Genomic DNA, 55,703 nt, shown 5'->3' on the forward strand with positions numbered 1-55,703 from the left:
AGGGGGTGCCGATCCGAAACGTGGCGACGATTCTCGAGGCCCTTGGCGACCACGCGCGGGAGACGCGGGACACGGAAGTCCTCACCGAATACGCCAGAGCGGCCCTCGCCCGCATGATATGCAGGCAGTATCGCAACGTCGACGGAGAGCTCGTGGTGGCGACGATCGACCCGGAAATCGAGGAGGAGATAACGAGGTCCGTCGAAAGTCGCGGCGCGGTCGAGTCACCTGCGCTCGAACCAAGGCTGGTGCATGCTGTGGTGCGCGCAGTGTCCCGAGCGGTGGAGAGAATGGCACAGGAAGGTTACCAGCCAATCCTGATCACGAAACCTGGTGTGCGGCCGTATCTAAGGAGAATGGTGGAAAGGGTGCTGCCGGACGTCGTCGTTCTATCGTACAACGAGATCACCAGGGACCAAAAGGTTAGGTCTGTCGGGACGGTGAGCCTGAATGAGAATTAAGAGATACGTTGCCCGCACGATACAGGAAGCCCTCGACACCGTGCGCGAGGACCTCGGACCCGACGCCGTGATACTCCATACGCGCAAGGCTCGCAGAGGGAAGATCGCGGGATTGCTTGGAGGAGAGAGGTTCGAGGTCATTGCCGCGCTGGACGTGAACGTTCCCGAGGCAGGCCGGTCGGCCGGTATGGGACGCACGACCATCGGGACCAGGGGAGTCGTCGGCACGCACGCGGGCGCAACGCCGGCGAGCGGGCAGACACCAGAGGGAAGCCCGTCGAGCGGAAGGGTCGTGGCTGGTCGCACTGTCGGCAGTGCCAACAAGAGGAACTCGGCACGCTCGGATGGAGGCGCCGTCCGGCGAGCCAGCCCGCGTGAAGTCACGGAGCGCGAGGGAAACGACTTCCCCGAGTGGCCCCGGCCGGTGGCGACGGCGGCCGCCGGGCGCGCCTATGAGAGCACCCCTGCGGCGCGGCTCGTGGAAATCCACGAACGTCTTCTCGACATGGACCTTGATCCCGATCTCGCGCAGGCGCTCGTCCAGGCCGCAAAGATGAAGTGGCGTGAGGCGCAAGTGGCCGGGAAGTCCGCGTACGAACTGGTGCTCGACCTCATCACCGCTATGCTTCCGGTGGCGGGGGGAGTCGCGCTCACTCCCGGATCACGCAGGGTCGTTGCCTTGGTGGGACCCACGGGCGTGGGGAAGACCACGACCCTCGCGAAAGTGGCGGCTCTCACCGCGCTCTTCGGCAAGAAGAAAGTGGCCTTCATCACCGCCGACACCTACAGGATAGCCGCTGTGGAGCAGCTCCGCACGTACGCCGAGATAATAAGGGTTCCGTGTGAGGTGGTGTACACGCCCTCAGAGATGCGTCAAGCTCTCGCGTCTCACGATGGGTGTGATCTCGTGCTCATCGATACCGCCGGGAGGAACCCCAGGAGCAGCATGCACATGGCCGAGCTCAGAGCATTTCTCGAGGCGGCGCAGGTGGACGAGACGCACCTCGTCCTGAGCATGACCACGAGGCCGCGCGACCTTCTCGAGACAGTGGAAAGGTTCAGTCCATGCGGCGTGAACAGGCTCATCTTCTCCAAGCTGGACGAGACCTTACGCCTTGGCCCGATCCTCGGGGTGACGAGTGCCGTGAAGCTGCCGATCTCATACGTGACCTACGGGCAGAATGTGCCCGAGGACATCGAGGTTGCGGACGCTGCCCAACTCGCTCGGTGGATCCTTGATGGGGGAGTCGGGGACATCGAAGGCAGCGCGCGAAGCGACACGAGGAACGGCGGGGCCGGCACGCGTGCCGGCGCGGAAGACGTTGCGGGTGCGGGTGTTGCGGGTGTAGAGACGGATTCGTCGCGAGACAGATTCAAGGGAATGGGTGGGAAGTGAGATGAACGACCAGGCGAGAGGCCTTCGCGACATGGCGCGGAGCGGGACCGAGCTGTCGTCGGGTGTACCCCGGGTCATAGCAGTCACCAGTGGAAAAGGCGGGGTCGGCAAGACGAGCATCGTGCTGAACACCTCGATTGCGCTAGCCTCAGCGGGGTCACGTGTGGTTGTGCTCGACGCCGACCTCGGCCTAGGCAACATCGATGTCATGCTGGGCATAGTCTCCCGGTACAACCTGGCGCACGTGGCAGCGGGGGAAGTGAGCCTCGCTGACATAGCGGTGTCGGGGCCTGGCGGAATAAAGATAATCCCGTGCGGCTCAGGCGTGACCTCTCTCTTGCGTCTTCCAGAGTCGGAGCGGGCGGTCCTGGTGTCAGCGCTGGCGGCCCTCGAGAATGAGGCGGACTTCATAGTCGTCGATACCGGGGCCGGACTCTCCCCGGGCGTGGTCGGGTTCCTCGCCGCGGTAGAGGAGGTAGTCGTGGTCACGACGCCGGAGCCGACGTCCATAGCGGACGCGTACGCCACCGTGAAGGTGGTGTCATGCGAAAACCCCGCGGCTCCCGTGATGCTCGTGGTGAACATGGCGCGGGATCTGCAGGAAGCGGAAGATGCGGCCGAGAAGATAACCTTGGTTGCCAAGAGGTTTCTTTCGGTGAACGTCAAGCTGCTGGGGTTCGTGCCGAGGGACCAGCTCGTGACGAAAGCGGTCATGCAGCAGGTTCCGTTCGTGGTTAGATATCCGTCGTGCCCCGCTTCGCGCGCCGTGGGCGAGATCGCTGAAAGGTTGCAGAGCAAGCGGCTGGAGGGGTCCTCTTTCAGAGGCTTTGTCGGACAGGGTCTTGTGGGGTTCCTTGGGAGGATAGCTGCGCGATCATGAGCCTCCGCCTCAGCGGAGGAGCGGCTCGGGGGGATGGCCGCCGTGGAAGTCGAGGACGTGCTCAAAGTCAACCAAAGGGTGACGCTGGTGGTGCCGGACGGACGCAACGCAGGCAGCTACCCTAGCCGCGTTGAGGACATCGGGCTTGACGCTATAGTGGTGGCGGCTCCGACACACAAGGGTGTGGTGCTCAAGCTCGAGGAAGGCGAGGCAGTCCGCATCCAGGCGGTGCGCGAAGATGGGGTGTACAAGGCTGACACCGTCGTAGAAGCTGTGATCACATACCCGTTTCCCATGATCCAGTTGGCGAAACCCTCGGAGGTAGTGCGCGAGCAGAGAAGGAAGTACGCGCGAGCGGACGTGTCGCTTCCGGCGAGGTACCGTTGCCTCGGCCCTATGGACAATGGGCGGCTCGCCCCTCACAAAGGCACGGTGACGAACGTATCCGGCGGCGGCGCTCTCATCGTGACGTGGCAGTCCAGGCCCGATCTTCGGATCGGGTCCGAGGTCGACGTGGAATTGGAGCTTCCTTGCGGCAAGATCGCCGTAAGAGGGGTCGTGGTGAGGATGTCAACGGGCCAAACGGAGGCCGGGATGGTTCAAGAGATGGCGGTGGAGTTCAGGGAGATCGACGAGAGGCAACGCGACGCGCTAGCCAGGTACGTCTTGCAGCGGCAACTCGAACTTCGCCGCAAGGGGTTGTTGTGACGCCGTGGCTACCGAAGAGCTTTGGAATCAGTACAAATTCGCGGGAGATCCCGAGGCCAAGCATGGCCTCATCTCCCATTACCTGCCGATGGTCCCGATCCTCGCTGGTAGGATGGCGATGAAGCTCTCGGCGGTGGTTGGGTACGAGGACCTGGTGGGCTGGGGAGTCATTGGGCTCATCGAGGCGGTTGAGAAGTTCGATCCCGGCCGGGGCGTGAAATTCGAGACTTACGCGACGACCCGTATCAAGGGCGCCATGGCGGACGGGATGAGAGAGGCGGACTGGGTGCCGAGGTCCGTGCGGCAGAACGCAAGGCGCATCGCGCGTGTGTATGCCAGCCTCGAGAAAGAGCTGGGGAGGGCGGCAACCGATGAGGAGGTCGCGGCGGAAATGGGGGTCAGCCTGGAGGAGTTTCAGAGGATGGTGGCGGACGCCTCGCGCGGCGCAGTTCTGTCCCTTGACGAGATGATTCAGATGAGCGAGAACGGTCGCCACGTGACCTTGCTGGATGCCGTCCCGGACATGGAAACCCCCGACCCGCTCGCCGTGTGTGAGGTGGAGGATCTCAAGGAGCGGCTCGCCAGGGCCATCGACGAGCTGCCCGAGCGGGAGAGGCTCGTGGTGACCTTGCACTACTACGATGAGCTGACAGTAAAGGAGATAGCTGAGATACTGGGTGTTTCTGAGGGGCGGGTCTCGCAACTCCACACCCGTGCAGTCCTTAGGCTTAGGTCGCGTTTGGCGCCCGGTGAGGCAAGTGACACGAAGGTAGCGGGCGGGACCAGGCGAGCTCATGGCTGAGCGTTCGACTCGGTGCTCGAGTAGATGCGGTACCGATAAGGCTCGCCGGGCGCGAGTGGCCGACTGACCGGACGCGCAGGATGGATTCTTGGCAGGCTCGGGCGCGCGTGCCTTGACTCGAGGATTGCGACTTTGCCATAAACACGCGACCGAAGGGGGTGACGAGGATGTCCGTGCGTTCCGTCGACGTCCAGCACGCGGTGGCGCGGGCTACGGAGGCCGAACGAGTCCAACGCGTGCAGAACGACGTGGGCGCCGCAGGGCAGCAGGCTTTTGCGGCGGAGCTCTCGAAGCGCGCTGAGGAGAAGTCCACGAGAGTGACATCGTCGCCCAGGTCCGAAGAGGAGGCAATCCGGGACGAGAAGGAAAGGCGCCGTCGCGGTTCGCGGAACGGCGAGTCCGGCGAGGAGCGGGCGGGGCGAGAGCGTGGCGCGGGAAGCAGCGCGCCGGACGGCGCTCCAGGAGCTGGGATCGCGACAGGCGCTGACGCCGCCGTAGGCTCTGGAGCCGCCGTAGGCTCTGGAGCCGCCGTAGGCTCTGGAGCTGCCGCAGGCTCTGGAGCTGGTGCTGGAGCTAGAGTGGAAGCCGGTGGCGGAGCGCGGGCTGCCGGAACCCCCGCGGCAAGGCACAGCCGGGACGGGACGGGCGGTGAACCCGTGATGCCAGGGAGAATAATCGACGTGGAGGTTTAGAGCGTGCAGAGTCCGATGCTATCTCAGGTGCCGTGGGACATCCTCGTCGCGGCACTCATGTGTGTGGCCGGAATACTGTTCATAGCCTTTTCCTTCGGGATGACGCTGGGAGAGCGCCGCGTGCAAGCCATCCTGGAGGGACGCGGTAATGATGGAACGGACCGATCCCGGGACGGACGCGGGGCAGGGGAACGGCACCGAGGCCGTGACAAGGGCGCAAGGGAGACAAGAGTCTCGCCCGCAGGCCCCGACGATGCTACTCGTGACGCAACTCGCGCAATAGAGGAAGCTGCGGCAAGGGCAATACAGGATCTCGAGGCCAAGGCTGAGGCCGCCGCCCGGCTCCTCGACGAGGCGGAGGACAGGATCAAGCAACTGAAGGCAACTGTTGCGGCGCTCGAGCGCGAAGCCAGACAAGGCGGCAAGCTGGAGGCCGCCTCATCACCTGTGCCTCCGCGTGCGCCGATTATCGCTGGCGCTGCGCAGGGACAGGAGGCTTGCCACGCTGATGAAGGCGTCATCGGTATCGCCGTAGACGTGGGCGAAGACGCGACCGCGGGATCTGCCGCGAGCACAGAGCCGGGGGCGGGAGCGCACCCGGAAGCGAGCGCGACACCGGATGCAGCTCGTGCTGAGGTGGCAGGAACTGGAGCGAGCCAGGGGGCGACAGGCGCTATCGGGGTTTCCGAGAGACACGCTCTAGTGCTGCACCTTGCCGACCAAGGTCTGACCCTGCCTGAGATCGCGAGACGGGCGGGGATAGGCCGCGGTGAGGCTCAGCTTGTCCTGGATCTACACGGCAAGGAGTGTCGGTCAAACCCGGTGGAGGCGTCCGGTCCTGGACCTCTTCCAGGATGCGGATCATAGCTACATCCCGATGATCTCACAAGACAGTTCCGCAGTAACGATCTTGTGCGGTGCCAAGGCAAGTTCAACGCTGCCGTCCTCGAATGCTTCCGCCCAAGGGTGTGGTGAATTCCTGAGCTTCCCGCCATAGGGCAGCAGTCTCCCATGAGCCCTGGTACGGGGCGATCGCGTATCGAAATTCATGAACTCCCAAGCTCCCAAGCACCGCGCGTCTGGTGTCTCGTAGGGTGGTCCGGCATGCCCACCGCGCGTGACCAAGTCGTCCCTTTTTCGTCTGAACTCCACCTCAATCACAGGCCGTTCGCGCCCTCACATGTCCTCCGTGCCGTGCCGCGGTTACATGCCACGCAAAGAAAACCCTCTCCGGCTAGCCGATGGTGACAAGTTGCGGTGATGTCGTGCGTACCAAGGTTCCCTTCCCACATCTCTACTACTAGGAGACTGTGATAAACGTTTTATAAACTTTCTTCCATGGTGCCCAATGCATAGAAGGATTTTGGCCACGCGTGTAGTATTATCCGTACCAGAGCATGAGAAAACGTTTTCGTACAACGTCGTGAGAGGTCATTGATATCTGATGCCTACCATAAGGGATGTAGCGAAAGAAGCAAGAGTGTCGATAGCCAGTGTCTCTAAGGTGTTGAACGACCCTGATTACGGCTCGGCAGAGACGCGGGCAAGGGTAGTGGCAGCCATCAAGAAGCTCGGATATCAACCCAACAACGTCGCTCGAAGCATGGTGAGGGGCAAGACCAACATAATCGCCCTCGTCATCCCGGACGTGCGCAACCAGTTCTTCACGTCGGTGGCGCGGGGAGTCGAGGACGTAGCGAGCAAGTATGATTACAGGGTCATGCTGTGCAATACAGACGAGGACCCGGCCAAGCAGCAGAAGTACATCGATGTGTTCCGGAGCAGGATCGTTGATGGCTTCGTAATCGCCGTCACATCAGAGCGCGATCGCCACCTGGGAAAGGTCGACAGGCACGTGCTTCCTTTCGTGTTCATTGACCGAGTGTGTGAGGAGATCCCGGCAGACGCCATTGTGGTTGACAACCGAGACGGAGCGTACAAAGCTGTCGCGCATCTGTTGCAGCTCGGGCATCGCCGGATCGGACTCATCACAGGAAAGCGCGATACTCTCACAGGACGCGAGCGACTGCGGGGATATGTGGAGGCGCTCAATGACCACGACCTCGAGCCTGAGGAAGAGCTGATCAAGGATGGAGGGTTCACCATCGAGGGAGGGTACGAGGCGGCGAAGGCGCTCCTCGGCGCCAACGTTCGTCCCACGGCGATCTTCATCTCCAACAACGCCATGACGATCGGGTGTTTGAAGGCTCTTGCGGAGGCAAAGGTCAGGATACCGAACCAGATGGCTGTGGTCGGCTTCGACGACTCGGAGTGGGCTGAGTTCTTCACGCCTCCTCTGACTGTGGTGAGGCAGCCGACGTATACCATGGGGACATTGGCCGGAGAGATCCTCTTTCAGAGGATACTCGGGACGGCTCCGCCCGAGCGAAAGGAGATCGTGCTCAAGCCGGAGCTCGTCATTCGGGAGTCGTGCGGCGCTCTCGGAACAGGTGCCGTTGAGCAAGGCAAGGGTGCTCAAGCATAAAGAGACTTTGGCATGAGGGGGCTTGTCAAGGTGCTATCGAGTAGCAAGACCCGAATCGGTCTAGTTGCCATCTCGGACGAAAGGCCGGAGATACACTGTCCGGACGAGCAGCACAACAGGGATTACCTGCACATGATGAAAAGGATCCTCGAGGCCAAGGCGGACGCGACCGGATTTGACCTGGAGCTCGTCGTGGAGGATCGGATCATCCATACCATGGAGGAAGCGGTCGCCTCTGCCAAGAGGATGCGGGCCGAGGATGTGGCCGGCGTCGCCATAGCCCACAACATGTGGACGTTTGCCCGGGAGGCAGCCATGTTCGCCCGGGTCTATGGAGGACCCATAGCCGGCTATACCAACAAGGATCCTCTTCGGCCGGCGCTAGTGGGGCTTCTGTGCAGCGGCGGAACCATAGACAAGATGGGGTTGTACCATCCACGAATCATCGGGGACATACAGGGGGAGGACGTCCAGCAAGAGTTCCTCGCGTGGGCGCGGGCCGCGGGGACCGCGAGCAAGATCGTGGGCGAAACTTACTGCAATTTTGGCGGCCGCAGCATGGGCATGGGTACCGCCGTCCGAGATCCGAACGACTGGATCAAGCGTTACGGAGTGGACGTCGAACAGATAGACCAGGTCGTGCTGCTGGAGCGCGCCAAGAGGATAGACTCCGGCGTCGTCGACCACGCCTATGCTTGGCTCGCGGAAAACGTCGGCTACATAGACCCGAGGGTGCCGGACGAAAAGATCAAGAACCAGATCCGGCTGTACGAGGCGGCTCGTGAAATATGCCGGGAAAAGGGGATAGACTTCTACGGCGTAAAGTGCCAACCCGAGCTCAGTGAAGTCACGGACTACGCCGTTCCGTGTCTCAATCAGGCGTTCTCAAATAGCAACTTCGACTGGCACGGCCGAAAGGAACCGGTCGTGTGTGCATGTGAAGCCGATATGGGAGCCGCGATGACGATGAGGCTCTTGCAGGGGGTCTCTGGCCAGCCTACGTTGTTCATGGATTTCCGCGATTACGATGAGAAGCGCGACGAGTACGTGTTCTGCAACTGCGGCTCCCAGTCTGTGTTCTACGCCAAGGATATCGGAGACGTGCACCTCGTTCCCACCGACAAGTACTATCCTTCAGGTGGCGCCCACGTCCAATACGTGTGTCGCGAAGGGGAGGTCACCGTTGCCCGTCTGTGTGAAGACAAGGACGGCGAGTGGATGGCGATAATCCCCGGGCGCTTCGTGTACTATGACCGCGAAAGGTGCAAGGAAACCAGTCCACTGTGGCCCCACGCTTATCTGAAGGCGGACATCGATCCGGATGAGCTCCTTCAGGTGTACGGCTCGAATCATGCGCACGCGGTTTACGGGAACTGGGTGAAGGAACTGACTCATCTCGGAAGGATGCTCGGATTCAGGACCAAAGTCTTCAAACGATAGCGCCGTTCGCTGTTGAGCGAGCACCTTCAAGGGCTGTCACTTCGGGAGGCTGAAGGTCATGTCCACGCGTTGTTCACCCACCGAAAAGGGATTGTCCGGTGTTCCCCGGCACGTAATCGGCCTTGACTTCGGCACGGAATCGTTGAGGGCGCTCCTCGTGAACGTGGCCACCGGCGAAGAAGTCGCTGACGAGGTGCGCAGGTACGAACATGGGGTCATAGACGAGTCGCTGCCTGACTCCGAAGTGCGGCTGGAAAGGGACTGGGCTCTGCAGCACCCAGGGGACTACATCAAGGCGATGCACGAGGCCGTCCCGGCGGTGCTGCGCAAGGGCCACGTGAGTGGAGAAGCCGTGATAGGGATCGGGGTGGACTTCACCTCATGCACTGTCCTCCCGACCACGCGCGACGGCACGCCACTCTGTTTCAGGAGCGATTTCAAGGACAATCCCCATGCCTGGGTGAAGCTCTGGAAACACCACGCGGCCCAACCGGAAGCGGATCTCATCAACCAGGTGGCTTCCGAACGGGGGGAGCGTTTCCTCAGGTATTACGGCGGAAGGATATCGTCCGAATGGGCGCTTCCCAAGCTGCTCCAAATCCTGAAAGAGGCCCCAGAGGTGTACAAGGCCGCCGATAGGTTCATCGAGGCGGGGGACTGGGTCGTATGGCACCTCACCGGGAAAGAGTGGAGGGGCGCGTGTGCCGCCGGGTACAAGGCTCTGTGGAACCATGAGGATGGCTACCCTAGCCGGCAGTTCCTCAAAACTCTGGATCCCGCGTTCGAGGGCGCAGTGGACGAGAAGCTGAAAGGACCGATTCTGGCCCCAGGGAAAAGGGCCGGCAACTTGAGGCCCGAGGTCGCGCGGGAGCTCGGTCTCTCTGAAGGTGCGGTAGTCTCGGCTGCCACGATCGATGCTCATGCCGGGGTGCCCGGCTGCGGCGTGGCGCGCCCCGGAAAGATGGTCATGATCATGGGCACATCTACGTGTCACATGACCATGGTGGAAGAGCCCAGGTTCTTCAAGGGCTTCGCGGGTCTCGTGAAGGACGGGATACTGCCAGGATTCTACGGGTACGAGTACGGACAGTCCGCGGTCGGGGACATTTTCGCGTGGTTTGTTGAGAACTGTGTTCCGTACGCCTACTACGAAGAGGCCAAATCACGAGGCGTGAGTCTCTATGACCTCCTCGAGGAGAAGGCCTCCAGACTGTCCCCAGGCGAGGGCGGGCTTGTCGCCTTGGACTGGCATAACGGGAACCGCAGCGTTCTCATGGATGCAAGTCTCAAGGGCGTGGTGGTCGGCTACACACTGAGGACGAAGGCCGAAGAAGTATACCGCGCGCTGATCGAGGCAACGGCCTTCGGCACACGGAAGATAATCGAAACCCACGAAGCCGGGGCCGGGCCGGTCGAGGACGTACACGCCTGCGGAGGCTTGACCAAGAACCGAATGTTGATGCAGGTGTATGCAGATGTCTTGGGAAGGCCAATAAGAGTGGCGCCATCTTCGCAGCCTGTGGCATTGGGTGCGGCTATATTCGGGGCGTTGGCGGCGGGCGCGGCGGGAGGAGGATACGAAAGACCGACCGAGGCGGTAGACAACATGGTGAGCGGGGTATTCGAGGTATACAGGCCAAACGAGAGGAATCGGAACGCGTATCAAGGGTTGTACCAGAAGTATGTGAAGCTCCACGACTACTTCGGGGCGTGCGGCACAATGTGAATACCGTTGCAGGGAGGCGCTTACGCATGGGAAGGTTCAACAAAGAAGTGTACGGGAAGATCTTGATCCCAATGGTCACACCCTTCGATGAGGATCAAAGCGTCAACTACGAGAAGGCCGTGAGGCTCGCAGAATTCATCATCGCGAACAAGAAGGGCGATTCCCTGATCCTTTCGGGCACTACCGGCGAGTTCCACACCATGACCTTTGACGAGCGGGTAAGGCTCTTCGAAGTCATGAAAGAGAAGGTGGGAGGGAGGATCCCTCTGATCGCGGGAGTGGGTGCCGCATCCACAATGGAGACCGTGAAACTTGCGAAGAAGGCCGAGGAGCTGGGATACGATGTCGTGATGATCGTATCACCGTATTACACCAAGCCGAATCAGCAAGAACTGTACGCCCACTTCGCGAAGGTGGCGGAAGCCGTATCGCTCAACATCATGCTCTACAACATCCCGATTTTCACGGGCGTCAACATCGATCCTCCAACAGTCGGCCGCCTCGCGCAGGTACCCAACATCGTGGCCATCAAGGAGGAAGCCGAGCTCAATCCCAAGCAGATCACGGGTTTCCTCAACGCGACACCAGAAGACTTCATCATCTACTGTGGCGACGACACCATGATTCTCGAAGCGTACGCGCAGGGCGGTCCCGAGAGGATAGGCGGCGTGATCAGTGGAGCGTCTCACGTTATCGGCCACTTGATACGCGAGATGATAGACACATTCCTCGCGGGAAGGATCGCCGAAGCGGCTCGGATGCAGAGGAGGATCTACCCGCTCCTCCGGATCATGGGGCAGAACAACAGGACCAATCCCGTGTGTCTATGGAAGGAAGCGATCAAGCTCTACGGGGTCGACGCAGGTTTGCCGAGACTGCCTCTGTCAAGGGGCACGAAAGAGGAGGTCGAGAATGTAAAGAACGTGATGAAGAGCCTGAACTTGATCTAGCGGGGTGATGACGATGGCCAGGGCGATTGAGGGAATGATCCCGCCTGTTGTCGTGCCGTTCACGGAGAAGGACACCATTGATGAGAAGGCTCTTCGGGAGGACATCTCGTACCTCGTAGAACGGGGCATCCATGGCATCAGCAGTGGCGGGAGCACAGGCGAAGGGGCGGTCTTGTCCGACGCGGAGCTCAGGCGGTGCCTGGAGATCATCATGGAAGAGAAGCCTCACGACATGCCGGTCGTCGCGGGGATCATACGGAACTCCACCGCCGATGTGATCCGGGCCGCGCTTGACGCCAAGGCGATCGGAGTGGACGCGCTCCTCGTCACTCCAGTGTTCTACTACGGGTGTACTCCCGAGGGGAACTACGAGTTCTTCAAAGAGATTGCGCGTAGAGTGCAACTACCCATCATCATCTACAACGTCGTTGCCACTAACGTGATCACTCCCGAGGACTTCGTGAAGCTCCTGGAGATCGATGAGGTGGTTGGCATCAAGCAGGTGGACCCGGTGAAACTCGCCGAGATGTGCGCATTGTGCGCAGGGAACGCCAAGGCGAAGGTATATAGCGCCTGCGACCAGATGCTATACGCTACCTACGTCTCGGGAGCGATCGGCGCGATCTCCGCGCTCATCACCATCGCGCCGGAGCTGTGTGTGAAGCAATGGAACGCGTTCAAGAGCGGCGACCAGAGGACAGCGATGGAGATTCAACTTCGACTTGTGCCGATAGTGCGGACTTACCTTTTGAAGCCGTTTCCTGGGAAGGTAAAGGAGCTGCTAAACCTCCAACACCGCAGAGTCGGAAGCGGTCGGCACCCGAACGTCGTGCCGACGCCTGAGGAAAGGGAGGCCATGAAGGAAGCTCTAAGGAACGCTGGGCTGGTCTGAGATAGTGAGCCACTGATGCAGCAGAGTGGGGACCGAGCGCCGAAGGACAAAAGGACAAGAGGAGGGACGTGCAAGTGACAGCCAAGATGAAGAAACTCGTGGTGAAGACAATCATCCTTATGACAGCAGTGTGTGTTCTCTGTGCGACGAACATAGGCGCGCAGGAACGGATCGTCTTCAAGCTAGCATTCACCGATCCTCCGTACCTTAAGATCGGCGACCTCCAAGTGATGCACCACTCGTACGCAGGGATGGTGGCGTTCAAGGCTGCGGCGGAAAAGCTCTCTAGCGGCAGGATCGTCGTAGAGAACTATCCATACGGTAGACTCGGCGACGCGAACGAGAACCTCCAGCAGATCCTGTCCGGGACGCTGCAGGGCGCCACACCCGCAGATGGAGCCGTTGCCCCCTTCTACCCGAACATCCAGGTTTTCTCCATACCGTACCTCTTCGACAGCGCGCTCGACGCTTACGAGTTGTGGGACGGCCCAATAGGGAAGTCGATGTTTGACGACATGGCGAAGAAGAGCGGCCTGAGAGTGCTTGCCATCTACGACAACGGCGGCTTCAGAAGCTTCTCCAACAACAAGAAAGAGGTCAAGACGGCCGACGACATGAAGGGGCTCAAGATCCGCACCATGACGATCCCCGTTCACATGGAGATGGTCAAGGCTCTCAAGGCAAGCCCAACTCCCATCGCATGGCTTGAGCTGTACAACGCCCTGCAGACGGGCGTGGTAGACGGTCAGGAGAACTCCGCGGCCACCATCATTGGCGGTTCGCTCCAGGAGGTTCAGAAGTACTATACGTTGGACGAACACCTCCTCGGCTCGGCCATGATCGTTACGAGTGAGAAGTGGCTGAGAAGCCTGCCGGCAGACCTGCAAGACGCCATCATCAAGGCCGGCAAGATAGCGGAATTCGCAGCCCGGGGAACCTCGAGGGCAAACGATTCTCTCGCCCTTGAGCAGCTGCAGAAACTGGGCATGAAGATCTACATCCCGACCAAGGCCGAGAAAGCGACCTTCAGAGCGGTGACGCAGCAACCCGTCATAGACTGGCTCAAGAAGAACGTCGATCCCGCAATGGTGGATCGGGTTCTGCAGGCCGTGAAGAACTGAACGAAGGTGACACGAGGGAGAGCGCCATCTGTGACTCCCGGGTGGCGCTCTCCGCGTCCCAACCGCGTGTCGACCTCCACGTCCTCAGGGAAGGGGAATCGCGTATGTGCACAAGAGGCTTCCTGGCCCGTCTGGACAAGGGAGTCCGGATCATGACCAATGTGCTGCTTGCACTTATGACAATCGACATACTCATTCAGGTGTTCTTCAGGTACGTGCTTCGGGACCCGCTCGTTTGGACCGAGGAGCTGGCGCGCTTTCTCCTTGCGTGGCTGGTCTTCCTCGGCGCGAGCTCGGCGGTCCGCTCATGGGACAACCTGCGCGTGACGTATTTCATTGAGAAGCTGCCACCGAAGGTATTTTCGGTGATAGAGACCATGACGAAACTCCTTTCATTCGGGCTCCTTGTGTACGTTTTCATCTCGGCTGTGCGGGTTATTCCGAATGTCGGGATGAGGGAGATAGCTCCCGCCCTTGGGATAAAGATGATCATTCCGGAACTGAGTCTTCTCGTGGGGCTCGCCTTGATGATCATCCAGCTCATCGGGATCCTGATTTCCCTCATTCCCAAGCCGAGGAGCGGAGAGGAGGGCTGACGGTGGCGGCGTTTTGGATAGCGACAGCGATATTGGTCATATTGATCATCTCCGGGATGCCGATCGCGTTCGCCATCGGACTCTCGTCAATTGCGTTCATCCTCACGACGAATCCGATCAACATCATAGTGGCTCCGTTGAGGATGTTTGCCGGCGTCAACTCCTTCGTTCTCATGGCGTTGCCTCTCTTTGTTCTGGCTGCGGAGATAATGGTGAGAGCGGGCGTCTCACGAAGGCTTTTCGCGTTGGTGAACCTCCTCGTGGGGAGGGTGAGGGGTGGGCTCGCCTACGTGAACGTCATCGAGAGCACGGTCTTCGGGAGCATTTCCGGCGCTGCCCTGTCTGACATTGCCGCCCTGGGGAAGATCGAGATCAATTCCATGCTGGAGACCGGGTATGACAGGGATTTTGCCTGTGCACTAACGGCTGTGTCTTCCCTGCAGAGCCCGCTCATTCCCCCAAGCACGACAGCGATACTCTATGCGGGGATCATGAACCTTTCGGTTGGGGCGGTGCTGATGGGAGGGGCTATCCCCGGTGTCATTCTCGGTCTCTCCCAGGTACTCTACATCGCACTGATGGGTAGGAGACTGAAACTCCCTAAGGTGACCAGGCGATACGAGAGAAGCGAAATCGTAACCATCTGGCGCGAAGGCTTGATCGCCGTTGGGATGCCGCTGATCATCCTTGCCGGGATACTCCTGGGCATCTGCACGCCCACCGAGGCTGCCGCAATAGCCGTGCTTTACGCTGTCATCGTCGCGGTCTTCGTGTACCGGGAGTTGACGCTCAAGGATCTCGTCGCCGCCCTCGAGGCTTCGGCGAAGACCGCGGCGACTCTGTTCATAATCGTGGCCTTCGCGTCGATCTACTCGTGGGTGCTGGGGTCCGAGAGAGTGCCTGAGATGATCGCGAGGTTCCTGCTCAGCATGTCGAACAACAGATACGTGCTCCTGCTGCTCGTAAACCTTCTGCTCATCATCGTGGGGATGTGGATGGAGACTGGTGCGGCCATCATACTGTTCGCGCCGATCCTTGCGCCCATCATGGCACGAATAGGTGTGCATCCGATTCACTTTGCGATAGTCATGATACTCAACCTGGTGATAGGTCTCATTACGCCTCCCGTAGGGGTCGTGCTGTACGCGACCTGCGCGGTGGGGGAGATCTCGTTCGAGAGGCTGAACCGGGCTTTAGCGCCCCTTTTGCTCATCAGTTTCGTCGTGTTGGCAATAGTGACTCTCGTGCCTGATCTGGTTCTCTTCTTGCCTAGACTCGTGGGCTTGATCGGGTAGGCTCGATCGGGTAGGTGGAGGAGTCGAGACATGAGTGTGAGGAAGAAAGCTCTGTTGACTCTTGGGAAATCGTTCTTTGAGGCGTATCCGAGGCTGAGAGATGACCTGGAAGCCCTGGATCTGGATTTGTGCGCGCTGGTCCTGAGCGACGAGCCTGTGAGCAAGGACGTGATAATTCGCAACGTAGCCGACGTAGAGATATTCATAATGGGTGTCGAGAAGGTCGACAAGGATGTCCTCGACGCGGCACGTAGACTCAAGTACATCGCGAAACATGGAGTGGGGCTCGACAACATCGACCTGGAGGAGGCGAAGAGAAGGGGTATCACGATAACATACACGCCTGGCCAAAACGCGTCGGCTGTCGCGGATCTCGCGATGGGCCTGGTCTTGGCTTGCGCGCGTCAGATCCCCGCGGCGGCCGCGAAGGTCAAGAGCGGCGGGTGGCAGCTCTTCATGGGCCACGAGCTGGAGGGCAAGACGCTGGGGATAGTTGGACTGGGGGCCATAGGAAAGAAGGTCGCTCTGAGAGCTCTCGGTTTCGGGATGACCGTAATGGCCTATGATCCCGTGCAGGACGCTGAATTCGCTGAGAAGCATTCGATCACGTACCACGATCTGAATTCGGTCCTCGAGAAGGCGGATTTCGTTTCAATGCACCTTCCGCTCGGGCCGAGCACCTACCACCTGATAGACGCGGAGAAGCTGAGAAGAATGAAGCCTTCCGCGTATCTCATCAACACGGCAAGGGGGCCAATCGTCAACGAGAGGGACCTTGTCAGGGCTTTAAGGGATAGGACCATCAGCGGAGCGGCTCTGGACGTGTTCGACACCGAACCCCCGTCACGGGATTTGCTCGAGCTCGACAACGTGATCATGACGCCTCATATAGGTGGCTCGACGTACGAGTGCGCGAGACGCCTCGGGGAGATCACCGTCAGGAACGTACGAAACTACCTGCACGGGCGGGAGTTGGACTTCGTGTACTTCAAGCCCTGAGGCTCACGAACAGGCATTGACGCTGCCGACTTCGCGGCGGCCCCGGCGCCTCCGGGACATCCAGCGGCTGCTCCGTCCCGTGCCGTCCGGCACGGCCGCGCCCGGCGGGCTGGCCAAGCCGTGGCAGACGGGCCGACGGACCAACGGGCCGGACCGTCCCGAGTCGGCCGCCGCACCTTGACAGCTTCCGCGTCTATGTCGCTTCGCCTGGCATCTGCGGCGTTATCGCGCGCTGCGTGTTTCGGGGCTTTCCGCCTCATTGTGGCTACCTGCAGGCGTCCCGGTATCGCCACCCACCTGGGCGAGGCTGCGACTATGCTACCTGCTGCGAGATTAGGACCGACTGGGGGCGAAAGCGCGGCGGGGAGCGAGCGTGACACCGGATGCCGCCATTGCGAAAGCGGGAGGAACCGGAGCGAGCCAGGGGGCGACAGGCGCTACCCGGATTTCCGAGAAACGCGCTGCGGTGCTGCAATTTGCTCAGGGTCGCGCGAGTGAGCGGGTCTTCGGTCTTGGCGGGCCTTTGAAGCCGCGCCAAACAACCGACCGAGCGCTGTGAGACATGTAAGACAGTACATGGATAGTCCAGCCAAAGAGGCGCCTGCTACCAGCAGCGGGAAGGTAGATCGCATCGGCAGGCTCACACCGCGGGTGAGCTCTTGAGATGTCGCCGACAAGAGGATGGAGACTGCTGCGATGACGACGACGCGTCCCGCGAGGCGCCGCGCGAAGCCGCGAATTGCGCGGGTCTCGACCATACCGGTGAGGGCCGTCGCGTGGGCCACAAAGGGCGTGAAAGACAGCAGGCTCAGGTGGCTCAAGTCTAGGAAGACGAGGATGCCGAGCCCAACGACCACGGGCTCTACTACACCAGGGTACCTGTCACTCAGAACCAGGCTGACACAGTATTCAAGGGCAACGACGCCGGCACCCCAAGTGGACAGATGGAACCGTCGAGAGAGCTGTCCGGCAGCCATGAGGCCTACGGCGATGAACATCAGGGCCAGCACACCAGTGGCGGGAACCTTCAGCACAGGGTATGCGGCTAGGACACATCCGGTCGAGATAGTGAGGAAAACCATCGTTTCATAGGCACGCTCCATTAAGTGTAGTTGCCGCCTGGTCGGTCGCCGGTGACGTGCCGCCGGGAAGGACCGAGAGACCCTCCGAGACATGCTCCCAGAGGCTCCGTCCCATCCCACTTCGCCACGGTGATTCCGAGGTTGCGCAGTCTCTTGACCCGTGATTCCTGCAACAACGTCCACCACTTTTGGGCCAGTCCGTCGGCGACGGAGTCTCCGATCGCCTTCCTAGTGAGCTCGATCGGAGAGATGTACATGACAACTGGATCGAAACCTCGGGCCGCCAGGTCGCCCACCATTCTGTCGGACCTTTCATCAAGCAGCGGAGTTATGACGAAAACGAGTGCCCGCGGAGGCAGAGCCCGATCGGGTATGGCTTTTACATCTTTGAAAGCAAAGCTCTCGGACGTGCGTAGCCGCGCCAGCTTGTCAAGGATCACGTGAAGCTGCCTGGCGCCGGAGCGGGGCACGACCCACTCAAGCACACAACCGTAGTTGATCATGCCCACCCTGTTCTTGCGACTCAGGAAATGGCTTGCGGTGCTGGCGGCAGCGCGGGCGCCACAGTCGAGGTAAGTCGTGCACCCTACCCCGACGTCACGCAACGTATCTATCACGACGATGACATCGATATTCCGTTCAGGGAAACTCTCGTTCACATACAGCCGCTTCCAGCGCGACGACGCCCGCCAGTTGATCCGGCGGATTGGATCGCCCGATCTGTATTCGCGTAGTCCCGCCAAGTCAAATCCCTCACCGGGCAAGCGTGAGGCATGATCCCCCCCGTATGGCCGTGGCCTGCCAGTCATGGTCATCTTCACGTGCAAAGGCTCAACTCTCGGATACACGACGCATACCGTGCCCGGAAGAGTCGTGCCGTCAAGCCATTTAGCCCCGGTTGGACTCAAGACCCTCGAATGGACGCGACCGAGCACGAACGCTCCGCGCTCCGTAAGGGAGACTTTGGACTCGAGTTGCCGTATCTCTCCTCTTCTCATCGAGATCAGCATCCGCTCGGTCGAGACGACTCGTCCGCCTTCGGTGCACAGGAAGTGGTAGACCTCCAAGAAAGGCAAAGGTGACTCGGCGCTAATAGTGACGCGAACGTGGACTGTGTCACCCTCAAAACACCGTTCCCGGGCGCATTCGGACGCGATTGTATAAGAAGGCTCCTCGTTGTCAAGGTTTGCAAGAACTAGGCTGATGAGAAAGGGAACTCCCACGAGGGCGAATTCAAACCGGCCGCACAGCACACACGCCACAGTGAAGAAAGCTGCCATACTGAGCCATGCACGATACTTGAGCGTCGGACGGCTTCTCATATCAATCCTCTCCTGGCCCAGGGGTCGGAACCCTGTCCAGCACGTCATCAACTATGTCCTCGCCTCTGACGCGCTCCACCCAGAGCTCGGGTCTGATCACTATCCTGTGGGCGAGCGCCGCCATCGCCAATGACTTGACATCCTCAGGGATCACGTAATCCCTGCCTCTCATCAAGGCACGAGCCCGGGCCAGCTTGAAAAGGGCGAGCGTCCCGCGAGGAGAGGAACCGGCGTGTACGCGGTGATCATCCCTCGTTGCCTGGACGATTCTTACTATGTAGTCCTGAATGTCGGGACTCACGTAGACCGTCTCCACCGTACCCTGGAGCGAGAGAAACTCCTCCCTGGCTACGATTCTCAGGAGCTCAACCTCGTCGCGCTTTCTGCTCTGACGCCGGCTCAGGATCTCTCGCTCGGCCTTGGAAGAAGGGTAACCGATCCGCAACCTTGCCATGAACCGATCGACTTCGGCCTCCGGCAAAGGGTACGTGCCCTCAAACTCAAGGGGGTTCTGTGTAGCCATTACGAGGAAGGGTGGTTCCAGCTTGAAGTTCCGTCCGTCTACGGTCACCTGCCGCTCCTGCATCGCTTCAAGCAGAGCGGACTGAGTCTTCGGTGTTCCCCTGTTGATCTCGTCTGCGAGGAGTAGATTGGTGAACATAGGTCCCTTTCTGAACTCGAAGTCCTCCAGACGCGAGTTGTAGACCATGCTGCCTGTGATATCTCCGGGCAACAGGTCGGGGACAAATTGGATTCGGTTGAAACTCAAGCCTAGGACACGAGCGAACATCTCTGCCGTGAGGGTCTTGGCCACGCCCGGTACATCCTCGATGAGCACGTGTCCGTTGGCGAGGAGGACGATCAGGACCGATTCGAGGACTTCATCCTTTCCCACGATTGCCTTACCGACTTCGGATAGTATCTCGTGACACTTCTGTCGAGCCTTGTCGACGACCGGAGGCTCTGTCATATGCATTCCTCCATCTTCTCGAGCACCCTCGCAATCTGCTCGGGGGTGGCTCCCTGTCCTGACTCGTGCTCCATGGCCGCTGCCATCGCAATTACCTCCTCGGGAGCCCTCTTCAGCCTAAGGGTGTACAACAAGTAATCAAAGTTGGTCAGAGAGATGTTGAGCTTGTGGCGTAATTCATCGAACTCTCTGCACACGGAGCCGGTTCCAGTTAGGGTCGGCCTGACAGCCGGCCGAGAGAAACGGCCTGACCTGAAAGCCGCCGGACCTGGTGATTCCACTGACGCGCCGAGGTTCCTCACGGCTGCCCTGTATACCGCCCAAAAGCAAGAGACTCCTGCGATCCGTGAGATCGCAGGCCTCAAGATCTGAGGAGCCAGTGCGTAGAGAACGAAGAACACCGGCCCCAGAACAACCGGAAGGGCGATCTCCCAGGGGAAGCCCAGCTTCTCTTCTCTCGACGTATCGTGCACCAGTGAAGTTCACTCCCGACTCGCCTGGTTTCCTGTGCTTTCACAGAGAGGACCTATCAGATCTAACCTAATCTTCTTCAACGCTTCTATGGCGGCGGCCTTGTCATCGGCTGTCACGTCGTGGTTGCTGAACCTGGCTTTCTCAAACAGAAGTGTTAGTACCCAGAGGAGCGTCGGGGTCACGGGGAACCGATGGAGTATGTCCGCGAGATACTCCTCAGGTGTATAGGTAGCTGGCATCGGCAGGCCCTTCTCACGGAGAACTGTCTCGAACTTTCGGTAGCATGAAATTACGGCGCGTCGAGGGTCGGGCTCTCTGTCTATCGTGTCGATGCTTAGCTCGAGCGGCTCAGCCGCCATCTTCCGGTCATCGCGCGGTTGGAGCGGTTTCGCCTCGGAAAGACGAGGGACCGCGTTACGGGCATGCTGCGCCTTCCACGCCAGATGCGCGAGAATGATGGTAGCGGTCAGAGTCACTGCTGCCACCACGATAAGCCAACCCCTTCGGCCTCGCGGCATTCCCCGCGCGAACCCTGGCTGAGGCTCACCGAGGGAAGACGATTCTCCGATGCGGGGCTGGGGCTGTCCTGGACTCTGGGCTTCTGGCATGTGACCTGTGTCGACGCCGCTGGTCTCGATAAGGCCATTCGTGGTAACCAACACTATCGCCACCATAGAGAGGGTCATGATCAGGCTTGCCGCTATTATCGCAAGATCCTGCGCCGAAAGCCTCCGAGGCTCGGGGAGACGCTCGTAGTCGTCCTTCCTCTTCTTCCTCCTCAAAGTGAAGGAACTCGCAAAGAGGGCTATGATCGTCGCAGCACCCGCCACCATGGACACCAAAAAGGCGCCCACAATCAAGTCCCCCGTCACGCCGCCCCTTGCGTCTTGCGTGCGCCGTCCCGCGTCTGCGAGGACATCCGGTCTAGCACACGCCAGGTTAAGCATGAGTAGGGACGAGATGAAGGCAAGCAGTGCCGTGACGAGAAGCGCATATGAAGCTCTCTTCGAAAGGCTTTGTTGCCTCAATGTTCACCCGATCCTCGAGAGCTCGGCCAGTCTCGGAGCCTTGCCGGACAGCCAGCCCATCCGCGCATCCCTGAAATCCTGCTCTTGAGGTTCCTATTGGGTTCGCCGGCTCTTCCACGATTACACGAACAAAGGCCCAAGAACCAGCGAAACGATTGCCATGAGCTTGATAAGGATGTTCAGCGAGGGCCCCGCGGTATCTTTGAAGGGGTCTCCCACGGTGTCTCCAACTATGGCCGCTGAGTGCGTAGGGGTGCCTTTCCCGCCCAAATTGCCCGACTCAATGTACTTCTTGGCGTTGTCCCACGCGGCTCCACCGGTTGTCATCAGAATCGCCAAAGCCACACCGGTCACCAGAGATCCCGCAAGGAGCCCACCCAATGCCTCGGCCCCCAACCACAGCCCGATCACCACGGGCGACAACACAGCCAGGACGCCGGGGAGGATCATTTCCCTCAAGGCAGCCCGCGTGCTGATGTCCACGCACCTCGCGTAATCGGCTCTTGCCTTGTTCTCCATCAGGCCATCTATCTCGCGAAACTGGCGGCGCACCTCTTCTACCATCTGGAACGCTGCCCGACCCACAGCCTTGAGAGACATGGAAGAGAAAGCGAAGGGAAGCATGCCTCCGAACAGGAGGCCCATCATCGTCTCGGGCCGTGTGACGTCTATGCGGTCAAGACGCACCGCATGGGTATAGGCCGCGAAGAGCGCAAGGGCAGTGAGGGCGGCGGAGCCGATAGCGAAGCCCTTGCCGATAGCGGCCGTCGTGTTCCCGAGCGCATCCAGCGAGTCGGTGATCTTCCGCACGTTCTTACCTAGTCCGGCCATCTCGGCTATTCCGCCCGCGTTGTCCGCGATCGGGCCGTACGCGTCCACTGACACCGTCGTCCCAACGATTGAGAGCATGCCAACAGCTGAAAGGGCAATGCCGTAAAGCCCCGCGAAACGATACGCGAGGAAGATGGCAATGACAATGATCGCTATCGGGAGAGCGGTGCTCTGCATACCGATGGAGAGCCCCGTTATCATGTTGGTAGCGGCCCCTGTCTGGCATGACCGGGCGATCTCAACTACCGGAGGACCAGACGTGTAGTATTCGGTTATCGCTCCGATGACGATTCCCGCGAAAAGCCCTGTTACGGTTGCGTAGAATGGGCCGACCTCTCCTAAGAGCGTCGTGATCGCAAAGTAGAAGAACACAGCGGCCAAAGCTCCGCTCACATAGGTCCCATTCCGCAATGCACCCTGGGGGTTGGCGCCTCCTCGCCACTTCACGAACCCCACCCCGATGAGGGAAGCGACAAGTCCGGCACTGACCAGGAGCAGCGGGAGAAGCGCTCCCGTCGCTCCGTACAGGCTCAGTCCTATCGCCATGCTTGCGATCACTGATCCCACGTACGATTCGAAGAGATCGGCTCCCATCCCTGCGGTGTCACCGACACAATCGCCCACGTTGTCGGCAATCACCGCCGGGTTCCTGGGATCGTCCTCGGGAATGCCGGCCTCGACCTTTCCTACAAGGTCTGCGCCGACATCCGCCGCCTTGGTGTAGATCCCTCCTCCGACCCTAGCGAACAAGGCTATCGAACTAGCTCCGAGAGCGAAACCGTTCACTATGTCGGGGTTACGGAAGGCGAGGTGGAGAGCACCCAGCCCAGCGAGTCCGAGGGCCGCGACGGAGATTCCCATCACCGCCCCACCTGAGAAAGCGATGTTCAAGGCCTTGCTCTGAGACTCTTCGGCAGCCTTGGAGGTCCTCACGTTGGCCATCGTGGCCACATTCATTCCCACGTACCCTGCCAGGGCGGAGAGGGTCGCACCGATGGCGAAGGAGAGAGCAGTCCGAGAGCTCACTTTCCACGCCAAGACCGCTCCAAGGGCGACCACAAACCAGACCAGGGTTCTGTATTCCCTGTACAGGAAAGCCATGGCTCCCTCGTGGATGGCCTGCGCGATTTCACGCATCGCTGGCGTTCCTGAAGGCGCCCTCGATATGGACTTGGCCACACCAAACGCGACCAGCAACCCCAAGAACCCAATGATGACGGGGACGAGTTCAACGAGATTCACGATCCCAGCCCTCCCTGTTCGTTGTGTACGGACTCTCTTGGCACTTCATTGCGCACAGGACCGCTGCTCCACACAAGTAGTATCTGCAGATAAGTAGTATCTGCAGCTAGGCAGGTCCCACACTCCAAGCTAGCGACGTGCTCGCAATCCAGTGTTCCGCCTCGAGGCCGTCAGCTCTCTTGACCTCAAGTGGAGGCTCACGCTGGCGCCCCGCAAGGTCTAGTCGGCCTTCCGGCCCCAATTGGCGAATATGCTCGGAGTGCGCCTTTCTTGATTCTCGGGGCCAGCCTCTCCTCGAAGGGTCGCGAGTTCTGTGCGGAGCCTCTTGACTTCATCCTTGAGCCACTTGTTCTCGTTCACCAACGCGCCGGTAGCAAGCTCCATGCGCTTCGAACTCTGTTCAGCCTCAAAGACACGGTACTTCATCGAACTATACGAGGCATTCGCCTCCATGAGTTCGCAAGTGAGTCTCTCGATCTCCGCCCGGAGACGCCCATTGTCTTCCTTGAGGACGCTGATCTCGGCAAGGAGGGTCTCGATGTCCGGGTGGTCCTCACCCTGACTTTGACAGGCAGACCGTCTCCGACTTTCTCGGGACTTGCCTGAGAAGATCCAAGCCACCCTTCTAGTGAAACCTCCTCGTCGTTCCTTATCGCTTGGGATGGTCGCTTAGGATGGGAGCTCCCCATCCCTTAGCGTTCACCCATGAGGCGGCGCGGTAGGCAGCGCGGTTTGCGGGAGGCCGCTCCAGACTTGTGTAGCCCTTATCCACGCGTCCTTCTCATCGCCCCACGGCTCCTTTGAGAAACGGTAGTCGTGCTTTCGAATGACCTCTCCGAGATGCGTCTTCAACTCTTCCAGCTTTCCGATGGATACCCTGAGTAACCGCCTCGCGGTCTCGGCGTTCCGCGAAACCTCAAGAGCTCGCGCAAGGTGAGAAAGGCATAGGCCGGAGGACGCTGCGAACTCCATCTCAAACAAGGGATCGGACGTAAGTTCCTCAAGGAGAACAGCAACATACCTTTCCTGGGATTCGCGTGCCACACAGCATGCCGGGCACTCTTGCCCGGGCACCAGTCGCCTTACTTGGGAGATCGTCAGCTTGCCTGAAGGGTGGAGGTGGGACGCAAGCAGGCTCCTGAGAGAGTCAAGAACGCCGTCAATCAGATCAACATAGATGATGGAATGGCCCAGAGGATCCCCGTGTTCGCGTAGCTGCCGGGCATGTGTGGGACAGAAACCGTTGGACTCCCTCAAGTCTCTTCTTACATCAACATCGTTGACGTTCTCATAGAGGAACATATCGAGGTAACGGTCGACCATCTCATTGGTGAGCCGGCACACGAAACAACCCGGTTTCTTCATTGCGTCTCTGAGATTGTGGTAAGTCGCGTGCTTTGTCACCGCGGCGCCCCTCCCAAAAGCAAAAACCTCTACGCATCTCACACGAGCCGTAGAGGCTATCAGCCATAAGGCGGTTGCGGTCGAATCTTGGCGAGCCTCATCGCCACATCTCGGTTGTCAGTTTGATGTTACCAGAGCGCAAACGCGGCGTCAAGGGCTATTAGAATGTACTTCCAGAGCCTTACGGAGACTTGCCTGTGGAGGGGCCGAGACAAGAGGACCGAGACAAGAGGATTGATTCTCAGAGAGTTGTTTGGTACAATAAACCACATAGAGGAAGAGGCCCAAGCGGCGATGGGGCTCGCCCAAGTGCTCGACGCTGTCGAAGCTGATAGCTCCTACCGGAAATGGATGTCAGGGAGATCGGTGGGAGCTTGTTCGTTCGTTTGAGGGGTTCGTGCACGGCCTGAGACCCCAGACGAAGACGAAGAACAGCCCTCCGTGATTCCTGGCGGAAACACGGAGGGTTTCGCTTTGTAATCAGATCTTGACAGGCTGGCAGAGAAGGTCAACCTAGGACACGCCATTGTCGCCTGCCCTTGCACAGGTGCGGTGGGATGGCGGAAGCTTCGGCCGCAAAAGGTGCTGCGGCACAAAGGAGCCTAGCAGCCGGTGCCTTGGTGGCTTGGAGCGTGTTCACGCTCTGCCGCGCCGAGAATCGGACTTGATTCGTGGCCATCACGCGCGGATGAGGCAAGGATGAAAACGGGTGCTTTCGAAAAGCTAAGGGTGTTCCGAAGCACTTGTCAAGATGTGCGAGCGCGGGACATGGGGAGGACGCGAAGGTGAACGCGGCAGATATCCAGGGGCGTAGTGGTCAGCATGGAACGAGTTTGCGCAGAACAATGAGGTTCATTCTCCTCCTTGGCATTGTCAGCCTTTTTGCTGATATGACCTATGAAGGAGCGCACGGCATCACAGGCCCGTTCTTGTCTCTCTTGGGGGCCACTGCCGCAGCGGCCGGCATTACGGCCGGGATGGGGGAACTCATCGGGTATGGAATCCGTTTGGTGTCGGGCTATCTGGCGGATCGGACCGGTCGCTACTGGAGCATTACGTTGATCGGATACACGATCAATCTTGTCGCGGTTCCTCTCTTGGCATTGGCCGGTCGCTGGCAAGTTGCGGCGTTTCTGATCGTTGCCGAGAGGTTGGGCAAGGCGATCCGCACACCGGCTCGAGACGCAATGCTCTCGCACGCCACGCGGGAGATAGGGCGAGGCTGGGGGTTCGGGCTTCACGAGGCGATGGATCAAGTCGGAGCTATCTTGGGGCCCATTATCGTTTCCGTAATCCTCCGTCTCCGAGGCGGGTACCATGTGGCGTTCGGGATACTTCTCATTCCCGCCCTGGTTGCCCTCCTGGTGTTGATTCTCGCTCGGATGCAATACCCTAGCCCCGAGAAGCTGGAGAGGGACACGGAGGCTGGGGAGACTCCCGATGCCACCAACACCCGATTCCTTCCGCGTGTCTTTTGGCTCTATCTGTCTTTCGTTGCAGTGAGTGTGGCGGGGTACGTCCACTTTCAGTTGATCTCCTACCATTTCAAGACCCTGTCAGTGGTATCAGATGTCTTGATACCCGTTCTCTTTGCGCTCGCCATGGGGGTCGACGCCCTGGTGGCCCTTCTCATAGGGCGGCTGTACGACAGCATCGGCTTGTTATCGCTCATGGCAGTGCCGCTTCTTGCATTGCCGATTTCCGCCTTGACGTTCTCCCGTGGCTACCACGCAGTCGTGGTTGGAGTGCTGCTATGGGGCGCGGTAATGGGAATTCAGGAGACCATCATGCGCGCGGCGATTGCTGACATGATCTCGCCCGGGCGCAGAGGGGTGGCATACGGGATATTCAACACGGTTTACGGTCTCTCTTGGTTTCTAGGAAGCACAATCATGGGACTGTTGTATGGCGTTTCCATAGCACAGGTCATCTTATTCTCTATCGCATTACAGGTGGTGTCCGTCCCACTTCTCTTTGCCGTAAGGAGGGAGCTCTCAGCGACCTGATCATCCTGCCGCCGGCACTCCGGACGGGGAACGGGAAAGAGGTGCCAATCCCATGACTTTCCGTAGCATACTGTTTCCAGAGGGCAAGAGCGATAGGAGCAGCAGAATAGCGGAAACTCCGGAAGCCCCCTCCTATTTTGTCGACCTGAACCTGGATCAAATTGTGGACGCCATCACTGCCCAGAAGCATGAGTACAACCTGGAGCCTTTCTTTCATGTCGCACTGGACGATCTCGAGACGATCAAGTATCGCCAGGAAGTAATGCTTGAGCTTGAAAGCCCGAGCGTGCTCGATCACGTACGAGCCTTTGGAAGACAGATGAGAATAATGCGCGAGCACCTGTCTCGAGCCGGCGAGTCTTTTTACAAGTACGAGAAGCAGCGGTGGTTCCTGGAGGCTATAGGAGTCTACTGCAACGCCGTCAGCGAGCTGCTCCGAGCCTTGTCCCGTGAAGACCTGACGTCGACTGGATTTGTGGCTTTTCGTAGGTACTTGAGTGACTATGTCACCTCAGATGGGTTCGCCTCGTTGATGGCGGAGACGGACCGGCTGAAAGCCGATCTGGCGTCAATTAGGTATTGCGTGTTAATCAAGGGTGATCAAGTGACGGTCCGCAAGTACGAATCACAGATCGACTACAGCGCAGATGTCGAGGCGACCTTTGCCAAGTTCCGGCAGGGACAATCCAAGGGGGCACGAGAGTCTTCGTCAAGCGGATCTCCCATGAACCATGTTGAAGCTGAGATACTGGAGCTCGTGGCTAAGTTGTACCCTGACGTCTTCTCGCGTCTAGACCATTACTGTACGGAACACGGAGGCTATCTCGATGAAGTCATAGCGGCTTTTGACCGAGAGGTTCAGTTCTACGTTGCGTATCTGGAGTACATCGCGCCGCTAAAGCAGGCGGGCCTTCCGTTTTGTCTCCCAAACATCTCCGCCGATAGCAAAGAAGTATACAGCAGAGAGGGGTTTGACCTAGCCCTGGCCAGGAGGCTGCTCAAGGAAGGTTCCTCCGTGGTCTGCAATGATTTTCGTTTGGAAGGTCAAGAGCGCATACTGATTGTATCCGGCCCGAATCAAGGCGGCAAGACAACTTTCGCTCGGACCTTTGGGCAGCTGCATCATTTGGCAGCGCTGGGGTGCCCGGTTCCGGGCAGAGAGGCTCGGCTCTTCTTGTGTGATCGCCTGTTTACTCACTTTGAGAAAGAGGAGGACATAAAGAACCTTCGCGGAAAGCTGCAAGACGACTTAGTCAGGGTTCATTCCATCCTGACCCAGGCGACCCCGAGAAGTATCATCATAATGAACGAGCTCTTCACCTCCACCACATCGCATGACGCCGTGTTCTTGGGCAAGAGGATCCTCGAGCGTGTAATTTCGCTGGACGCGCTATGCGTTTACGTGACTTTCCTAGACGAGTTGGCTTCGCTGAGCGAGAAGATTGTAAGCATGGTCAGTACGGTGCCTCCCGATAACCCGGCCGTGCGAACGTACAAGATCGTCAGGAAGCCGCCGGACGGGCGAGCATACGCTGCGGCGATAGCGGAGAAGTACCGGCTGACGTACGCGTGTCTCAAGGAGCGTCTGAACTCATGAAAGCGTGTCTGATGTACAAGGATTGCAATTTCCGTCTGGATCAGAGGCCACTGTGGAACGAAGAAGCGCTCGTACAGGACCTGGAGTTGGACACATTGTTCCGCGCCATGGCGCACGACGACGATCTCGTGTTCGAAGTCTCGAAGAGGGCCCTCTTGTCAGGACTCACGAATGGTCCCGAAACGATAACATATCGCCAGCAAGTCCTCAGCGATTGCCTGAGACATCCGTCAATAGTGATGGACATCTACCGGCTCGCGACCGAAGCGGCTGAACAGGAGAAAAGCGCTTTCACCTTTGGTATCTTCGGCAAGTACCCCGCCTCGATCTTACATAGGTCCGTTGGAGTATTGAAAATGCTTTGGGGCGTGCTCAAGAACCTGAGGAAGATCGGGGATGAGAATGCCGGCAAGTTTGAGTCGGACGGATTCAACACGCTGCTTGGGATGCTGAGGAAGGAACTCAACGATGAATTCCTCACCAAGATTGGAGAGCATCTAAGGAAGCTGGAATTCCGAGACGGCGTGTTGCTCAGCGCTGAGTTGGGTGAAGGCAATTGTGGTACGAATTACGTACTTCGAATGACTCAGGAGAAAAGGCAAGACTGGCTGAGGCGGCTCCTCTCTAAGAAGCCGCCCGCTTACACCTTTCGGATCGCCCCTCGTGATGAAAGCGGCGCGAGAGCGCTCTCTGAACTGCGAGACAGAGGCATTGCCCCTGTGGCGAATGTAGCCGCGCAGTCGGCAGAGCACATTCTCGGCTTTCTCGATATGTTGAGAACGGAGTTGGCCTTCTACGTGGGCTGCCTGAACTTGCATGACCATTTAACCCGAAAGGGTGAACCAACGTGTCTTCCCAGGCCCGAGGTTGCCGGCAAGCGCACCCTCTCATTCAGGGGATTATACGATGTTTGCCTAACCTTGAATACGGAGCGAAGGGTCGTCGGCAACGACTTGAGCGCAGACGACAAGACCCTCATGGTGATCACAGGCGCGAATCAGGGTGGCAAATCAGTGTTCTTGCGAAGCATTGGGGTGGCTCAGTTGATGATGCAGGCTGGGATGTTCGTGCCGGCGGAGGCATTCTCTGCTAGCGTCTGCGATGGCCTCTTCACACACTTTAGGAGAGAGGAAGATGCTAGTATGAGAAGCGGGAAACTGGATGAGGAGCTCGGCAGAATGAGCGCCATCGTCGACCATGTGAGGCCGGACACGATAATCTTGCTCAACGAGTCGTTTGCCGCCACAAACGAGCGAGAGGGCTCGGAGATCGCGAGGCAGATCGTTGACGCCCTGGTCGAGAAGGGCGTCAGAGTGTTCTTCGTTACGCACCTGTACGAGTTTGCTCATGGCGTCTATGAAAGGCGAATGAAGAACGCGGTGTTCTTGCGGGCCGAAAGGGAAAGCGACGGTGGACGTACTTTCAAGCTGCACGAAGGGGAGCCACTGAACACCAGCTACGGAGAGGACTTGTACCGGACCGTATTCGGCACTGCCTTGGAAAGCTGAACGCTTGCGATGCAATGGACCGTGAGGGCGGCTCATGGGTCTGGTTGCGTCCGGCGGGCGGGGGCCAAGCCGTGCCAGACGGGCGGGACCGTCCCGAGCCGGCCACCGCACCTTGACTCAACAGCGGTAATGTGGCGCGGTGGCTCGAGCACGGCACGGTGGCGGCGTCGGGCGACGGCCGGCGCGTGGTGCACGCAGGTGGCCCGGCTTGGTATGATTTGGATCAGAGCCTCACATACAGGTCGTCGATGGAGGCCACCCTACCCCCCGCGAGCTTCGGCGGCAGCGCGAACGCCTTCTTGGAGTGACGCAGGCCCGCGCCGATCAAGGCTTCGGCAACCTTCAACGCCACCTTGGACGGGTTCACCACCGGCACGCCCAGCGCTGCCTGGACATCTTCTGCCACGTTCAAGAACCCCATGGACATGCACCCGAGGACCAGTACCTGCGCCCCGTCTTCCTCGATGGCGCGGCGTCCCACCGCGATTATCTTCTCGAGAGTGCCCTGTCTATCGACGGCAAGCTCCAGGACGGGGACGTTCACCGCCCTCACGGAGGCCAGTTTCGCAGCCACGCCCGCCTTGTGCACCAGTTCGTAGCTTGTGGGGATCATGCTATCCATGACTGTGAGGAGCGAGAAGCGGTAGCCGAGCGTCGCCGCGACGACGAAGCTGGCCTCCGCGGGGCCAACCACCAGCATCTTCGATGTGATCTCTCGCATGGCGTCGAGCCCGGGATCTCCCGCGCACCCCAGGATGGCGGCATCGTACCCCTGTTGTTCCAGGTCGAAGATCTTCTTCGCGGTGGCGGGTATGCTAAGGTACTCCTCATACATCGATTCGATTGACGCAGGCCCTTCCGTCACTCCGGTGATGTCGACGTCAACTCCTGGAGCGGCCCACTCTCGCAGCAACCTCCCTCGTCTCGCCATCTCTTCTTCATCCATTGTGCCGGGCACGACGTACACTATCTTCAACCCGCACTCCTCCTTATGCTGTGTTTCGTGTTAGCGTGACAAGCCTATCCGGGCATCAGCACCCAAGCATCCGATCCAGACACTCGCGTCAGAGGCGACTTCCGCACCGTCTCCTGTGTTTGTGTGTTTGCGCCGACTCTCGCATTGCCTCGCGCCGGCGCGCCATCCTCGAGGAACATTCGTTTCTCGCTCCCGTTCCCTGGGGCCCGCCTTGGGACCCGCCTTGGCCCACGTCCTACGCCGCTCCCGCCGCCATGTGGCATCTCACGGAGTGACCCGATCCTCGGTCGACTAAGGCAGGTTGCACTCGCCTGCAGACCGGGTCGGCGTGGGGGCAGCGATCTTGGAACAGGCACCCCGGCGGCAGGTCTATCGGGCTGGGCACGTGGCTCGTGATGTTGAGGTCCTCCCCCTTCACATCCGGATCTGGGGAAGGCACAGCCGAGATCAAGGCCCGGGTATACGGGTGCTCCGGTTGGTCCAGCACCTTCTCCGTAGGCCCGATCTCCACTATCTGTCCGAGATACATGATCGCGGCGTAGTCGCAGAGGTACCTGATGAGCGACAGATCGTGCGAGATATACACCGTGGTGAGGCGTCTCGTCCGTGCGATCTCGCTCATGAGGTTCAACACGCCTGCCCTTATGGAGACGTCGAGCATGGAAACGGGCTCATCGGCCACGATGAAGACGGGATCGACCACCAGCGCCCTGGCCAGGACGACCCGCTGAAGCTGCCCGCCGCTCATCTGGTGCGGGTACTTGTCGAAGAACGCTTCGGCCGGCCTCAGGTTCACGGTTTCCAAGGCTTCCTTCACTAGGTCCGCCCGTTCGCTCTTGCTCCCGATGTTGTGGATGATGAGCGGCTCTGCTATGGAACGGAACACCGTGAACCTGGGATTCAACGCCTCGAACGGGTTCTGGAACACTAGTTGCGCTTGCTTCCTGAACTCCTTGAGCTCCTGGCCGTGCTTGATGTCTGTGACGTCCTTGCCATTGAACAAGTACTTGCCGTCCGTCGGCTCATAGAGTTTCAGGAGGATTCTCCCTGTAGTAGTCTTCCCGCACCCGCTTTCTCCGGCTAGGCCCAAGGATTCACCCTTCTTCAGCTTGAAGCTCACGCCGTTCACCGCCCGGAGGACGCCGCCTTTGCTCCTGCCGAGGAACAACCCTTGCCGGACGGGGAAATGCTTCGTGATGTCCCGCACTTCTACGACATATCCGCTCTCTGCCACGTTTCCACCTCCTCAGCCCTCCGCCGCAGTAGGTCGATGTCGTCCAGACGGAAGCAGGCGGAATGATGGCCGGGAGAAACCTCAACCAGTTCCGGAGCCCGCTCTCCACACTGAGGCGCTCTAAATGGACACCTTCCGGCGAACCGACAACCATCTGGCAGCTCTATCAAGTCCGGCGGCGAACCCTCGATCGATATGAGCGTCTTTCGGGGGTTTCGGAGATCCGGGAAAGCGTTCCTCAATCCCATCGTGTAAGGATGCGCCGGGCTCTTGAGCACATCCCTGACCGCGCCCATTTCCACTACTTTGCCGGCGTACATGACCACTACCGACTCGCAGACATCCGCGACCACCGACACGTCGTGCGTGATCATTATCAGCGAGAGCCCGAGGTCTCTGCGCAACCTCTTCAGCTCCCCCAGAATCTGCTTTTGCACGATGACGTCGAGCGCGGTCACGGGTTCGTCGGCAATGACCAGCCTGGGATTTAACGCAAGGGCCAAGGCGATCACGGCGCGCTGCTTCATGCCCCCTGAGAACTCATGAGGATAGTAGCGCAGGCGTTGTGTATCCAAGCCGACCATGCGGAACAATTCACCGGCGCGCTCGCGCGCTTCCCTCCGGCCCAGCCCGCCCTTCTGACGCAGTACCTCCACGAACTGGTCGAGAACGGGATAGACCGGGTTGAGGGAGTCCATCGCGGCCTGCGGGATCAGAGAGAGCTTGTTCCAGCGGATCCCGCGCATCTTGCTCTCAGGCAGGCGCACGAGGTCTTCTCCTTCGAAAATGACCTTGCCGCCTGCTATGTACATGTTTCGAGGCATTACCCGAATGATCCCCCGCGCCGAGGTGCTCTTGCCGCAGCCGCTCTCTCCCACAAGGCCGACGCTTTCTCCGTGATCCACGCTGAAGGAAACGCCGTCGACCGCCTTGTTGCACCCGCGGGTCGTCTTGTAGTAGATCTTGAGATCCCTGACTTCCAGCAAAGGCATGTCGTCCCTCTCCAGTTGCGCCTATTCGCTCGAATGCAACTTGCAGATTCCACCAGGATGTCCACTGGAACGCTTTGCCACACACACGTCGCTCACACGTCCTTCAATCTGGGGTGGAGGATCTCCTCGGAGCCTCGTCCCAGGTAGAAGCCAGCCATTACCGTAAGCATGATGCATATTCCCGGCGGCACGAACCAGTGAAAGGCTCCTCGGGACAGTGCCTGCGACACGTATGCGTCGTGCAGCATGTATCCCCAACTCATCACCTGGGGGTCGCCGAACCCCAGGAAGCTGACGGCGGCTTCGGTCAGGATCGCCCATCCGACGGCAAGCGACCCATACAGAAAGGAGAGCGGGAGGATGTTCGGCGCGATGTACACGAACATGATGCGTAGGTGCGAAGCACCGGAGACTCTGGCGGCCTCGATGAAGCTTCGCTCCCTTATCGTCAGCACCTGGGACCGGATCACCCTGGCGGTGTCCCGCCAGAGGAGGAGCGCCATGGCCAGCACTATGTTCCATACGCTGGGCCCGAGGAACCCAACGAGCACTATCACGAACGGCTCGAAGGGTACTCCGAAGGCCACGTCCGCCAATCTCATCAGCACAGTGTCCACCCATCCCCGGAAGTACCCGGAGAGAAGCCCCACGAGTGTTCCCAGCACCACAACGAAGAAGGCCGCGCTGAATCCGACGGTCAGGGCGGGACGCGCGCCATGTACCAGCTGCGAGAATATGTCTCTGCCCATGTTGGTAGTCCCGAGAAGATGCCGGGAGGAAGGCGGGCGGTTCGATGCCAGTTCGCTGCCGTCTATAACCAATTCATGGGGGTCATAGGGCGCGATGTACGGCGCGAATACCGCAATCAAGATGAAGAAGACGTAGATGGCAGCTCCCGCCATCGCAAACTTGTCTCGCTTCAGGAATCCGTATGTGCCGGTAAGAGCTCGTCTCATGACACTTGCGAGACCAGTCTGACTCCGTGTCATAGGCTCGCCCCCTTGCTCTCGAGGCTCACCCGCGGATCCAGCAGGCTGTATAAGATGTCGGCCACGAAGTTCATGATCACCATGACTGCGGCGATGAGAAGAAAGGCGCCCTGAGACAGGGGATAATCGCTCGCTGACACCGCTTTCACGAGCAGCCTTCCTAGGCCCGGCCAGCTAAACACCGTCTCAATCACCACGTTTCCACCGATCGCGTAGCCGATTCCAACTGCCATCGCGGTCACCACCGGCAACGCGGCGTTCCTGGCGGCGTACTTGAACATGACGCGCGCGTCGGAGAGGCCTTTCATCCGTGCCATGTCCACGTACGCCTCGCCCAAGACATCGAGCATACTGGAGCGCATAATGAGGAGCGGCAGCCCAAGCAGGTACAGGGCGAGAGTGGCCGCGGGCAAGAACATGTGCCGCCAGAACGACGGTGAGAGCAATTTCGCCAGCTCTGACGGGTAGACAACGCCCGCGGGGGAGGACCCTCCCGATGGGAACCACTGCAGCTTGAACGCAAAGATAGCGAGAAGGATCATCCCCACCCAGAACTGAGGGCTGGACCTGGTAAGAAGGGTGAAGACGATTCCCACAGTCTCGAACCTCTCTCCGCGCCTCCAAGCCAGGGCTATTCCGCCCAGCACGCCGATGACGTAGGCGATCACGAGCGACGTGAACATGAGGTACACCGTATTGGGAAGGACCTTCCACACCACGTCGACCACGGGGTCTTTATAGAAGAATGAGTCTCCGAGTTCTCCTTTCAAAAGGTTGCCTACGTATACGAGGTACTGTCGCCACAGAGGTTTGTCCAGCCCAAACTGGCGCATGAGGAGCTCTTGCTGCTCTTGCGTGAAAGTCGGGTCAATGTACGCCACCAACGGGTTACCGGGCATCAAACGGAAGATGAAGAACAGGATGGTGACGATAATCCAAAGGGTCAGGAGCATCTGACAGAGTCGTTGCGCAAAGAACTTCCAGTTGACCCTCAAAGCGTATCCTCCTCCGCCAGCGTCTAGCCTGGCAGCACCTGTCGGCGTGCACTGGTATACCAGTGCACGCCGGTGCCTTGTTGCGCCGAGAGAACGGGGCAGGGTGAAAAGGAGAGAACCGCCAAGGGACGGGACCACGGTTTCCCGATCCCCCTGCCCGTGAATGAATCAGGCGCGGGCCGATGAATCGAGCTCGGACCAGCGTCTTAGGACGCCGGAGGTGTCTCCTCCTTCCTACCCTCGGGATAGAGGAGTCTGCCCTTGCTGTCCCACTCGTAGCCCGCGGCTTTGAGGATGTCCCTCGCGGCCTTCACTCCGCCCTGTGGGTAGTTGAGGTTCTTGTTCTTCCAGAACTCCAACGAAGGGGAGACCACGGAGTCTGCCGGCACCGCGTAGCCTTTCCACACGGCGTTCACGATAAGCTGGCGGTCGGTCAAAGCTAGAACCGCCCGCCGGAACGCGACGTCGTCGAACGGCGGCCTACGTAAGTTCATGGCGAAGAACCTGAACCCGAGATCCACTGAGGATACTATTGTGAGGGATGGGTTCGCTTTCACCTTTTGCGCCAGGATCTGTGGGTCGCCCACGTATGTCGCCAGGAAGTTGATCTCCCCCGTCTGGAGCATACCTAGGGTCGCTTCCATGTTGGGAATGAAGCGACAGATCCACTTCTCAATCTTCGGGGGCTGGAAGTGCGCCTTGTTGGCTTCGAGGACTATCTCCTCGGAGAACTTCCAACTGCTGAACTTGAAGGGGCCTGATCCTATCGGAGTCTTCTCCTGGTAGCTTTCCGCGGTCTCCGGCTTGCCCTGGAGACCCTTCAGGACCGGCTCCCATATGTGCTTCGGGACCAAGTTTATCTTGGCCAGGCATGCGGTTTCGAAGGCGGCTGAAGGTCTCTTCAGCTTGAAGATGAGAGTCCTCGCGTCGGCGATCTCGATTTTCTCTATGTTGCTTACAAACGGCTTGTACATGGGCACCTCGTCGCCCATCGGGGCTTCGAAGGAGAACTTGACGTCCTCGGCGGTCACGGGTTTGCCGTCGTGCCACTTCATGTCCTTCCGCAAAACGACCCTAACCTGATCGTTCGCCGTCCATTTTACGGACTCGGCCGCCCACGGTTTCGGCAGCCCGTCCGTGCCCATGCGCATCAGCCGGTCCCAAACCAGCTCGGTCACCCAAGAGTCGACCGTGCCGCTTATGTAGAAGGGGTTGACCGCCTGGACCGCGTCGTTGCTGTTAAGGATCATGTTCTTTTGCGCGCCTCTGGGTGTGGCGTATATGTACGTCCAGAAGTTCTTGATGCCGAGGCCGGCCATTTCTTTGATGGACTCGGGCGCGAACACCTGGTTGTTGAAGACGATGGGGATCTTTTGGTGCACGAGGAAGTCGTACACGGCATCGTCGACCAGTAGTTGCTGGGCTTTCAGCACGAGCTCCTTACGCTTCTGGGGATCTATGGTGACCCGCTGTTCCTCCGCGATCTTGTCGTAAGCCGGGTTTATGTAGCCCACGAAATTGTAGCCCGTCTCGGCCGTGCTCGAATGGAACAGGTTATAGATGAATTCGTCGGGGTCCAATCGCTCCGGCCGTGCCGTCATTTGCCACCCGGTCATGTCCCAGTTGTCCCTCTGGTACCAGACCAAGTCGGCCATCTGCTCCCAAGGCATGACCTTCACGCGCGCATCCAGGCCCACTTGTTTCATGGCGTTCGCTATGAGCGTCGCGCTCTCGAACTCATCTGGGGAGGAAGCCTGCGGCCTCGTCAGAATGTAGATGGGGCGGATGATCCTCTCAGCCGTGTTGCCGGCCGCGACAGCGGTCGTCCCGAGTGCGGCCGTAAGGTAGATCAGCACCAGTAGCATGATCCATCCAGCCATCGCTCTTCTTCTCATGACTCCTCAGCTCCTTGACGTTGACTCTTTCTATGGCTGGTGCGTGTGAGTAGCTGCCGGGACGACCCGCCCGAAGGCCGCAGCGCCGCCGTAAGGAGACGACTGGTTTGGAAGCAAGCCTGCCAGACCTGCTACCTTTATGCGCCTGCGCCAAGCTTGCGCCTGGGTTGCCGGGACGGTGCAGGGTACCCCCTGAGGGAACGTGGACTTCCCGAAGCGGACGATCAAGGCCGGTCAGCAACAGTATCCCTCGGCAAGAGCTGTGGACGTGGGCTGGTCCTTCTCGCTCCTCAGCTTCTCCGCGCGCCAGACATGGTGTGAACGTGCTCCTACAACTGCCTCAGCCAAGCCGTTACAGCAATACGAGCGGCGGTATGGTTCGGAACACGAGATCGCCTCGTGAGACACGAGATCGCCTCGTGAGAACCGTGGCCTGCCTTCGCGACCACCTCCTCATGAAGTTCTTGGGCCAGAAGGAACGTTTTTTAGATGCTACAACGACCTGGCGGCTTTGTCAAGAGTACGCGGTCTTGGCAAACTCCGCGGTTAGGACGGGGATCACCTCGAAGAGATCCCCGACGATCCCGTATGTCGCCACGTTGAAGATGGGCGCGGACGGGTCCTTGTTGATGGCAACTATTATATCCGAGGACCCCATCCCGGCAAGATGCTGGATGGCGCCGGAGATGCCGCACGCGATGTATATCTTGGGACACACGGTCTTGCCGGTCTGCCCGACCTGGTGCGCGTACGGTATCCACCCTGCATCCACCGCGGCGCGGGACGCCCCTACGGCGGCGCCAAGCACGCGTGCGAGGTCCTCGATGAGCTTGAAGTTCTCGGCCTTTCCGAGACCTCGGCCTCCGGAGACTATGATGTCTGCCTCTGCGAGGTTCACCATCTGGTGGGTTTCCTCGACCACTCTGACCAGCCTTGCTCTGGGCGGCAGGACCTCTTTGACGAGCTTGATGATATCGCCGCGCCGGGCGTCATCTCGGGCCGCCCGCTTCATGACTTTGTGCCTCACCGTGGCCATCTGCGGGCGCCTATCGGGGCAGAGAATGGTTGCCATGATGTTTCCGCCGAAGGCAGGCCGGGTCTGTAGGAGCAAACGTCTTTCCCTGTCGATCGCGAGCCCCGTGCAGTCAGCGGTAAGGCCCGTTTCGAGCCTAGCCGCCACTCTCGGACCCAAGGACCTCCCTACGGTCGTCGCGCCGAGGAGGAAGACTGACGGTTTGTACTCCCGGACGAGCTCGGTTATCACTTGAGCATAGGGCTCGTCTTGGAAGTCCGCGAGCGCAGGGTCGTCTACCACGTATACTTTCTCCGCGCCGTGAGCGATGACGTCTTGTGCTGCGCTTTCCACGTCGTAGCCTAGGAGCACGGCGGCAAGCTCTTCGCCCAAGTCGTCGGCGAGCTTTCTGCCTTCGCCGAGGAGCTCGTACACCACGCTCGAGGGTTTTCCCCTCCGCTGCTCCACGAATACCCATACGCCCCGCCATTCGCGGACATCGGTGCCTGGTCCGGAGCCGCCGCCTTGCCCGGCAGTGCTCTCTGGCCCTCTGGTGCCCCCAGACCGCGACACCTGGCCGTCGCTCTCCTCGGGTGCTTGATGCCCGGCTCCAGCACGCACTTCCTCTACCTCGATGGCCTCCACCGGACACGCTCCGGCGCACGCTCCGCACTGAATGCAATCTTCCAAGAAGACTGCGACTTTGTCCCGCACGGCGATGGCACCGTACGGGCACGAGCCTACGCACGCTTCACATCCCGTGCATCTATCCGAAAGGACACGAACAGCCACTTCCACCGCTCCTCTCCAAACGTCCCATCCAACCGCAGCAACCCATGGCCTCGCACTCGAGAACCGGCACAGCCGCAGACCGGTGGTCGCGGCGCACCAACCGACGGGCGGACTATACGAGGTGGGTTTCCTTGAGCTTCGACACGAGGATTCTCACCTTTTCGTGGATCGTCTCGCCCTCGATTATCTCGCCTCGGCGTTTCTGCTCGGGAGTGAACACCCGGATGACTCGTGTTGGCGAGCCCACAAGGCCGACGCGGTCGGGGTCCACGCCGAGGTCCGCCGCGGTCCAGGTCGTGATCGCGGCCTTCTTCGCCTTGAGCATGCCCTTTATCGAGGGCATCCTGGGCTCGTTTATCTCCTTGACCACGGTGATGAGGGCCGGGAGGGGAGACTCTATGACCTCGTAGCCCTCCTCGGTCATGCGCTGCACCCTGATGAAACCCCGAGCGAGACCTCGCTCACGGTCGCCACAACAACCGGCGCTGTCGCCGGCGCCTCCCGGGCCGTGCTCGACAGATCCGGCCGCGGGCCCCGCGCCAGGGGAGAGGTCTTCGATCCTGCGGACGTACGTCACGTGGGGGATGTCGAGGTTCTCCGCAACCTCCGGGCCGACCTGAGCAGTATCGCCGTCAGAGGCCTGCTTGCCGCACACGATGAGGTCGAACCCGCCCGACTTTTCGATGGCTTTCGCCAGCGTGTACGACGTGGCAAGGGTGTCCGCGCCAGCGAACGCCCTGTCCGATAGCAGCACGGCCTCGTCCGCACCGAGCGCGAGCGCCTGGCGCAACGCTTCTTCCGCCTGCGGGGGGCCCATGGTGATCACTGTGACCTTGCCGCCGTGCCGTTCGCGGATGCGAAGCGCCTCTTCGATGGCGTACATGTCGAACGGGTTTATGATGGACGCGACACCCTCACGCATGAGGGTGTTCGTCTCCCGGTTTATCTTCACGTCTGTGGTCTCGGGGACCTGCTTGATGAGAACGGCTACGTTCATTTCCGCCTCGCGGCCTCCCTCATGGCATCCTTGATCACGGCGCTTCCGATTATGGAGCGCTGGATCTGGTTGGTGCCCTCGTAGATCTGGGTTATCTTCGCGTCGCGCATCATCTTCTCTACGGGGTAGTCGCGCATGTAGCCGTATCCCCCGAAGATCTGGACCGCGTCGGTGGTAACGCGCATGGCGACATCGGAAGCGAAAACCTTGGCCATCGACGCTTCCTTGGAGAAATCGCGTTCACCGGCGTCGATCATGCGCGCCGTCGCGTATACGAGGGCGCGTGCCGCCTCCACCTGCGTGGCCATGTCCGCGAGCATGTGCTCGATGGCTTGGAACTCGGCGATTCTCCTGCCGAACTGCACGCGCTCGGTGGCGTACCTCGCGGCTCTGTCGAGAGCGCCCTGGGCTATTCCGACGGCTTGGGCCGCCACGCCGGGGCGGGTGCGGTCGAATGTGCGCATGGCCACGATGAAGCCCTTTCCCTCGCGGTCGAGGATGTTCTCGGCGGGGACGCGGCAGTCGCTGAAGATGAGCTCGCGAGTGGCGGAGGCCCTTATGCCCATCTTTTTCTCTTTCTTGCCGAATTCGAAGCCGGGCGTGCCCTTCTCTACGATGAAAGCCGTCATCCCCCGCGCGCCTTTGGACGGGTCGACCGTGGCGATGACAGTGTATATCTCGGCCTCGCCGCCGCTCGTGATCCATTGCTTGGTGCCGTTCAGTATGTAGAAGTCCCCATCGCGCGTCGCTGTGGTGCGGACGCTCGACGCGTCAGACCCAGCTCCCGGCTCTGTGAGCGCGAACGCCGCGAGTCTCGCCCCGGACGCTATGTCAGGCATGTACTTGCGCTTTTGTTCGTCGGTCCCGAAAAGCAGGATAGGAAAGCCGCCGAGCGCGCTGGCGGCGTACGATACGGCGACGGCACCGCACGCCCTTGACAGCTCCTCGACCACAAGGCACTGCTCGAACACGCCGCCTCCGAGGCCGCCGTATTCCTCCGGCACCCAGACTCCGAATAGACCCGAATCAGCCAGCACCCTGATGAGCTCCCACGGGAATTCTTCAGCCTCATCGAACTGGGCCGCACGCGGCGCCACCTTCTCTTCCGCGATTCTCCTCGCGAGATCGCGCACCATCTGTTGCTCTTCCGTGAGGAAGTAGTTCATCGCCCCTGCCTCCTCCTTAAGATAGGGCCATAGGATAGGGCCATCATCGAATGCGGGGACACCATAAAGCACAGGCCGGGAATGGGGCACCGCACGACACCGTACCGTGAGATGCCACGCCTGGCGCCACGCAACATCACACAGCGCACGGGCATGATTAGCACCTGCTCCTAATATGAGATGCTAATGGCAGTGTAGCACGCACAATGAGAGCTGTCAAGGCGACCCGCTTTCGGCGATTACGGTCCGCGCGCCGTCACACGCTCCCTCGCTCTTCCTCCAGGGATGCCAGTATTGTGGCGAGGTTTCGGAGAGCCTGCCGGAGACGTCTGTAGTAAGTGGTTCGAGGTAGTCCAAGCCGCTCCATCACGCACTCGTGGGATCCAACGCGGTCGATGTAGGCCATGCGGACGAGCTTCGCCTCCTCCGCTCCGAACCTGAAGGCGAAACGTCCCGTCCCTTGTGCGAGTATATCGAGGGCACCCTTGAGGACGGACCGAATGGCAGCCGGCAACGAGGCCGGGATGGAATCGGTCGATTCTCCGTCAGCCTTTCCGCTCTCGCCAGGACGCGCCAACCGGCGGGCAACGACGCCAAGGTGAGCCATCCTACTGTGCTCGAGCTTTCTGTCGTTCCAGAAATGGCGCAGGCAGAGAACGACCTCCTGAAGGAGCTCTTGTTGGGAGAGGGTTTCCCTCTGTGGACCCTCTTGCCGCCCCAGCACCTCATTCATCCATGCGCGGGCGGATTTCTTCGTGAGGTCGAGGTAGTAGTACGTGATTGGCATGCCGGGACCGTACGCCATGCATACGGGGTCTCGCACTTGCGTGAAGAGGAGCTGTTCCGCCCTCGAGGCGGCCATTTCGTCGTGAACCCACGTAGTGAAGACCGCGTGAACGTCGCGTTTCGTCTGCCATTCGAACACGGCCTTCACGAGGGCGGCTCTCACCTGGTATGCATGGGTGCTCGACATGATGAACGGGAAGAGAAGGACATGGCTTGCGCTTCGTGGGCCCGGAAGGTTGTCCACGCAGAGTCTCGTAACCTCCGACATCCTGAGAATCGGAAGGGAGCGCTCCTCCACCGGAATGAGACACGTGAAGCCGGCGAGGCGCCCGTCGGGCTCTCTCACGGCTGTGAACCTGTCCTTGTAGAGTTCGAAGAGACTCGCAATCTGATCGACCTCTCCCAGGCGGTCTTCCTCCTGGCCGAGGTACTCGCGCATCCACGTGCGGTAGACGTCTGCTATCTCAGAGAGCTTTGGCGGGGCACCGTCGCAAGACAGAGTGACGTCGCCCCACTCAGTAAAGAAATAGCGACGGAGTAGCGGGTCAGGGGCTAGAAAGACGTACTCCAGGATGTCGTCTGTACCCAGAACCCTCCGGTCCTTCCCCATCCAATCCGTTGCAAGCCGTCTCAGGGCTGCGAGCCGGTTCGGGGCACGCCAGCGCATATCCTCGAGGATCACGTTGCGGATCTCATCGTCTACAGCAAGTCCTTCTTCGGTCGGGTGGACGAACGACAGGCCGGTCAGCTTGTTGATGTCGAGAGCGGTCACGTGCCTGCCTGCAAGATGGCTGAGGAGCTCCTCGTTGCAGCGGCGCACAACGCACGCGGCCTCCAGAAGGCTCAAGGTATCCCCGTCTTCGATCTCCCGTGCGACGCGCCGGAATACCTCATGTGCAACCCCACGATAGGTCGCTTGACGCCTCTTCTCAACGTTTGATTCCTCGGTGCTCTCCGCGCCGAGTTCAGCGTCGGCCGCCAGTACAAGTGCCAAGGGAAGGCCGCCGGCGAAGAGGATGATCCGGTCTAGCGTGCCTTGTTCCGTGATCCCACGACGCCGCAGGACTTCCTCAGCTTCCTGGGGCGTTAGGTATGGCAAAGCCATGCAGCGAGTCTCTGAGAGGCTTGCGGGGTCGCTCTCCCAGAGGCGAGTGAGGGGGTGCCACGACGCCACGACGACAAGCGTCCGCCTGTCCAGAGCCGGCAAGACCGTCCGGCGAAAGACGTCGTCAAACATGGGGGCGGCTTCATAGTCATCGATCACGATAGCCGTCTGCATCGTATCAGCGACCGACCTTAGAAGTGAAACGGCACTCTCTATGGCTGCGCTTCCCGCTCCGAGCGGCCTGCGCAGTCGAGGATCGCTCGGCCCGCCGAGCGCTCTTTCGCAGACCGCCGCCTCGGGCGAGTCGGTCTCTGAGTATGCGATAGAGTCAAACGTTGATTGACTCGTAGACGAGAGGGAGGCTTGATAGTCAATGGCGCATGAGGCAAAAGCCACTTTCTCAAGCGAATGGCATAGAGCCTCGGTGAAGCTCCCGATGGAAGGCTCGATCTCAAGGGCGTTGAGCCAGATGACGCATGCGCCCTGTGCCCGAAGCTCATCCGCAAAACGGTACAGTAGGTGCGTTTTGCCGATCCCCGCGGGACCGTAGACGTTCAACACCCGATAATGCGGGTGCGAGACCACTCCTTTGCGTAATTCGGCAAGCTCTTTGTTGCGCCCGACGAACATAAACGTGCGACCGGCAAACCCGCCATCTCCCGGCAGCACGCTGATCACCTCCAGACCGGACGGCCACTGAAGACGTCGTTTGAATGGAAGAATCCCCCGATAGGTAATTCTGTGTTCATTCGCAAAAACCTGCGTAGTCTCAAACTGTTCCAAGAACATGTGGAACTGTTTCCGGTACTGCATTTGGCACCCGGCGATCCGTACACTAGGCGTAACACTAGGCGTACGGTCTGCCGGACACGTGTAGACGCGCCGCAGTACGTCTCGGTATTGCTCTCAATGGCGCCGTTGCTCCAGGGCTCAAGGCCCGCAAGTCGGGGCGGCGCGGAAGCGAGCAAACGCTGCGGTACTGGGCCGAATCAGGACGGGCAAGGCTGCGCGAGGCGCCCGGGGAGACTCGTCCCGGGGCTTCGGGGCAACGGTGGCGACGCCCAGGTGGCGGGCTGGAACCGGCGTTCAAACAAGGCGACCGAGGCGATCAAGGCGACCACGCGAGGGATGCACGAGACTGTCCAAGTCAGAGGGATGCACGAGGCTGTCCAAGTCAATGGTAGCTCGATGCTTGTGACCGCGACCAGTTCTGATCGCCGGATCTGAGAGACGCAGTCTGGAGAACGGGAGGGGAATGTCAATGAACCGTGATGTGGGAGGAGCGCGTAGCGCTGCGAGAAGAGCTGTTGGTTCGTGTGTCTTGCTCGCCTTGTGCTGCCTGGTTTCCGTTGGGGCGACAGGTTGCTTCGGAGGTGGAGGGGTCGCAGCCCCTAGCGGGTCAGTCGTCGGGTACGTCTCTGAGATCGACGTGTCTGACCCGCTGAAGATGGAAGTCACGTTTTTCGCCTCTTCTCCGGGAGTCCAGGATGCCCAGGCGACCCTCGTCGGAACCAACAAGACGGCCAAGACATCGCCGGTGGGCAAGTTCTCCTTTACCAGCGTAAGCCCGGGGACCTATGACATGCTGGTTCAGAAGACCGGCTGGCCCTCTGTGAGGGTGTACGGGATCAAGATCGAGGCCAACAGCGCCACCGAGGTAGGACTGCGCATGGGGAGACGGCCGAACGCGGAGGTGACCCAAGGACGTCTGGTAGAGAACGTACCCCCTTCCGTCACCATCGATTGCCCGTCTACAGTATCGGGCACAGTGGAGGTCGCGGTGACGCCTAGCGACGCGAGCGGAGTCTTTGGAGTGGCGTTGTTCGTGGATCAGGGGCTCGAATGCGTCTGGGGGTTTGGGAATGAAGCTGGGGAAGCTGAGATAGTATCCGGGGAGACCCTCGTTTGGGAATGGAGCACGGTGACCGGGTTTCCCGGCGAAGAGACCGGGTGGAACAACGGTGAGCACCGGCTGATGGCGATGGTAGTGGATACGAACTATAACATAGCGTACAGAACGGTCACCGTGACGGTGGACAACTCCACGAGCCAGGGCACAGTGCCTGTAGCGCCCTCCGAACTGCGGTGCGGAATGAGCACGGTTCACTATTCATGTTTCCAGTTCCCGTGGGGCCCGAGCGACCTCAGTGACGGCTCAGACGGTGAGCCTTTGGCGCTGGCCACGACCGCGCGGAAGGTCAGGGAGTTCGGCGCTAAGTCCGGCTCCAGTGTGCGCGGCACGCCATCTGGATCGGACGCGGTGGTATTTGCAAACATCTACTGGCGCTATGAGAACCCGACGGGCGTGATGGGATACAAAGTGTACCGCAACGGCCGGTTCGTGGTCGACATCAAGCGCGAGTGGGGCGACGGATGGATGGACGGCTCGCCAGTGCTCACCCCGGGGCAGCGGGTGGAGTACGCGGTGTCTGCCTACAACCGTGTCGGTGAAGGTCCAAAAAGTCCTACAGTAGCGCGTACGCCCATAGCCCCTCTGACGAAGGTCGTGTTGACGGGGCCTGCCGATGGCGAGGAAGTGGACGGCGCCACACCTGCTTTTCGCTGGGAGCGGGTATCCGGAGCAGAGGCGTATCTCGTTTTCGTCTCCAGTACGGGGGGAGACGCTACACTGATGTGGATAGGCTATGCGCGGGGAGCTGACTCGACCTCGGTGACGTACGGATCGGCCGCTAACAGCTTCCAGGGCGCACCACCTGCTCAAGAACTCGTGCCAGGTGAAACGTACGCGTGGGGTGTCATGGCTCTGAGCCTGGAGCCGAATCTCCCGGGTTCGGACCCTCTCGACCTATCAGCTGGCTACGAGCCGGAGACGATGTCCATGTCCGCGTCAGACGTGCAGACCTTTTCGGTGACCACGGACGCGCTTTGAGCTGAAAACACGTCCCAGACCAATTAGCTTACGACGCGCCGTAGTGCCGCCCTGCCACCCGCCGGCAGGGCGGCCACGGTGTACGAACTTACGACGGTTTGCCATGGCTTGCCGTGGCTTGACGGGGCACGCAGCCGTGGTGCGCAGCATCGTGCGTTTGCGGCATCTTGCGCTTGCAGTCTCGCGCAACCGCAACCGCGCCCTCAAGAGCGTGTCTAGGCAAGCGTGCCCAGACGTAATGGTCTCTGGGGAATTTGTAGCCTTCGGGTGTGGCAGACGAGCCAACAATTGCTTGAATGATCGCGTGCGTGTCTGTCGAATGACCAAGCATGAGCACGAACACGATTTCGTTGATCCTGCTGCTTGTCTTGGTCTTCGCTGCAGTTGGGGCAACAGGCCAGCCGGCCACGGCCCCCGGCGACGAATCGATCCTCCCGCCGAGCCCGGCACCCACACCGGAGCCGACGCCCGACCCTTCGCCTGCACCGTCTCCTGAACCGCTCCCCGAGCCATCTCCCGAGCCATCCCCGCCGGGACAAAGCTACCAGGCCAGCCCCGAAGAGCGCCTTCTCCTCGCAAGACTGATCCGCGCTGAGGCGGAAGCGGAGCCGTTCGACGGGCAGGTCGCCGTGGGGGCGGTCGTTCTTAACCGCGTGGAAAGCCCGGATTATCCGGACACCGTGCGGGACGTCATCTTTCACGTGGACAACGGCTACGTGCAGTTCACGCCCGTCGCCAATGGCACCATCAACTTGCCGCCCACCGAGACCGCCATCGAGGCGGCCGACCGGGCGCTCGAGGGTGAGGACCCTTCGTTTGGGGCGACAGGTTTCTATAACCCGGCGAAGAGCTACGACCCGTGGGTTCGGACAAGGCCCGTGACTGTGGTAATAGGCAACCACGTCTTCTTCAAGTGAAGACCTCAAGACGAAGACGGCAACCTTACTTGAGTTCTTCGGCCCTCCTTCTTGCGTTCTGCCTTTTCTGCTTTCTGTGGGCGGCGGGCACGCAGGCGCGCGCCCACCGCGCCCGGCGCCGCCGTCGCGCGGGGCTGGCGCCACGCCGTTGCCACGGCCTTCCCCGCGCCATCAGGCTCGTGGGGTCCAATGCGGGCCGATATCTCCTTGACAAGACAGACCAGACCTGCGTATACTATACCTGGCAGGGTACCTACTATAGATGGCATGCACTCCTTGTCCGCAAGGGAATTGCGTGGCCGCCTCAACGGGATCGGCAGAGGCCGGGGCGCGGCATGACAGAAGGGAGAGGCGGACGAACGCCCGAATGGGGCGATGGACCGGGCGACATGCGAGGCGGCGAGTTCTAGCAGAGTGGACCAGAGTCGAATGACAGACGGTGGGGTGAATCACGCGGTGGAGAACGTGCCGGAGAAATCGCTATCCGACCGGGGAGAACTGGCCCTTGCACGAGAAGACCGAGGGAAGGGTGGCGAAGCCGCCCCGGACTCGCGCGACGGCGTAGAGAGCATGAATGGAGCAGACGGCTCCATGCTTGCTGGCAGCGGAAACGGGGGAGGCATTCAGGCGGAACGTGACGGTGCTACGCTGGACCTCGACGCCCTCGTTCTGAGCGACGACGCGCGGAGCGACATAGTCTCTCGCCTGAAGCGCATCGAGGGCCAGGCCAGGGGCATCAGGAAAATGATCGAGGACGGGCGGAGCTGCGAGGACGTGATCATCCAGGTGGCGGCGTTGAAGGCCGCGGTGGCTCAGGTCGGCATAGCCATTGCCGGGTCTCACTTGGTGGACTGCGTAGCGCGTGACATGGAGGCAAGCCCAGCGAGCCGGGCGGCGCTCGCGAGGTTTGTGAAGATCTTCAGCAAGCTGTCGTGATTGCCTGCGCGACTTCGGTCGTCGCGCAAGGATTCAGGGGTTGCCCGATTCCAGGCATATGTTCTGACCCGAGCTGTGAACCTATACTGTGGCCTCATTCATAGATTGAGATTCATGGATTGAGGAGCATCCGTAACAAACGTCAACCACCGTCGACGATAGCCTGGATCCTAGAATCACTACTTGGAAAGAGCGGAAAGGAAGGGTTGGTATGACGAAGGGAGTCATTGAGGTAAGCGACGCCACTTTCGCTCAAGAGGTGCTGAAATCTGAAGAGCCGGTGCTCGTGGATTTCTGGGCGGAGTGGTGCGGTCCGTGCAGAATGATGGCGCCCGTGGTCGAGGACATCGCCACGGACTACGCGGGCAGAATGAAGGTAGCCAAGCTGAACGTGGACGAGAACCGCGTGTCCGCGACCACGTACGGCATAATGAGCATCCCCACCCTCGCGCTGTTCAAGGGAGGCCAGCTGGTCCAGAAGTTCGTGGGGTTCATGCCCAAGCACGAGCTGGCGAGGAGGATCGACGCCGTCCTGTAGGTTGGCATGCCGACATGCCGCCATAGCCGCGTTGGCACGCCGGTAAGACCTGTGTCATAGGACAGGGGAGCCCGGCCACCTCGGCGGGTCCGAGGAACGCGGGCATCATCCCGGCTAGCCAGAGGAGAGCTTGCATTTCGGCGAGCCAGAGGGGGAGCCGGTGCATGCCGGCGAGCCACAGGGGTTCGGTGCTTGTGAACACGTAACTTGTGCGACCTTGCGTGACCGCGATCATGAGGCACGCGCCGACCGTACCCGGCCGGCGCGTGCCTCATGCCGTCGTGCTTGTGACTGTGGCCTCAGAGGTACGATCGTTGTGGGTAGCGCGGCTGTGCGAACCCAGTGTGTCTGTACAGTACATATAGTATGTGGAAGGTATGCTGTGCCAGAGGGAGAATGAATGGAAGGGAAAGAGAGGAGGGAATTGCTTTGTGAAATGGCCTAGAATTCTCCTCGGCGTTGTAGTCGCACTAATCGGGTTGTGGCTGCTGCTCTACAACTTGGACGTGGTGTCCTCGGTACCTTGGTTCTGGTGGCCTCTCGCGCCCCTCGGGCTCGGGGCGATTCTGCACTGGATGGCGTTTGCTGAGAAGGGAGCGGAAGGGCTTTTCATCCCGGGCGGGTTTCTCACCACCGTCGGGGCTCTCTTCCTGGCATGTCAGTTCTTTGGATGGGACATTCTCGAGTATCTATGGCCCGTCTTTCCGCTGGCGGTGGGCGTAGGCTTTCTGGAAACGTATCTCTTCGGCGGGCGGCGCGTGGAATTCCTCATACCCGCGGTGCCCACGCTAGGCGCGGGCGTCGTGGGGCTTTCAGCGACGCTCGGCCGGGAGATCGGAAGGTGGCTATTGCCCGCCGCGATCATAGTGATCGGGTTCTTGATGCTGCTGGCCCCGGGAGCTGGTCGGCGGCGAGGGCCGCGCGCGGAATGAACCGGGGCCGGCTACTTCGGCTTTACTTTGGCTTTGCCTGCGATCAGGCCGGGCGCGCCCGCCTACGGCGAAGAGCACCGCCAGCGGCCGCGTGTTTAGGGGCGTGGCTCCACTGCATTCAATGGCTCGTGTGAGCGCAAGTACAGGTCGAAAAGCAAGTTCTTGACAGCTTCGCCGAAGCCTTTATCGTCGGTGATGCGCTTGTAGAGCTCGAAGTTGGAGTCCACGATTTCCTGAACCAGTTCATCAACCTTTTGGTCGAATGTTAGGCGCACATTCTCGCGTGTGTTCACCCGAGCGCTTGCGTCGAGAGCGGGGTCGGCATCGAGCTTGGCCATGACTTGGCCCAGCGTGACGTGGTGCTCTGGTCCGAGATTGAGGCCAAAGCGCTCGTTCAGCTCGGCAATGATGCGCGAGAGCGGCTCCAGTTCCTCCGGTGCGACCCCATACCGGCCCTTGGTGCTTTGCGGATCGAGCAGGCCGGATCTTCGGTCGAGCGTGATCCTGCCGCTTGACGTTTGTTGAATACGGTAGGATTCCATGTCGATGTTTTGTTGCACTTCCCAGGGTAGTGTATCACGATCGGCAGGTAGCAGGCGTCGCAGGTGGCGCGCAAAAACATACAGTTTCTCCAGGTCGGGGTCGGCGAAGGTGAGCACCTGTGCCAAGAAGGCGTAGAGCCGGATGAAGTCAGTGAGTTGGCCGCGAAAATCCTGCTGCTCATCCTTGGCCAATCCGCGGAACCGATCCACCACGGGGGCCAGGGCCGCATACAGTTGGTCCTGGGTGGCCCTCTTGTCGAAGTACAGCTTGGCAAAGGCGTTTATGTCCTGCTCGGTGTATACAGGGAAGCCAGCTAGGCGCGTCTGGATCTCGTAAAGCAAGTTCGGATCGGTCGCCTCGGATAGCAATGTCGTTTCGTAATACGGTTCAAAGGCCGCTTTGATCTCGTCGGCCTCGTTAGCGAAGTCGAGGACTATCGGGCCCCTCTTTTCAGGATGGGTGCGGTTCAGCCGCGAGAGCGTCTGTACAGCGTTCACCCCGCCCAGTTTTTTGTCCACATACATCGTGTGCAGGAGGGGCTGGTCGAAGCCGGTTTGGAACTTGTTGGCAACGATCAGGAAGCGGTACACCGAGCGCTCGAAGGCCTTCGCGGTCTGGGCTTCCGGGAAGCCGTTCATGCCGGCTTCGGTGTACGACTGGCCGCCATCCTGCACCGTCCCCGAGAAGGCGACCAGCGCCTTGAATGGATACCCGCGCTTCGCCAAGTACTCGTCTAGGGCGAGCTTGTAGCGCACTGCGTGAAGGCGCGAACGGGTGACGATCATCGCTTTCGCCCTGCCGCCGATCTCGCCCTGTACATGCGCCGCGAAGTGCTCGACCATAATACGCACTTTCTCGTCGATGGCGTGCGGATGGAGCTCCACGAATGATTTTAGCAGGTACTCGGCCTTTTTCTTGTCGTACCGGGGGTCGTCCCCGATCTTCTTGAGCAACCGCCAGTAGGCCTTGTACGTGGTGTAGTTGGCAAGCACATCCAGAATAAACCCTTCCTCGATGGCCTGGCGCATACTGTAGAGGTGGAACGGCTCGAACTTCCCGTCAGAGCGCCTGGTGCCGAAAAGCTCGAGCGTTTTGGGCTTGGGCGTGGCGGTGAAGGCGAACATGGAGAGATTCGGCAGCCGCCCGCGCTTTTCGATCTCTGCGAGAATCGCCCTCTCGAGCTCCTCCTCAGGTGTTGCCGCCTGAGCCTCCTCGTGTTCCGCCTCCTCGAGCGAAACCGAGGCCAGCACGGCCTTGAGGCTCTTCGTGCTCTCGCCCGACTGAGAGGAGTGGGCTTCATCTACGATCACGGCGAAGCGCTTGCCGGGGAGCTCACCGATCTGGTTCACGATGACAGGGAACTTCTGAAGCGTCGTGACGATGATCGTCTTGCCAGACTCCAGCGCCTCCTTGAGCTGGCGCGACGTGGTGTCGATGTTTTCCACCACTCCCAGCGTCTGCTCGAACTGCCGCATGGTGCGCTGCAGTTGTCGGTCAAGCACCCGCCGGTCGGTGACGACTACGATGGAGTCGAAAACTCGCCGGTTTCTGGCGTCGTGCAAGGTTGCCAATTGATGCGCCAGCCAGGCGATGGTGAAACTCTTGCCGCTTCCCGCCGAGTGCTGAATGAGGTAGCGTTGCCCCGGGCCATACGCTCGGGCATGGGCGATGAGCTTGCGCACGCAGTCGAGCTGGTGGTAGCGTGGGAAGATGAGAAAGCTCCGGCCGTTCTTGCGCCCCTTCTCATCCTCCTCTTCCACCTCGTGGATGAACTGGCGTATGAGGTCGAGCACGCTGTCGCGCGCCCAGGTTTCGTCCCACAAGTAGCTCGTGGCGTAGCCCGCGCGTGTGGGTGGCACTGGCGGATTTCCCGCGCCGCCAAAGCGGCCCTGGTTGAAAGGCAGGAAGCGCGTCTTCGTGCCTTGCAAATGGGTGGTCACATAGACGAGATCGGGGTCGACAGCGAAGTGCGCCAGACACCGGCCATAGGCGAAGAGCGGCTCGCGGGGGTCTCGGTCGGTTTTGTACTGCCGCATCGCGTCTTCCACCGTCTGGCCGGTGAGCAGGTTTTTGAGTTCGGCGGTGAAGACGGGGATGCCATTCAGAAACAGCACGAGATCGATGCTCTTCTCGTTCTTGGTGCTGTAGCGGAGCTGGCGGACGACGGAGAAGATGTTCGCCTGGTAGAGGCTCCTCGTTTCCTCGTTGAGCCCGCTGGCCGGGCGGAAGTAGGCGAGCTTGAACTTGCAGCCCGAATCCTTAATGCCATTGCGCAGCACATCCAGCGCTCCGCGGCGCTCGATTTCGGAAGAAAGCCGCTTGAGGAACTGCTCCTTCACCGGTGCGCCGTGGTGCTGCTTGAGCTTGGCCCATTCCTTGGGCTGAGTGGCGAGGACGAAGTCCACCACATCGCGCGGGATCAGGCAAAGCGTGCGGTCGTAATCCTCGGGTCGGCGCTTGTGGTAGCCGCCCGGCGGCATCTCGCCGTACGGTGCCGGCGTCTCGCGCACGGCGCCGGCGTCGCCATCGCCAGCGTAGGCATCGGGGCCATACTGGAGCAATGACGCCTCGATGGCGTCTTCAAGACTGTGCTCGGAGATGTCCGGGCTCATAGCGGCGCCATCCTTTCGCTCAATGCTTCAAGGTAGCGATCATACACAAGAGTCTCCCCCGAAAAAGCCCTGATTCCTAAGCACATCAGCTTTCCAAAGGGACTGATTCCACCGGTACACCGATTTGAACTGCCACTGGAGTCCAGATATCTATGTCTTCAGCATCGACCTCTATGCTCACAACGAGAGCATACCGAGCGCCGACCTCACTGCGGTCGCGCGTGGGCTGATCCTTCCACCAGCCGGATATAGGGTACACACCGATGACACCCCGTTCAGCGAGATCCGCTGCGGTACCTTCCCAGATGTCGGAGTGGAGCGAACCTTTGTTGCGGGCCTGCTCACCGAGTAACCATCCCTCCGAATCCGACCCGCTTGTCGGCCTATCTTCGTCCTCGTCAAGTGCTCGCTGGTTCAGTCTCTTCCTGAAATCGTCCCTACTTTCTGCGGGTAATTTGACGTCGAACCGGAAGCCGTGAGACGCATAACGGTATCGGCGCTTCCACCCACGTCGCCCAGGGTTCGGCTCAATAAAGTATGATAAAGTGACCCGCAGACGAACTCGGGTTTCCCCGAGATCTAACAGAACTTCCCTGGGCCATGGCAGATCATGCAGATGCATCTCGTGCATTTTGCGATCCTTGAACGGATGCAAGGTCGCTTGGGCGACCAGTGTCAGCGCGTCATTTGCACTGCGCAAGGCGCGTTCCAGGTTGGGGACACCGAAACCATATCGGCGTACTAACTTGGCCCTGTCGCGCTTCCCCCTGGCGTTTCCAAGGTGCGCCTCCATGGCTGGCGTCCATCTTGCCGAGTGGACGATCAACGCACGGACGGTCTCAGGCCAGAACTCAGGATACTCAGCACGTACGATTGCTGCCATGCGCGCGACCTGTGCTGTTGCCGCACTCGTCGCGTATGAAAGCACAAGCGGCTTTACATTCGGTCTGTAATATGTGGACAATCCACAGAGATCGGGGACTGCATAGTCCGTGTCATTGCCGCTGCAAGCGACGTTGCCACCCTCGAATACCACCTCGGGCTTGATGGGCCAAATACCTTGAAACGTCACAGAAGTTGTACTCCAAGGCGAAAGGTCCCCCGGCGGGGAGACGGGCGACCAGTCGCTCCAGTCCGGATGTGTAATCACTGCTTTCTCGGTGTAGGCACCCACCGTAAGTACGTTCCAGGCCTGCGCTGGATCGTGCACCGCCTCGATATCGCTGCGATCGAGGTGCGCTGCTTCCAGCCGGTCAGCGGGTACGTTGCCCGCGCTCACAACGAAAAGCCGCCGTGCAGCTCCCTCAGCGCCATTCAGGTAGCACAGCCCTTGCGTTGCCGGGTCGAACACACGCCCAGCCGCGAGGGCGTCGAGTGCCGCCGACCACGAAGTAGGCTGACCACGGTCGCGCCCGTCGAGCGTCGTCACCGCGAGTGAGAATACCCGGGGTCGGTGAGGGGCAGAGACTTCTGGTCGGGCTACCGCTTGTGCCGTGATCGCACCATAAAGCTCCGGGTGATTTACGCCGTGTGGGGGCAAGATCTTCACCGACTCGATGCGGTGGCACAGACGCACCGGGGTGCGTGCGGTCAGGACAGCCACAAGATCACCGTACAGAGCGAGGCCTGCCATTTCTGTTCCATGCCCCATGTTGTCGGGCCCACCGCCATCGTCGTGTCCGCCCCACGCGGGATCTACCGCACTAGCATCGGACGAAGCGATCGCCAGATCCAGTAGCGGATGGGCGCGCGTCACACCCGTATCGAGGATGCATACCGCCGGCGCATCTTTCGGCGGCGGTGTAGTGCGCCTTACGAGGTCTTCAATCCACGCGGCCTGTTCTTTCGCGGGCATGTCCACAAAAAACGCGGCACTTTCCTTTGCTCGCCGCACCTCGGCGACATCATTCAAGACGTCCAGGGATCCGGAAAGCTGCTGTTCCGTTCCCCACACCAGGACGACGATTCGATCATCGAATGCGAGGCGGCGCTCACCCAGGGAAAGCCCAACCACCTGGGCGAACTCGTGAAGGCGTTCCAGCTCTCTCCCATCGTGACGGCGCAGCCATACCTCCCACCAGATCGCTTCACCTTCAACCGGATACGCCGCCGCGTCGTCCGTCCAGAGTGCACGCAGCGTTGCACGCCGAAGCTCCGCGATGCGATCGACCAGGTCCTTGTGCCGAGGTTCGCCCTTTTCGGTCTGCTCAGTTGCGTACTGCTCGAACTTTGTAACGAAGTGTTTGAATGCTCCATCTGGAAGGAATACGGTCGCACGCTGGACCGGTGGACGCTTGGGGTCGGGCTGGAAGCTCTGAACCGCCACCAGCTCGATGCCTTTGAGTCGGTCTTCTAGGGATTCGAGCTTGAGCTCGGTCCCGGGCGGACTTTCGAACTGGATATAAAGCCCCGGCTGCGCGCCACGCACGGTAACGCCCAACTCCGCACGGCGCCCCACCGCCTCCTCTTGCGCCCGCTGTAATGAGGCGCTTAGGGCCTTTGCGTGTGCCGAACGATCCTGCGGCCCCGCAAATGGTGTGAGCTTGATTCGCCTACCGTGCGGCCGGTACGGCTCGGCCGCCGGTGCGTCGGGCACAAGCAGGTGTCTCTTGTTGCGCGTCGCGCGCATCGGTCAATCCTCACCGTCCCGAGGTGTGCGCCTTGCGCCGCTCGTCAAGGGCTTCCAAGATCTCGGCCGTCTCAACGTACCGACGGTGCCCGAGAATCGCGTTCTTGGCTGCGTGTTCGCAGGCGCTCGTTATATCCGCATGGCTCAGTCCCTCGCTGGTCTCTGCCGCTTTCGCCCAATCTACCCGTGTCGTGTCGAGAAGTGCGAGTCGCGCGCGCATCACGTTCTCCGCTACCGCTGGCGACGGTAGCGGATATTCGATAACTGAGTCGAACCGTCGGAAAAGCGCGCGGTCGAGAAGCTGCGGATGGTTAGTGGCTGCGACGATGAGGCTCTCCGACTCATCCAATTCGAGAAACTGCAGGAAGGAACTGAGCACCCGCCGAATTTCGCCGACTTCGTTTCGCGCCGCGCGCTCTCCGCCGAGCGCATCAAACTCGTCGAACAGATAGACAGCTCGTGTCTCCCGGATGGCATCGAAAATGAGACGGAGCTTGGCTGCCGTCTCGCCGAGATACTTGGTAATGAGCCCATCAAGCTGGATGGTGAAGAGCGGCAGCCCCAACTCACCCGCAAGCACGGCAGCGGTCATCGTCTTGCCCGTGCCCGGTGGGCCAATCAAAAGCAGCTTGCGGAGGGGGGCAAAGCCGTACTCGCGGAGCGCCGCGCGGTTGCGTTGCTCGATGAGCACGCGCTCGATTCTTCTGTATACCGCTTCATCAAGCGTCATGTCTACAAGCCGGGTTTTTGGGTAGGCGGCAGTAAGGAGTCCCGCCAGTTCACCGCGCGGCTGAATGATCGCTACCGGCCTTGTGTGTTGGCCTGCCGGAAGAGTCTTCCCACGTGCCCGTGCCTGGTCC

Annotated in this window: 45 protein-coding genes and 2 riboswitches (1 of these 47 only partly in view); of the genes, 24 read left to right on the top strand and 21 right to left on the bottom strand. The window is 60.2% G+C overall.

The features are described 5' to 3' along the window. The 16 genes from flhA to NUW12_08220 form a co-directional block, all read left to right on the top strand. Positions 1 to 461 carry the 3' portion of a flagellar biosynthesis protein FlhA gene (gene flhA, locus NUW12_08145; GenBank protein ID MCR4402741.1) on the top strand. The gene continues 1,618 nt to the left of window position 1, outside the view, so only the last 461 of its 2,079 coding nucleotides appear in the window; its start codon lies off the left edge, out of view; the stop codon is at positions 459 to 461. Beyond that, on the top strand, positions 451 to 1,857 hold the full coding sequence (flhF, locus tag NUW12_08150) for a flagellar biosynthesis protein FlhF (GenBank protein ID MCR4402742.1): 1,407 nt from the start codon (positions 451 to 453) through the stop codon (positions 1,855 to 1,857). Before flhA ends, flhF begins: the two co-directional genes overlap by 11 nt. Position 1,858: 1 nt before the next feature. After that, positions 1,859 to 2,737, top strand: a complete 879-nt coding sequence (locus tag NUW12_08155; GenBank protein MCR4402743.1) for a MinD/ParA family protein — start codon at positions 1,859 to 1,861, stop codon at positions 2,735 to 2,737. Positions 2,738 to 2,779: 42 nt separating this feature from the next. Beyond that, on the top strand, positions 2,780 to 3,445 hold the full coding sequence (locus NUW12_08160; GenBank protein ID MCR4402744.1) for a flagellar brake domain-containing protein: 666 nt from the start codon (positions 2,780 to 2,782) through the stop codon (positions 3,443 to 3,445). Positions 3,446 to 3,449: 4 nt separating this feature from the next. Beyond that, complete coding sequence (locus tag NUW12_08165) at positions 3,450 to 4,247, top strand: FliA/WhiG family RNA polymerase sigma factor (GenBank protein MCR4402745.1); 798 nt, start codon at positions 3,450 to 3,452, stop codon at positions 4,245 to 4,247. A gap of 167 nt (positions 4,248 to 4,414) precedes the next feature. After that, positions 4,415 to 4,939 carry a hypothetical protein gene (locus NUW12_08170; protein ID MCR4402746.1) on the top strand — a complete coding sequence of 175 codons (525 nt, stop codon included), beginning with the start codon at positions 4,415 to 4,417 and terminating at the stop codon, positions 4,937 to 4,939. A gap of 3 nt (positions 4,940 to 4,942) precedes the next feature. Beyond that, entirely contained in the window at positions 4,943 to 5,806 is an 864-nt protein-coding gene (locus tag NUW12_08175; protein ID MCR4402747.1) for a DUF2802 domain-containing protein, read from the top strand. A 577-nt stretch (positions 5,807 to 6,383) separates the two neighbouring features. After that, the gene (locus NUW12_08180) at positions 6,384 to 7,424 is read left to right on the top strand and encodes a LacI family transcriptional regulator (protein MCR4402748.1); all 1,041 of its coding nucleotides are present in this window, start codon (positions 6,384 to 6,386) and stop codon (positions 7,422 to 7,424) included. A gap of 12 nt (positions 7,425 to 7,436) precedes the next feature. Beyond that, positions 7,437 to 8,864, top strand: coding sequence for a hypothetical protein (locus tag NUW12_08185; protein MCR4402749.1), 1,428 nt, complete (start codon positions 7,437 to 7,439; stop codon positions 8,862 to 8,864). A 58-nt stretch (positions 8,865 to 8,922) separates the two neighbouring features. Beyond that, positions 8,923 to 10,590 carry a ribulokinase gene (locus NUW12_08190; protein ID MCR4402750.1) on the top strand — a complete coding sequence of 556 codons (1,668 nt, stop codon included), beginning with the start codon at positions 8,923 to 8,925 and terminating at the stop codon, positions 10,588 to 10,590. Between the two features lie 26 nt (positions 10,591 to 10,616). After that, complete coding sequence (gene dapA, locus NUW12_08195) at positions 10,617 to 11,540, top strand: 4-hydroxy-tetrahydrodipicolinate synthase (GenBank protein MCR4402751.1); 924 nt, start codon at positions 10,617 to 10,619, stop codon at positions 11,538 to 11,540. A 13-nt stretch (positions 11,541 to 11,553) separates the two neighbouring features. Continuing rightward, positions 11,554 to 12,432, top strand: a complete 879-nt coding sequence (locus NUW12_08200; GenBank protein MCR4402752.1) for a dihydrodipicolinate synthase family protein — start codon at positions 11,554 to 11,556, stop codon at positions 12,430 to 12,432. Between the two features lie 74 nt (positions 12,433 to 12,506). Beyond that, positions 12,507 to 13,553 (top strand): DctP family TRAP transporter solute-binding subunit, encoded by a 1,047-nt coding sequence (locus tag NUW12_08205; protein ID MCR4402753.1) that lies wholly within the window; start codon positions 12,507 to 12,509, stop codon positions 13,551 to 13,553. 152 nt (positions 13,554 to 13,705) lie between these two features. Then, positions 13,706 to 14,149, top strand: coding sequence for a TRAP transporter small permease (locus NUW12_08210; protein ID MCR4402754.1), 444 nt, complete (start codon positions 13,706 to 13,708; stop codon positions 14,147 to 14,149). Positions 14,150 to 14,151: 2 nt separating this feature from the next. Further along, entirely contained in the window at positions 14,152 to 15,444 is a 1,293-nt protein-coding gene (locus tag NUW12_08215; protein ID MCR4402755.1) for a TRAP transporter large permease, read from the top strand. A 30-nt stretch (positions 15,445 to 15,474) separates the two neighbouring features. Next, entirely contained in the window at positions 15,475 to 16,443 is a 969-nt protein-coding gene (locus NUW12_08220; GenBank protein MCR4402756.1) for a phosphoglycerate dehydrogenase, read from the top strand. Positions 16,444 to 16,880: 437 nt separating this feature from the next. Here NUW12_08220 and NUW12_08225 read toward each other — a convergent pair whose 3' ends face one another. The 8 genes from NUW12_08225 to NUW12_08260 all read right to left on the bottom strand — a co-directional run bounded on the left by NUW12_08225 (position 16,881) and on the right by NUW12_08260 (position 24,796). Next, positions 16,881 to 17,546 (bottom strand): hypothetical protein, encoded by a 666-nt coding sequence (locus NUW12_08225; GenBank protein ID MCR4402757.1) that lies wholly within the window; start codon positions 17,544 to 17,546, stop codon positions 16,881 to 16,883. Continuing rightward, positions 17,546 to 18,847, bottom strand: coding sequence for a DUF58 domain-containing protein (locus tag NUW12_08230; GenBank protein ID MCR4402758.1), 1,302 nt, complete (start codon positions 18,845 to 18,847; stop codon positions 17,546 to 17,548). Before NUW12_08230 ends, NUW12_08225 begins: the two co-directional genes overlap by 1 nt. 1 nt (position 18,848) lies before the next feature. Next, positions 18,849 to 19,817: a MoxR family ATPase gene (locus NUW12_08235; GenBank protein ID MCR4402759.1), complete on the bottom strand. Its 969-nt coding sequence runs from the start codon at positions 19,815 to 19,817 to the stop codon at positions 18,849 to 18,851. Then, positions 19,814 to 20,290, bottom strand: coding sequence for a hypothetical protein (locus tag NUW12_08240; GenBank protein ID MCR4402760.1), 477 nt, complete (start codon positions 20,288 to 20,290; stop codon positions 19,814 to 19,816). The genes NUW12_08235 and NUW12_08240 overlap by 4 nt, the downstream gene beginning before the upstream one ends. A 9-nt stretch (positions 20,291 to 20,299) precedes the next feature. Beyond that, positions 20,300 to 21,319 carry a DUF4129 domain-containing protein gene (locus NUW12_08245; protein ID MCR4402761.1) on the bottom strand — a complete coding sequence of 340 codons (1,020 nt, stop codon included), beginning with the start codon at positions 21,317 to 21,319 and terminating at the stop codon, positions 20,300 to 20,302. 120 nt (positions 21,320 to 21,439) lie between these two features. Beyond that, on the bottom strand, positions 21,440 to 23,395 hold the full coding sequence (locus NUW12_08250) for a sodium-translocating pyrophosphatase (protein ID MCR4402762.1): 1,956 nt from the start codon (positions 23,393 to 23,395) through the stop codon (positions 21,440 to 21,442). Between the two features lie 216 nt (positions 23,396 to 23,611). After that, a complete protein-coding gene (locus NUW12_08255) occupies positions 23,612 to 24,013 on the bottom strand; it encodes a hypothetical protein (GenBank protein ID MCR4402763.1) in 402 nt (133 codons plus the stop codon). 78 nt (positions 24,014 to 24,091) lie between these two features. Then, on the bottom strand, positions 24,092 to 24,796 hold the full coding sequence (locus tag NUW12_08260) for a DUF6062 family protein (protein ID MCR4402764.1): 705 nt from the start codon (positions 24,794 to 24,796) through the stop codon (positions 24,092 to 24,094). A gap of 43 nt (positions 24,797 to 24,839) precedes the next feature. Further along, positions 24,840 to 24,910, bottom strand: a riboswitch (Fluoride riboswitch). A 167-nt stretch (positions 24,911 to 25,077) separates the two neighbouring features. Next, positions 25,078 to 25,144, top strand: a riboswitch (Fluoride riboswitch). A 437-nt stretch (positions 25,145 to 25,581) separates the two neighbouring features. Here NUW12_08260 and NUW12_08265 point away from each other — a divergent pair. From NUW12_08265 to NUW12_08275, 3 genes are read left to right on the top strand one after another with little or no spacing between them, the layout of a single operon-like run. After that, positions 25,582 to 26,802 (top strand): MFS transporter, encoded by a 1,221-nt coding sequence (locus NUW12_08265; GenBank protein ID MCR4402765.1) that lies wholly within the window; start codon positions 25,582 to 25,584, stop codon positions 26,800 to 26,802. A gap of 52 nt (positions 26,803 to 26,854) precedes the next feature. Further along, the gene (locus NUW12_08270; protein MCR4402766.1) at positions 26,855 to 28,399 is read left to right on the top strand and encodes a DNA mismatch repair protein MutS; all 1,545 of its coding nucleotides are present in this window, start codon (positions 26,855 to 26,857) and stop codon (positions 28,397 to 28,399) included. Beyond that, positions 28,396 to 29,907 (top strand): DNA mismatch repair protein MutS, encoded by a 1,512-nt coding sequence (locus NUW12_08275; GenBank protein ID MCR4402767.1) that lies wholly within the window; start codon positions 28,396 to 28,398, stop codon positions 29,905 to 29,907. Before NUW12_08270 ends, NUW12_08275 begins: the two co-directional genes overlap by 4 nt. A gap of 223 nt (positions 29,908 to 30,130) precedes the next feature. Here the strand turns inward: NUW12_08275 and NUW12_08280 are convergent, their stop codons facing one another. The 10 genes from NUW12_08280 to NUW12_08325 all read right to left on the bottom strand — a co-directional run bounded on the left by NUW12_08280 (position 30,131) and on the right by NUW12_08325 (position 43,515). After that, on the bottom strand, positions 30,131 to 30,874 hold the full coding sequence (locus NUW12_08280) for an aspartate/glutamate racemase family protein (protein ID MCR4402768.1): 744 nt from the start codon (positions 30,872 to 30,874) through the stop codon (positions 30,131 to 30,133). A 244-nt stretch (positions 30,875 to 31,118) separates the two neighbouring features. After that, entirely contained in the window at positions 31,119 to 32,117 is a 999-nt protein-coding gene (locus tag NUW12_08285; GenBank protein ID MCR4402769.1) for an ABC transporter ATP-binding protein, read from the bottom strand. Further along, positions 32,093 to 33,109, bottom strand: coding sequence for an ABC transporter ATP-binding protein (locus NUW12_08290; GenBank protein ID MCR4402770.1), 1,017 nt, complete (start codon positions 33,107 to 33,109; stop codon positions 32,093 to 32,095). Before NUW12_08290 ends, NUW12_08285 begins: the two co-directional genes overlap by 25 nt. Before the next feature lie 92 nt (positions 33,110 to 33,201). After that, positions 33,202 to 34,098, bottom strand: coding sequence for an ABC transporter permease (locus NUW12_08295; protein ID MCR4402771.1), 897 nt, complete (start codon positions 34,096 to 34,098; stop codon positions 33,202 to 33,204). Beyond that, on the bottom strand, positions 34,095 to 35,093 hold the full coding sequence (locus NUW12_08300; protein ID MCR4402772.1) for an ABC transporter permease: 999 nt from the start codon (positions 35,091 to 35,093) through the stop codon (positions 34,095 to 34,097). Before NUW12_08300 ends, NUW12_08295 begins: the two co-directional genes overlap by 4 nt. A gap of 206 nt (positions 35,094 to 35,299) precedes the next feature. Beyond that, complete coding sequence (locus NUW12_08305; protein MCR4402773.1) at positions 35,300 to 36,988, bottom strand: ABC transporter substrate-binding protein; 1,689 nt, start codon at positions 36,986 to 36,988, stop codon at positions 35,300 to 35,302. A gap of 514 nt (positions 36,989 to 37,502) precedes the next feature. Continuing rightward, positions 37,503 to 38,792: an electron transfer flavoprotein subunit alpha gene (locus NUW12_08310; GenBank protein MCR4402774.1), complete on the bottom strand. Its 1,290-nt coding sequence runs from the start codon at positions 38,790 to 38,792 to the stop codon at positions 37,503 to 37,505. 112 nt (positions 38,793 to 38,904) lie between these two features. Beyond that, a complete protein-coding gene (locus NUW12_08315; GenBank protein MCR4402775.1) occupies positions 38,905 to 39,789 on the bottom strand; it encodes an electron transfer flavoprotein subunit beta/FixA family protein in 885 nt (294 codons plus the stop codon). Then, entirely contained in the window at positions 39,786 to 40,955 is a 1,170-nt protein-coding gene (locus tag NUW12_08320; GenBank protein ID MCR4402776.1) for an acyl-CoA dehydrogenase family protein, read from the bottom strand. The genes NUW12_08315 and NUW12_08320 overlap by 4 nt, the downstream gene beginning before the upstream one ends. A 256-nt stretch (positions 40,956 to 41,211) precedes the next feature. After that, positions 41,212 to 43,515 carry a DUF1492 domain-containing protein gene (locus tag NUW12_08325; GenBank protein ID MCR4402777.1) on the bottom strand — a complete coding sequence of 768 codons (2,304 nt, stop codon included), beginning with the start codon at positions 43,513 to 43,515 and terminating at the stop codon, positions 41,212 to 41,214. Between the two features lie 592 nt (positions 43,516 to 44,107). Here NUW12_08325 and NUW12_08330 point away from each other — a divergent pair. The 5 genes from NUW12_08330 to NUW12_08350 all read left to right on the top strand — a co-directional run bounded on the left by NUW12_08330 (position 44,108) and on the right by NUW12_08350 (position 49,059). Next, entirely contained in the window at positions 44,108 to 45,736 is a 1,629-nt protein-coding gene (locus NUW12_08330; GenBank protein ID MCR4402778.1) for a carboxypeptidase-like regulatory domain-containing protein, read from the top strand. 329 nt (positions 45,737 to 46,065) lie between these two features. Further along, on the top strand, positions 46,066 to 46,653 hold the full coding sequence (locus NUW12_08335; GenBank protein ID MCR4402779.1) for a cell wall hydrolase: 588 nt from the start codon (positions 46,066 to 46,068) through the stop codon (positions 46,651 to 46,653). A gap of 429 nt (positions 46,654 to 47,082) precedes the next feature. Beyond that, entirely contained in the window at positions 47,083 to 47,589 is a 507-nt protein-coding gene (locus tag NUW12_08340; protein MCR4402780.1) for a metal-sensitive transcriptional regulator, read from the top strand. Positions 47,590 to 47,800: 211 nt separating this feature from the next. Continuing rightward, positions 47,801 to 48,127, top strand: coding sequence for a thioredoxin (trxA, locus tag NUW12_08345; GenBank protein ID MCR4402781.1), 327 nt, complete (start codon positions 47,801 to 47,803; stop codon positions 48,125 to 48,127). Positions 48,128 to 48,558: 431 nt separating this feature from the next. After that, positions 48,559 to 49,059 carry a hypothetical protein gene (locus tag NUW12_08350; protein MCR4402782.1) on the top strand — a complete coding sequence of 167 codons (501 nt, stop codon included), beginning with the start codon at positions 48,559 to 48,561 and terminating at the stop codon, positions 49,057 to 49,059. Between the two features lie 95 nt (positions 49,060 to 49,154). Here NUW12_08350 and NUW12_08355 read toward each other — a convergent pair whose 3' ends face one another. The 3 genes from NUW12_08355 to NUW12_08365 form a co-directional block, all read right to left on the bottom strand. Next, on the bottom strand, positions 49,155 to 52,214 hold the full coding sequence (locus NUW12_08355; GenBank protein MCR4402783.1) for a type I restriction endonuclease: 3,060 nt from the start codon (positions 52,212 to 52,214) through the stop codon (positions 49,155 to 49,157). A gap of 85 nt (positions 52,215 to 52,299) precedes the next feature. After that, a complete protein-coding gene (locus NUW12_08360; GenBank protein ID MCR4402784.1) occupies positions 52,300 to 54,654 on the bottom strand; it encodes a S8 family peptidase in 2,355 nt (784 codons plus the stop codon). Positions 54,655 to 54,853: 199 nt separating this feature from the next. Next, a partial coding sequence (locus NUW12_08365; GenBank protein MCR4402785.1) for an ATP-binding protein occupies positions 54,854 to 55,703 on the bottom strand: 850 nt, incomplete at its 5' end.

It is taken from the genome of Bacillota bacterium, assembly GCA_024653485.1.
Classification (GTDB): Bacteria; Bacillota; SHA-98; order UBA4971; family UBA4971; genus UBA6256.

Coding starts and splice junctions, on each gene's coding strand:
- NUW12_08220 (MCR4402756.1), top strand. CDS start 15,475: ATGAGTGTGAGGAAGAAAGCTCTGTTGACTCTTGGGAAATCGTTCTTT.
- NUW12_08170 (MCR4402746.1), top strand. CDS start 4,415: ATGTCCGTGCGTTCCGTCGACGTCCAGCACGCGGTGGCGCGGGCTACG.
- flhF (MCR4402742.1), top strand. CDS start 451: ATGAGAATTAAGAGATACGTTGCCCGCACGATACAGGAAGCCCTCGAC.
- NUW12_08315 (MCR4402775.1), bottom strand. CDS start 39,789: ATGAACGTAGCCGTTCTCATCAAGCAGGTCCCCGAGACCACAGACGTG.
- NUW12_08210 (MCR4402754.1), top strand. CDS start 13,706: ATGACCAATGTGCTGCTTGCACTTATGACAATCGACATACTCATTCAG.
- NUW12_08320 (MCR4402776.1), bottom strand. CDS start 40,955: ATGAACTACTTCCTCACGGAAGAGCAACAGATGGTGCGCGATCTCGCG.
- NUW12_08295 (MCR4402771.1), bottom strand. CDS start 34,098: ATGACACGGAGTCAGACTGGTCTCGCAAGTGTCATGAGACGAGCTCTT.
- NUW12_08335 (MCR4402779.1), top strand. CDS start 46,066: ATGAGCACGAACACGATTTCGTTGATCCTGCTGCTTGTCTTGGTCTTC.
- NUW12_08235 (MCR4402759.1), bottom strand. CDS start 19,817: ATGACAGAGCCTCCGGTCGTCGACAAGGCTCGACAGAAGTGTCACGAG.
- NUW12_08190 (MCR4402750.1), top strand. CDS start 8,923: ATGTCCACGCGTTGTTCACCCACCGAAAAGGGATTGTCCGGTGTTCCC.
- NUW12_08290 (MCR4402770.1), bottom strand. CDS start 33,109: ATGCCTTTGCTGGAAGTCAGGGATCTCAAGATCTACTACAAGACGACC.
- NUW12_08340 (MCR4402780.1), top strand. CDS start 47,083: ATGACAGACGGTGGGGTGAATCACGCGGTGGAGAACGTGCCGGAGAAA.
- NUW12_08230 (MCR4402758.1), bottom strand. CDS start 18,847: ATGAGAAGCCGTCCGACGCTCAAGTATCGTGCATGGCTCAGTATGGCA.
- NUW12_08200 (MCR4402752.1), top strand. CDS start 11,554: ATGGCCAGGGCGATTGAGGGAATGATCCCGCCTGTTGTCGTGCCGTTC.
- trxA (MCR4402781.1), top strand. CDS start 47,801: ATGACGAAGGGAGTCATTGAGGTAAGCGACGCCACTTTCGCTCAAGAG.
- NUW12_08330 (MCR4402778.1), top strand. CDS start 44,108: ATGAACCGTGATGTGGGAGGAGCGCGTAGCGCTGCGAGAAGAGCTGTT.
- NUW12_08225 (MCR4402757.1), bottom strand. CDS start 17,546: ATGGAGCGTGCCTATGAAACGATGGTTTTCCTCACTATCTCGACCGGA.
- dapA (MCR4402751.1), top strand. CDS start 10,617: ATGGGAAGGTTCAACAAAGAAGTGTACGGGAAGATCTTGATCCCAATG.
- NUW12_08180 (MCR4402748.1), top strand. CDS start 6,384: ATGCCTACCATAAGGGATGTAGCGAAAGAAGCAAGAGTGTCGATAGCC.
- NUW12_08270 (MCR4402766.1), top strand. CDS start 26,855: ATGACTTTCCGTAGCATACTGTTTCCAGAGGGCAAGAGCGATAGGAGC.
- NUW12_08305 (MCR4402773.1), bottom strand. CDS start 36,988: ATGAGAAGAAGAGCGATGGCTGGATGGATCATGCTACTGGTGCTGATC.
- NUW12_08185 (MCR4402749.1), top strand. CDS start 7,437: ATGAGGGGGCTTGTCAAGGTGCTATCGAGTAGCAAGACCCGAATCGGT.
- NUW12_08355 (MCR4402783.1), bottom strand. CDS start 52,214: ATGAGCCCGGACATCTCCGAGCACAGTCTTGAAGACGCCATCGAGGCG.
- NUW12_08155 (MCR4402743.1), top strand. CDS start 1,859: ATGAACGACCAGGCGAGAGGCCTTCGCGACATGGCGCGGAGCGGGACC.
- NUW12_08275 (MCR4402767.1), top strand. CDS start 28,396: ATGAAAGCGTGTCTGATGTACAAGGATTGCAATTTCCGTCTGGATCAG.